This is a genomic window from [Clostridium] celerecrescens 18A (assembly GCF_002797975.1).
In the GTDB taxonomy this organism is placed as follows: Bacteria; Bacillota; Clostridia; order Lachnospirales; family Lachnospiraceae; genus Lacrimispora; species Lacrimispora celerecrescens.
Map to the genome: position 1 here is coordinate 230687 of NZ_PGET01000001.1, position 57671 is coordinate 288357.

55 protein-coding genes (2 of these 55 running past the window's edge) are annotated in these 57671 nt (G+C 44.6%); 45 read left to right on the plus strand and 10 right to left on the minus strand.

Annotation, left to right across the window (positions count from 1 at the left end):
- From dxs to H171_RS01200, 7 genes are all read left to right on the plus strand, one after another.
- On the plus strand, positions 1–612 hold the 3' end of the coding sequence (gene dxs / locus H171_RS01170; RefSeq protein WP_100303515.1) for a 1-deoxy-D-xylulose-5-phosphate synthase. The gene continues 1314 nt to the left of window position 1, outside the view; 612 of the gene's 1926 nt are visible here — the last part of the coding sequence; its start codon lies off the left edge, out of view; its stop codon occupies positions 610–612.
- On the plus strand, positions 609–1421 hold the full coding sequence (locus tag H171_RS01175) for a TlyA family RNA methyltransferase (protein WP_100303516.1): 813 nt from the start codon (positions 609–611) through the stop codon (positions 1419–1421). Before dxs ends, H171_RS01175 begins: the two co-directional genes overlap by 4 nt.
- 65 nt (positions 1422–1486) lie before the next feature.
- Entirely contained in the window at positions 1487–2344 is an 858-nt protein-coding gene (locus H171_RS01180; protein WP_100303517.1) for an NAD(+)/NADH kinase, read from the plus strand.
- A gap of 11 nt (positions 2345–2355) precedes the next feature.
- Positions 2356–2805 carry an arginine repressor gene (argR, locus tag H171_RS01185; RefSeq protein ID WP_038277094.1) on the plus strand — a complete coding sequence of 150 codons (450 nt, stop codon included), beginning with the start codon at positions 2356–2358 and terminating at the stop codon, positions 2803–2805.
- A gap of 11 nt (positions 2806–2816) precedes the next feature.
- Positions 2817–4487, plus strand: coding sequence for a DNA repair protein RecN (gene recN / locus H171_RS01190; protein ID WP_100303518.1), 1671 nt, complete (start codon positions 2817–2819; stop codon positions 4485–4487).
- Positions 4488–4491: 4 nt separating this feature from the next.
- A complete protein-coding gene (locus H171_RS01195) occupies positions 4492–5208 on the plus strand; it encodes a DUF554 domain-containing protein (RefSeq protein ID WP_100303519.1) in 717 nt (238 codons plus the stop codon).
- A 31-nt stretch (positions 5209–5239) separates the two neighbouring features.
- Complete coding sequence (locus H171_RS01200; RefSeq protein ID WP_100303520.1) at positions 5240–6034, plus strand: hypothetical protein; 795 nt, start codon at positions 5240–5242, stop codon at positions 6032–6034.
- Between the two features lie 124 nt (positions 6035–6158).
- On the opposite strand, the gene H171_RS01205 is transcribed toward H171_RS01200, so the two are convergent.
- Positions 6159–6995, minus strand: a complete 837-nt coding sequence (locus H171_RS01205; RefSeq protein ID WP_100303521.1) for a prenyltransferase/squalene oxidase repeat-containing protein — start codon at positions 6993–6995, stop codon at positions 6159–6161.
- Between the two features lie 55 nt (positions 6996–7050).
- Positions 7051–7491: an ASCH domain-containing protein gene (locus H171_RS01210; RefSeq protein WP_100303522.1), complete on the minus strand. Its 441-nt coding sequence runs from the start codon at positions 7489–7491 to the stop codon at positions 7051–7053.
- A gap of 508 nt (positions 7492–7999) precedes the next feature.
- Between H171_RS01210 and spoIVB the strand changes: the two genes are divergently transcribed.
- From spoIVB to H171_RS01265, 11 genes are all read left to right on the plus strand, one after another.
- Positions 8000–9274 (plus strand): SpoIVB peptidase, encoded by a 1275-nt coding sequence (spoIVB, locus tag H171_RS01215; protein ID WP_100303523.1) that lies wholly within the window; start codon positions 8000–8002, stop codon positions 9272–9274.
- A 530-nt stretch (positions 9275–9804) separates the two neighbouring features.
- Positions 9805–10611, plus strand: coding sequence for a sporulation transcription factor Spo0A (gene spo0A / locus H171_RS01220; RefSeq protein ID WP_025234581.1), 807 nt, complete (start codon positions 9805–9807; stop codon positions 10609–10611).
- A 97-nt stretch (positions 10612–10708) separates the two neighbouring features.
- Entirely contained in the window at positions 10709–12154 is a 1446-nt protein-coding gene (gene glgA, locus H171_RS01225) for a glycogen synthase GlgA (protein WP_100303524.1), read from the plus strand.
- Between the two features lie 37 nt (positions 12155–12191).
- Positions 12192–12761: an HD domain-containing protein gene (locus tag H171_RS01230; RefSeq protein WP_100303525.1), complete on the plus strand. Its 570-nt coding sequence runs from the start codon at positions 12192–12194 to the stop codon at positions 12759–12761.
- Positions 12762–12774: 13 nt separating this feature from the next.
- Complete coding sequence (locus H171_RS01235; protein ID WP_100303526.1) at positions 12775–13233, plus strand: divergent PAP2 family protein; 459 nt, start codon at positions 12775–12777, stop codon at positions 13231–13233.
- Between the two features lie 135 nt (positions 13234–13368).
- Positions 13369–13926, plus strand: coding sequence for a putative ABC transporter permease (locus tag H171_RS01240; protein WP_100307371.1), 558 nt, complete (start codon positions 13369–13371; stop codon positions 13924–13926).
- Between the two features lie 160 nt (positions 13927–14086).
- Positions 14087–14683: a Maf family protein gene (locus H171_RS01245; RefSeq protein WP_100303527.1), complete on the plus strand. Its 597-nt coding sequence runs from the start codon at positions 14087–14089 to the stop codon at positions 14681–14683.
- Positions 14680–15462, plus strand: coding sequence for an HAD family hydrolase (locus H171_RS01250; protein WP_100303528.1), 783 nt, complete (start codon positions 14680–14682; stop codon positions 15460–15462). Before H171_RS01245 ends, H171_RS01250 begins: the two co-directional genes overlap by 4 nt.
- Positions 15463–15484: 22 nt before the next feature.
- Positions 15485–16456 carry a peptidylprolyl isomerase gene (locus H171_RS01255; RefSeq protein ID WP_100303529.1) on the plus strand — a complete coding sequence of 324 codons (972 nt, stop codon included), beginning with the start codon at positions 15485–15487 and terminating at the stop codon, positions 16454–16456.
- 29 nt (positions 16457–16485) lie between these two features.
- Positions 16486–16725 carry a hypothetical protein gene (locus H171_RS01260; protein ID WP_100303530.1) on the plus strand — a complete coding sequence of 80 codons (240 nt, stop codon included), beginning with the start codon at positions 16486–16488 and terminating at the stop codon, positions 16723–16725.
- 143 nt (positions 16726–16868) lie between these two features.
- The gene (locus H171_RS01265; protein ID WP_100303531.1) at positions 16869–17603 is read left to right on the plus strand and encodes an AAA family ATPase; all 735 of its coding nucleotides are present in this window, start codon (positions 16869–16871) and stop codon (positions 17601–17603) included.
- 107 nt (positions 17604–17710) lie between these two features.
- On the opposite strand, the gene H171_RS01270 is transcribed toward H171_RS01265, so the two are convergent.
- A complete protein-coding gene (locus tag H171_RS01270; protein WP_100303532.1) occupies positions 17711–18298 on the minus strand; it encodes a hypothetical protein in 588 nt (195 codons plus the stop codon).
- Between the two features lie 522 nt (positions 18299–18820).
- On the opposite strand from H171_RS01270, the gene H171_RS01275 reads away from it, so the two are divergent.
- From H171_RS01275 to H171_RS01300, 6 genes are all read left to right on the plus strand, one after another.
- The gene (locus H171_RS01275) at positions 18821–19441 is read left to right on the plus strand and encodes a molybdenum cofactor guanylyltransferase (RefSeq protein WP_278283592.1); all 621 of its coding nucleotides are present in this window, start codon (positions 18821–18823) and stop codon (positions 19439–19441) included.
- 24 nt (positions 19442–19465) lie between these two features.
- Complete coding sequence (locus H171_RS01280) at positions 19466–20272, plus strand: formate/nitrite transporter family protein (RefSeq protein WP_100303534.1); 807 nt, start codon at positions 19466–19468, stop codon at positions 20270–20272.
- Positions 20273–20289: 17 nt separating this feature from the next.
- Complete coding sequence (locus tag H171_RS01285; RefSeq protein ID WP_100307372.1) at positions 20290–20775, plus strand: NADH-quinone oxidoreductase subunit NuoE family protein; 486 nt, start codon at positions 20290–20292, stop codon at positions 20773–20775.
- A 19-nt stretch (positions 20776–20794) separates the two neighbouring features.
- The gene (locus H171_RS01290; RefSeq protein WP_166433580.1) at positions 20795–22057 is read left to right on the plus strand and encodes a complex I 51 kDa subunit family protein; all 1263 of its coding nucleotides are present in this window, start codon (positions 20795–20797) and stop codon (positions 22055–22057) included.
- 47 nt (positions 22058–22104) lie between these two features.
- Positions 22105–24801, plus strand: coding sequence for a formate dehydrogenase subunit alpha (fdhF, locus tag H171_RS01295; RefSeq protein ID WP_166433659.1), 2697 nt, complete (start codon positions 22105–22107; stop codon positions 24799–24801).
- Positions 24802–24892: 91 nt separating this feature from the next.
- Positions 24893–26101, plus strand: coding sequence for a molybdopterin molybdotransferase MoeA (locus H171_RS01300; protein ID WP_100303536.1), 1209 nt, complete (start codon positions 24893–24895; stop codon positions 26099–26101).
- 2 nt (positions 26102–26103) lie between these two features.
- Here H171_RS01300 and H171_RS01305 read toward each other — a convergent pair whose 3' ends face one another.
- Positions 26104–27390 carry a M18 family aminopeptidase gene (locus tag H171_RS01305; RefSeq protein WP_100303537.1) on the minus strand — a complete coding sequence of 429 codons (1287 nt, stop codon included), beginning with the start codon at positions 27388–27390 and terminating at the stop codon, positions 26104–26106.
- A gap of 192 nt (positions 27391–27582) precedes the next feature.
- Here H171_RS01305 and H171_RS01310 point away from each other — a divergent pair, with 192 nt between their 5' ends.
- The 13 genes from H171_RS01310 to H171_RS01365 all read left to right on the plus strand — a co-directional run bounded on the left by H171_RS01310 (position 27583) and on the right by H171_RS01365 (position 43472).
- Positions 27583–28080 (plus strand): DUF5721 family protein, encoded by a 498-nt coding sequence (locus H171_RS01310; protein WP_100307374.1) that lies wholly within the window; start codon positions 27583–27585, stop codon positions 28078–28080.
- Positions 28081–28244: 164 nt separating this feature from the next.
- On the plus strand, positions 28245–30248 hold the full coding sequence (gene htpG / locus H171_RS01315) for a molecular chaperone HtpG (protein WP_100303538.1): 2004 nt from the start codon (positions 28245–28247) through the stop codon (positions 30246–30248).
- Between the two features lie 167 nt (positions 30249–30415).
- A complete protein-coding gene (locus tag H171_RS01320; RefSeq protein WP_100303539.1) occupies positions 30416–30706 on the plus strand; it encodes a sulfate transporter in 291 nt (96 codons plus the stop codon).
- 211 nt (positions 30707–30917) lie between these two features.
- Positions 30918–31760 (plus strand): DegV family protein, encoded by an 843-nt coding sequence (locus H171_RS01325; protein ID WP_100303540.1) that lies wholly within the window; start codon positions 30918–30920, stop codon positions 31758–31760.
- 288 nt (positions 31761–32048) lie between these two features.
- Positions 32049–33494 carry a 6-phospho-beta-glucosidase gene (locus H171_RS01330; RefSeq protein ID WP_100303541.1) on the plus strand — a complete coding sequence of 482 codons (1446 nt, stop codon included), beginning with the start codon at positions 32049–32051 and terminating at the stop codon, positions 33492–33494.
- A 169-nt stretch (positions 33495–33663) separates the two neighbouring features.
- Positions 33664–34764 (plus strand): GntR family transcriptional regulator, encoded by a 1101-nt coding sequence (locus H171_RS01335; RefSeq protein ID WP_100303542.1) that lies wholly within the window; start codon positions 33664–33666, stop codon positions 34762–34764.
- A 297-nt stretch (positions 34765–35061) separates the two neighbouring features.
- Positions 35062–36534, plus strand: coding sequence for an ABC transporter substrate-binding protein (locus tag H171_RS01340; protein ID WP_100303543.1), 1473 nt, complete (start codon positions 35062–35064; stop codon positions 36532–36534).
- A 33-nt stretch (positions 36535–36567) separates the two neighbouring features.
- Positions 36568–37467: an ABC transporter permease subunit gene (locus H171_RS01345; RefSeq protein WP_100303544.1), complete on the plus strand. Its 900-nt coding sequence runs from the start codon at positions 36568–36570 to the stop codon at positions 37465–37467.
- Positions 37448–38350 carry a carbohydrate ABC transporter permease gene (locus H171_RS01350; protein WP_242976827.1) on the plus strand — a complete coding sequence of 301 codons (903 nt, stop codon included), beginning with the start codon at positions 37448–37450 and terminating at the stop codon, positions 38348–38350. The genes H171_RS01345 and H171_RS01350 overlap by 20 nt, the downstream gene beginning before the upstream one ends.
- Before the next feature lie 12 nt (positions 38351–38362).
- Positions 38363–39634: a CehA/McbA family metallohydrolase gene (locus tag H171_RS01355; RefSeq protein WP_100303545.1), complete on the plus strand. Its 1272-nt coding sequence runs from the start codon at positions 38363–38365 to the stop codon at positions 39632–39634.
- Positions 39621–41699 (plus strand): DUF5054 domain-containing protein, encoded by a 2079-nt coding sequence (locus H171_RS01360; RefSeq protein ID WP_100303546.1) that lies wholly within the window; start codon positions 39621–39623, stop codon positions 41697–41699. Before H171_RS01355 ends, H171_RS01360 begins: the two co-directional genes overlap by 14 nt.
- Positions 41700–41731: 32 nt before the next feature.
- Positions 41732–41893, plus strand: coding sequence for a putative holin-like toxin (locus H171_RS24945; RefSeq protein WP_408645654.1), 162 nt, complete (start codon positions 41732–41734; stop codon positions 41891–41893).
- A gap of 400 nt (positions 41894–42293) precedes the next feature.
- On the plus strand, positions 42294–43472 hold the full coding sequence (locus H171_RS01365) for a CapA family protein (RefSeq protein ID WP_100303547.1): 1179 nt from the start codon (positions 42294–42296) through the stop codon (positions 43470–43472).
- A gap of 2 nt (positions 43473–43474) precedes the next feature.
- On the opposite strand, the gene H171_RS01370 is transcribed toward H171_RS01365, so the two are convergent.
- Positions 43475–44419, minus strand: a complete 945-nt coding sequence (locus H171_RS01370; protein WP_100307376.1) for a TIGR01212 family radical SAM protein — start codon at positions 44417–44419, stop codon at positions 43475–43477.
- Positions 44420–44761: 342 nt separating this feature from the next.
- Here H171_RS01370 and H171_RS01375 point away from each other — a divergent pair, with 342 nt between their 5' ends.
- The gene (locus H171_RS01375) at positions 44762–46057 is read left to right on the plus strand and encodes a galactokinase (protein ID WP_100303548.1); all 1296 of its coding nucleotides are present in this window, start codon (positions 44762–44764) and stop codon (positions 46055–46057) included.
- A gap of 76 nt (positions 46058–46133) precedes the next feature.
- The gene (locus tag H171_RS01380; RefSeq protein WP_100303549.1) at positions 46134–46781 is read left to right on the plus strand and encodes a cytidylate kinase-like family protein; all 648 of its coding nucleotides are present in this window, start codon (positions 46134–46136) and stop codon (positions 46779–46781) included.
- A gap of 97 nt (positions 46782–46878) precedes the next feature.
- On the opposite strand, the gene H171_RS01385 is transcribed toward H171_RS01380, so the two are convergent.
- The 3 genes from H171_RS01385 to H171_RS01395 form a co-directional block, all read right to left on the minus strand.
- Positions 46879–47232, minus strand: a complete 354-nt coding sequence (locus H171_RS01385; protein WP_100303550.1) for a DUF4180 domain-containing protein — start codon at positions 47230–47232, stop codon at positions 46879–46881.
- A gap of 54 nt (positions 47233–47286) precedes the next feature.
- Positions 47287–47751: a helix-turn-helix domain-containing protein gene (locus tag H171_RS01390; protein WP_100303551.1), complete on the minus strand. Its 465-nt coding sequence runs from the start codon at positions 47749–47751 to the stop codon at positions 47287–47289.
- Positions 47752–48242: 491 nt separating this feature from the next.
- Positions 48243–50693 carry an FAD-dependent oxidoreductase gene (locus H171_RS01395; RefSeq protein ID WP_100303552.1) on the minus strand — a complete coding sequence of 817 codons (2451 nt, stop codon included), beginning with the start codon at positions 50691–50693 and terminating at the stop codon, positions 48243–48245.
- 284 nt (positions 50694–50977) lie between these two features.
- Between H171_RS01395 and H171_RS01400 the strand changes: the two genes are divergently transcribed.
- Positions 50978–51523, plus strand: a complete 546-nt coding sequence (locus tag H171_RS01400; protein ID WP_100303553.1) for a glutathione peroxidase — start codon at positions 50978–50980, stop codon at positions 51521–51523.
- 42 nt (positions 51524–51565) lie between these two features.
- Positions 51566–52021, plus strand: a complete 456-nt coding sequence (locus H171_RS01405) for a MarR family winged helix-turn-helix transcriptional regulator (RefSeq protein WP_100307377.1) — start codon at positions 51566–51568, stop codon at positions 52019–52021.
- A gap of 47 nt (positions 52022–52068) precedes the next feature.
- Here H171_RS01405 and H171_RS01410 read toward each other — a convergent pair whose 3' ends face one another.
- Entirely contained in the window at positions 52069–53460 is a 1392-nt protein-coding gene (locus H171_RS01410) for an FAD-binding oxidoreductase (RefSeq protein WP_100303554.1), read from the minus strand.
- A 66-nt stretch (positions 53461–53526) separates the two neighbouring features.
- Complete coding sequence (locus H171_RS01415) at positions 53527–53718, minus strand: HD-GYP domain-containing protein (RefSeq protein ID WP_207655166.1); 192 nt, start codon at positions 53716–53718, stop codon at positions 53527–53529.
- A gap of 139 nt (positions 53719–53857) precedes the next feature.
- Between H171_RS01415 and H171_RS24480 the strand changes: the two genes are divergently transcribed.
- From H171_RS24480 to H171_RS01465, 4 genes are all read left to right on the plus strand, one after another.
- On the plus strand, positions 53858–56296 hold the full coding sequence (locus H171_RS24480; protein ID WP_242976829.1) for a LysM peptidoglycan-binding domain-containing protein: 2439 nt from the start codon (positions 53858–53860) through the stop codon (positions 56294–56296).
- Positions 56297–56479: 183 nt separating this feature from the next.
- Positions 56480–56929, plus strand: coding sequence for a GNAT family N-acetyltransferase (locus tag H171_RS01455; RefSeq protein ID WP_100307381.1), 450 nt, complete (start codon positions 56480–56482; stop codon positions 56927–56929).
- Positions 56930–57030: 101 nt separating this feature from the next.
- Entirely contained in the window at positions 57031–57372 is a 342-nt protein-coding gene (locus H171_RS01460; protein WP_100303555.1) for a GIY-YIG nuclease family protein, read from the plus strand.
- A 21-nt stretch (positions 57373–57393) separates the two neighbouring features.
- Positions 57394–57671, plus strand: the 5' portion of a protein-coding gene (locus H171_RS01465; protein WP_100303556.1) for a helix-turn-helix domain-containing protein. Its footprint extends 310 nt past the window's final position; 278 of the gene's 588 nt are visible here — the first part of the coding sequence; it begins with the start codon at positions 57394–57396; its stop codon lies off the right edge, out of view.

Sequence of the window (57671 nt, forward strand, 5' to 3'; positions counted from 1 at the left end):
CCTAATATGAGCGTGTTTGCGCCGAAAAACCTATGGGAGCTTATGGATGGGATGGAGTTTGCCATGTCCTACAATGGCCCGTTTGCGGTTCGCTATCCAAGAGGAGAGGCTTACCAGGGCTTAAAGAGTTTTCGTGCTCCCATTGAATACGGTAAGGGAGAGATGATCTATGAGGAAAAGGATATCGCTCTTTTGGCAGTAGGAAGCATGGTGAGCACAGGGGAGCATGTAAGGCAAAAGCTGAAGGCAGAAGGCTGGAACTGTACTCTTGCAAACGGCCGGTTTGTGAAGCCTTTTGACCGGGAGTTGGTGGACCGGCTGGCAAAGAAGCACTGGCTCATAGCGGTCATGGAAGAAAATGTCCTTCAGGGAGGCTTTGGCCCCGGTGTCACCGCTTATATCCATGAGCACTATCCGCATGTAAAGGTAATCAATATTGCCTTGCCGGATGCCTATGTGGAGCATGGCAACGTATCCCTGCTCCGGAAGGGGTTGGGGATTGACAGCAATTCTATCATATGGCGGCTCAAAAAGGAATATCTTGATACGGAGCGCCAGAATACAGAATGGAAAAAATATAAAGATAAAACAAGGGAAATGGAAAAGGCATGAAAGAACGTTTGGATGTGCTTTTAGTAAAACGGGGACTGGCTGAATCCAGGGAAAAGGCCAAGGCTGTCATTATGTCCGGGATCGTCTATGTAGACGGGGATAAGGAAGACAAAGCCGGTACCACATTTGAGGAAACTGCAAACATCGAGGTAAGAGGAAGCACTCTGCGGTATGTGAGCCGGGGCGGTTTAAAGCTCGAAAAAGCCATGACTCACTTTAACGTGACTCTGGAAGGAAAAGTATGCATGGATGTAGGTTCTTCTACAGGCGGTTTTACAGACTGCATGCTTCAGAACGGAGCCGTTAAGGTTTATGCAGTGGATGTGGGCCATGGTCAGCTTGCATGGAAGCTGAGGAACGATGAACGAGTGGTGTGTATGGAAAAAACCAATATCCGTTATGTCACTCCTGAAGACCTGGCCGACTCAATCGAATTTTCCTCGATTGATGTTTCCTTTATTTCCCTGACAAAGGTATTAGGACCTGTAAAAGCCCTTCTTACGGATGAAGGAGAGGTCGTCTGCCTTATAAAGCCCCAGTTTGAAGCCGGCCGGGAAAAAGTGGGGAAAAAGGGCGTTGTGAGGGAAAAATCCGTCCATCTGGAAGTCATCAGGATGGTCATTTCCCACGCAGTAAGCATTGGCTTTGAAGCCCTTCATCTGGAATATTCCCCCATTAAAGGGCCGGAAGGGAACATTGAGTATCTCCTTCACTTGAAAAATCATCAGTCAGGAGAGGCATTCCCGGAATGCGGTCTTGATCCGGAACAGATCGTTAATGAGGCCCATGGGAATTTAACAGGAAACTAAAAGCGGCCTGTTGCAGCAGGCAGTGATACGGATTAAGATTATCCTTGCAGGTAAGGAGTTTTAATATGAAATATTTTTATGTAATCATGAACCCTGACAAAAAAGGGGCCAGAGAGACTGCGAAAGCCATTCGTGACTATCTTACCGGTCATGGGGCTGTCTGTCTGATCGGGGGAGAAGGCCAGGAAAAACGGCAGGGGAAAAGCCATTATACCGATGCTGCCATGGTGCCGGAAGAGACGGAGTGCCTGATCACCTTAGGCGGTGACGGTACCCTGATACAGGCGGCCAGAGACTTGGCAGGACGGAATATCCCCTTGATCGGGATCAATCGGGGGACCCTTGGGTACCTGACCCAGGTATCCCGCACGGAGGATATCAATGATGCTCTTTCTGCCCTTCTTGCCAATGATTATAAGCTGGAAGAACGGATGATGTTAGACGGCTGTATTTACCGCAAGGGAACAGCTGTCTGCCAGGATATTGCTTTAAATGAAATCGTCATAACCAGGAGCGAGCAATTAAAGATGCTTCAGTTTAAGGTTTATGTAAATCAGGAGTTTTTAAATGAATACCGGGCGGATGGGCTTATTGCGGCAACGCCCACCGGCTCCACCGCCTACAATCTTTCTGCAGGAGGCCCCATCATTGTCCCGGATTCCAAAATGGTGGTCCTCACTCCCATCTGTTCCCATGCCCTGGGGACAAGGAGCATCGTACTTTCCGCAGATGACTGGATCCAGATAGAAATGACAGGGAAGAAGGGCATAAGCCAGGCGGCTGTATTTGACGGAGATACGACCACGGAGCTTTATCCAGGCGATTGCATCGAGATACGCCGGTCAGATATTAAAACCATTCTGATAAAGCTGAAAAACATATCATTTTTAGATAACCTGCGCAATAAGATGGCTGGTATATAGGGAGGGGCACTATGAAACTGGAACGACACAGCAAAATTGTGGAACTTATTGGAAAACACGAGATTGAAACCCAGGAGGAGCTGGCAGATTATTTGAATCAGGCAGGCTTTGCGGTCACTCAGGCAACGGTTTCCAGAGACATCAGGGAGCTGAAGCTTACAAAGGTTCAGTCTGAGTCAGGAAAGCAGAGGTATGTGGTACTTCAAAACCAGGGTTCTTTCAGTGACAAATACATCCGGATCCTGCGGGATGGCTTTTTATCAATGGACATGGCGCAGAATATTCTGGTGATTAAGACGGTATCCGGCATGGCCATGGCAGTAGCGGCGGCTCTTGATGCCCTTCATTTCGGTGAGATGGTGGGCTGCATTGCAGGAGACGACACCATCATGTGCGCCATTCGAAGCGCTGATGATACCATACTTATGATGGACAAACTAAAGAAACTCATTACGGGATAAAGGAGGCCGCCATGCTTTCAGAATTACACGTAAAGAACTTAGCCCTGATCGAAAAAGCTGATGTGGAATTTGGACAGGGCTTTAATGTCCTGACCGGTGAAACCGGAGCCGGTAAATCTATTATTATCGGTTCGGTTACCATTGCCCTGGGGGGAAAAACACCAAAGGATATCATTCGAAAGGGCACAGAATACGCCTATATTGAGCTGATCTTTACGGTCAGTGACCCGGGGAAAGTCCGCCTGTTAAAGGCGTTTGATGTCTATCCGGATGGAGACGGCACGGTGATCATTTCAAAGAAGATCATGCCCTCCAGAAGTTTAAGCAAGATCAATGATGAAACCGTAACCGCAGGAAAGCTGCGGGAAATCACGGGCCTTCTCATCGATATTCATGGACAGCATGAACATCAGTCTTTACTCTACAAATCAAAACATCTTGAGATTCTGGACCGCTACCAGGAGAAAAAGTCCCATAAGCTAAAAGAGAATATTGCAGATACTTATCGGGAATACGTCCGGTTAAAAGACCGGCTTTCCGCCTTCCAGCTTGACGAGGAAGCCAGACTCAGGGAGATGGACTTTATCCGCTATGAGATAGAAGAGATCGAAAATGCCGGGCTAAAGGAAGGGGAAAAGGAAGAACTGACCTCCAGATACCGTCTTTTTTTGAATGCAAAAAAGATATCCGAAAGCCTTTCCATGGCTTATTCCGCCGTGGATACGGATTTCATCAGCCGTGCATTCAAAGAGGTGGAAATGGTTGCCTCCTATGATGACAGGCTTTCTGTCATAAGGGATCAGCTATTTGATGCCGATTCTATTTTAAACGATATCAGCCGGGAAATAACCTCATATATGGATGATATGTCCTTTGACGAGGATGAATACAGGCAGATGGAAGAGCGGCTTGATGTTTTACATAATCTAGAAGCAAAGTATGGAGGAAGCCTCAGTCAGATATTTATAAATCTGGAAGAAAAGCAGAAACGCCTGGATGAGTTAGAGGATTATGACGGGGCCAGGAGAAGGACGGCAGAAGAACTCCAAAAGATTTTGGATCATCTGGAGCTTCTTTCCGGTCAATTATCCGAAATGAGAAAGCATACAGCCAAGGAACTGACAAAAAAAATAAAGGAAGGGCTAAAGGACTTAAATTTCATTGATGTTGAATTTTCCATGGAATTTTCTCGCCTTAGCCATTATACAGCGAACGGCTTTGACGAGGCGGAATTTTTGATTTCCACGAACCCTGGAGAATCTTTAAAGCCTTTGGGCATGGTAGCTTCCGGCGGCGAGCTGTCCAGAATCATGCTGGCCATTAAGACTGTGCTTGCGGATACCGATGACATTCCTACTTTGATTTTTGATGAGATCGATACCGGAATCAGCGGACGTACAGCCCAGAAGGTATCGGAAAAGCTGGCCTATATTGCCGTAAACCATCAGGTAATCTGCATCACCCATCTGCCCCAGATCGCTGCCATGGCTGACAGTCATTACGAGATTGCAAAGGCAGTGGAAGAGGGCCGTACAGCCACTTCCATACACCCTTTAAGCGGGGAAGAGGTGGTAGAGGAGCTGGCAAGGCTTTTAGGAGGTGCAGAGATAACCGAGGCAGTAAGAGCGAATGCAAGAGAAATGAAGCGGCTGGCAAAAGAAGGCAGACGCCCGGGAGTATGAGGACATGATTGGACTTGGAACACTGATAAATGTGGCGGGGATTGCGGCAGGAGGCTTGGGGGGCCTTCTTTTTGGGAAGAAGATGGAAGAGCGTTACCAGCGTACGCTGATGAGCGGAGCAGGGATATGTGTTCTGTTTCTTGGAATCGAAGGCGTTATGGAAGAAATGCTGGTCATCCGGCAGGGAGAGCTTGCCGGCAGGGGAACAATGATGCTCATCCTGTCTTTTTTCATAGGATCACTCCTTGGAGAGTGGATGAACCTTGAAGCAGCTATGGAGCGGTTTGGAGAGTGGCTTAAAAGAATAACAAACAGCAGCGGCGATGCAAGATTTGTAGACGGATTTGTAACGGCCTCTCTTACGGTTTGCATCGGAGCCATGGCAGTGGTAGGTGCCATTAAGGATGGGATTTCCGGAGATTATACCATTCTTGCTGCAAAAGCTCTCCTGGATTTGATCATCATTCTGGTCATGACTGTTTCCCTGGGAAAAGGGTGCATCTTTTCGGCTGTTCCGGTTGCCCTGTTTCAGGGAACCATAACCCTTCTGGCAAGACTCATTGAACCCTTTATGACGGCTCAGGCTCTGTCTAATTTGTCCTTAACCGGTTCTGTCCTGATCTTTTGTGTGGGCATGAATCTTATATGGGGAAAGATGATAAAAGTTGCCAATCTGCTTCCGGCTATCTTTTTAGCAGTGGCTTTTGCTTTTGTTCCTTAGAACCTATCCAATGCATTGAAAGGAAAAATCATTGAAGGAATATATTGCGGAATGTGTAAACATTTTAGGTGATTTTTGCGGGAAGAGAGATGTTCCTGCATTGACATCTGAGAATCTGAGAAAAAAATATGGAATAGATCAGGCGGACGTAATGGTCCTATTCGGCGGCAGCATTCTCTGTGGCGGGGATATCCTGGCTCATGCAATGAAAAAGGGAATAGCCAAAAAATACATTATTGCAGGCGGGGCAGGTCATACAACAGAAACCCTGCGTCTGAAGATGCAGGAAGTATTCCCTGATATAGAAATGGCCGGTTTGCCGGAAGCAAAGATATTTGAAGTATATATCGAACACCGTTATGGATTAAAGGCAGATTTTCTGGAATGTAATTCTACAAATTGCGGAAACAATATAACATATCTTTTGGAACTGCTGAAGGAAAACAACATTGCTTTCAATAGTATAATACTCGCACAAGATGCAGCTATGCAGCGTCGAATGGAAGCGGGACTTAGGAAATATGTTGCTGAAGATGTGATTATCATTAATTATGCCATTTACCGCGCACATGTGATTGTAAGGGATTCGGAACTTGTTTTTAAAGAGGAGATATGGGGAATGTGGGATATGGACAGATATATAACCTTGTTAATGGGTGAGATCCCCCGTTTATCGGACAATGCAGACGGATATGGGCCGAAAGGAAAAGGGTTTATTGCCCATGTGGATATACTGAATGAAGTTGAGAAAGCTTTTGAGGGATTGAAAAAAGAATACGCTGATAAGGTACGGGCAGCTGATCCTTTGTATGCGTCAGCCAGGTGATATTCTTTTCTACATTGTAAGACATATTATGCCGCAAACTGCAAGATCACTACGTTTCTGCAGGATTGCGGCATCTTTTTGTTCGCCCCCACTCTTTTCTTTTTCAGAATGGCAGCTGTAATGATTATTTTATATTAAGATTTTCTAAGATTTCATGATAACGTTTTGTTGCTAATGCACTTGGCGCTCCCTTTTTGCAGAAAGAGAGCTTTGCCAACTTGGGGACCACGCGCTCAACGATGATTTGGCCGTCAACTGTTTTTGATTTTAAACATTCAAATGCTTCCAGGAAACGGCTATCATTTCTTGCACGGTGATAAAAAGATAAAATATAGACATATTCAAATAAATTGTAATTGCGAAATGGGTATTCAACCTGCATAAAAAGCGTTCCAATACCATAATGACAAGGACCGATGGGTTTACGAATGACCCAATGTTCAAGCAGAAAATCTACTGCTTTATCAAGCGCCTGTTCTTTATTTCGATAGTCGCTGAAACGAAAGGCATCAAGCACATTCAGTGTAGGTTTTGGATTGGAATACTCGGTTTCTTCCCCATGTCCATATGAAAACTTATTGCAGCGCCAGCCTCCATCTTTGTATTGTGTATCCAAAAAGTGGCGAAAGGTTTTTTGAATTCTATGATCAGAAACATACCCCAAATGACACAATACATTGGCAGCTATTGCGGTTTGACATGGTAAAATACTACCTTTGGGATATATTTTAAAACGCCCGTCATCCTGCCATACACTGAAAATTAAATCAGCAGCAGCTTTTAAAACAGGATCTTCAGGCGGCATCCCAAGTTCCGATAAATAAAGCACACTGTCAAACGTGGAAAACGGAGCTCCTTTTAAAAGCCGTTTATCGGGAGTTGCCCAAAGGTCAGCCCCATTGTCATGCCTATGAGATAATATCGTTTCTACATCTGATAAGTATTGATTTTCCACCGCCATTTTATTGCCCTCCATAACAGTTATTCCCCTTATTTCTTTTTCACTCACCCAAACGTTAAGGCCTATATACTAATTCAAATTCCTCGCATACGACTGGCATATCATCATCGAATAATTTTCCGGTTTCAGACAAATCTTTGCTGAAAAATTCAACGTGCACCTTTCTCCAGTATTCCAATGAACCATCGCCTTCGCCTTCTTTCCCGGCGTGTTCCTCACTTACCTCCCGAAATGGGACGATGGTAACTTTCGATGTTTTAATAATACATACAGCCTCATCCTTTGAATCGAGAATAACGCTATAGTCTCCTGCTTTTGGCAGTGCTTCGTTTTCTGCTTCATATAAGGGATACGCAGAGGCTGTTCCGGTTTTAATGCCTCTTAATACCAATTCTGCCAGTTCATCAGGTTGGGCACCAAACGCCCATGATTGATATCCCGTTCCTTCGATTTGATTTTTTAATACAAATTTACCCCACATCTGTTCTGCATTCATGATATCTTAATGATCCCATCTTTCAGTTATTTTAAAAACCACAAAATACTTAATTACTACGTTTCAGCTTCTAATTTATTAGAAAATTATACAATAATTTTTGCAATAATTCCACACAATTTTATAAAGATTGCTTATTAGCAGAAAAGTAATAGGGGTCATGGGATACCCTTCGGGAAAACAGGGAAAGAAGCCAGATAAATTCAGCAAAAAATCTACTGTCTAAGCCATCTTAAACAATGTGTTATGCATGTTTATAAATCATTTTTTATTGTTTAATCAAAGAAAAAACGGAGAAGATAAAAGTAAATAAAGAATATGGATCACATCTTTTTTAAAAAATTATTGAATTTGAATTGATCAGTCGATATCCATTTTATTGCAATAGATACCACCGAAAGAAAATAGTTACAACTAAAATATGACAGTGTGATTTAATTAATTTCTCACATACTAAGAGAGGAGCAAAAAAATTGTCTCCTTTCATTCACCTAAGGAGGTATGCGAGATGGGAAAAAATAAATTTCATAAATTTATAGTAAGAGCGTTCTGGATCAGCCTGATCTTTTGCATCGGATTTTCCTGGTTCTATATGAAGCGGGTAATTCCCGACAAGTTAAATATCGTTGCACAAGAAGAAGAGCAGTTTCATTTCTCCATGCCTTTTGATGTGACGCTGTCATCTGACAGTGAGGAAGTGGTCTTAAATAACGGATCAAATATTCCTTCCGACAAGATCCATCTTCAGGTAAATCAGTCCTTTTCCTTGTATTCGGAAAACCAGGGAAGCTATAAGCTTGGGCTAAAGCTGTTTGGATGGATCCAATTAAAGGACATACAGGTGAATGTAGTAGATACCAAATATGCCATTCCTTGCGGCACACCTATTGGAATCTACTTAAAATCCGACGGTATCATGGTAATCGGTACCGGAGATGTAACAAAAAAGGACGGAATGGTTGTAGAGCCGGCTTTCGGTATACTGCAATCAGGGGATTATATTGAAGCCATCAATGGAACACCTCTTAAGGACAAGGAAACTCTGATGAATGAGCTGAGCAAAATAGGCGTCTCAGATGCAATGTTAAAAATCAGACGGAACGGGGAAACCATTGATGTAAAAATGAATCCCACGGAAGCAGAAGACGGAACCTACAAGCTGGGAGTCTGGGTCAGAGATGACACTCAGGGAATTGGTACCATGACTTATGTGGACATGAACGGACAGTTCGGTGCATTGGGTCATGGAATCAGCGACAGTGATACCGGAAATGTGGTTCAGATTACCAATGGAGCCCTTTATGAAACCGCGATTCTTGGAATTGAAAAGGGAACCTTTGGAAAGCCGGGAGTGATGAGCGGGATCATCTATTATGGACCAGGATCCACTCTGGGAACAATTACCGCCAATACAGAAGAAGGAATATTTGGAAACGTAAATGACAGGTTTAAACAGAGCATGGTGCAGGATGCCATACCCATTGGCTACCGGCAGGATGTGAAGAAGGGAACGGCCTACATCCGAAGTGATGTTTCCGGAAAGGTTAGGGATTATGAGATTGAGATACAGCGTGTGGATTATTCCACCACTCATAAAAGCAAGGGAATGGTGATTAAGGTCACAGACCCGGATCTTTTGGCTTTGACCGGCGGAATCGTGCAGGGGATGTCAGGAAGCCCGATTATACAGGATGGTAAGTTGATAGGAGCTGTGACCCATGTGTTTATCCAGGACTCAACAAGAGGATATGGGATATTCATCGAAAACATGATCAATCACTGATCCAAAGGACAGGAAAGGAAAGAACAGAATCGTAAATATTTACGGCGCCGTTCTTTTCTTTTCACATTTTTGTTTAAATAATAATAATTACAACGGATTTCAGGTAAATTAAAATATTTTCGGAAGTATTTCACAATAAATACATTTAATTATTTTTTCTTAATAGTCGAAATGTAGAAAATAAAGTTACAAAAAATAGCATATTTTATAGATTGTGCTTTTCAAGGTAATTATAATGTGTTAATATAAGATTCATGGGATGGAAATTTTCGGAATTTTTTTGCCGACAAGGAGTATCAATTTTCAACACCGGTGGAGAATCAGAGGACCTTCACGGTTTTGGACTGGGGTAAGCCTTTTCGACCTTCGACGTAACAAAGGAAAAAAATACTTTTAAAATCAACTTAAAAACCAGTTCCTTTTGTCGAATAATGCGATAGAATCCCATTGCGGCATAAGCTAGGGCAAGACTATAATGGCTTTACACTAGTTTTAATCTATATTTGAAGAATCAGAAGGAGAGTATCAATATGTCAGAAATTAGTATTGCGATTGCGGATGATAACCTGCAGACATTGAATCTGCTGAATGATATACTGGAGGGAGAGGAGGATTTTCACGTAGTAGGAAGAGCGGATAATGGCGAAGACGCTTATAACATGATCCTCAAAACAAATCCTGATGTTGTCTTATTGGATGTGATTATGCCGAGAATGGACGGAATAACAGTTATGGAACGGGTACGCGGAAATGGTGCTGTTACAAAGATTCCGTCATTTATTATGGTCACTGCAGCAGGAAGCGAGAATATTACTGAAGATGCTTTCCGAATGGGAGCAAATTACTACATAATGAAACCGTTTAATAAGGATATTATCGTCGATAAGGTACGAAGGGTAGGACAGAGAAAGTCGAAGACTCCAAGCTTACAGGGGATGAAAAAAGTAAAACCTTATGTCAATAAAACGGAATACATGGAACAGAACTTAGAAAATGATGTAACACAGATGCTTCATGAAATAGGCATTCCTGCGCATATTAAAGGTTACCAGTATTTGAGGGATGCCATTGTTATCTCGGTACAGGATCAGGAAATGCTCACCTCTGTCACAAAAATACTTTACCCCTCCATTGCAAAGAAACATCAGACAACTCCCAGCAGGGTGGAACGTGCGATTCGCCATGCCATAGAGGTGGCCTGGAGCAGGGGAAAGATGGATACCATCAATGAATTGTTTGGATATACGGTAAGCACCGGCAAAGGAAAACCTACGAATTCTGAATTTATTGCTTTAATTGCCGATAAGATAAGACTGGACTATAAAAAACTTTCCTGATTTGTAACTTTTGATACTTCCTTATTTCTTTAAAATGCAGTATACTAAATAAAAACCGACAATACCCCAGCGGGAAAAGGATAAGGGAGGTTTTTGAATGAAGAAGATTTTATTCGTTGCATCAGAGGCAGTACCTTTTATTAAAACAGGTGGTCTCGCAGATGTTGTGGGATCCCTTCCCAAGTGTTTCGATAAAGAGTATTTCGATGTAAGAGTCATAATTCCCAAGTACCTATGTATCAAAGAAGAGCTGAGGATCCAGATGACCTATATTGACCATTTTTATATGGATTATCTGGGCCAAAACAGGTATGTGGGAATTCTTCAGTATGTTCATGAAGGCATTACCTTTTACTTTATTGATAACGAAGAATATTATAATGGTTCCAAGCCCTATGGAGACTGGTATCATGACCTGGAAAAATTTTGCTTTTTCTCCAGAGCAGCCTTGTCAGCGCTTCCGGTTATCGGATTCCAGCCGGATGTGGTTCACTGTCATGACTGGCAGACCGCCCTTGTTCCAGTTTTATTAAAGGACCGGTTTCATGATGGAGATTTTTTCAGGAACATGAAAGCTGTAATTACGATTCACAATTTAAAGTTCCAGGGCGTTTGGGATGTAAAGACGATACAGAAGCTTACCTGTCTGCCGGATTATTATTTTACTCCGGATAAGCTGGAAGCATATAAAGATGGCAACCTGCTAAAGGGCGGTATTGTTTATGCCGATGCTATAACAACGGTCAGCGATACCTATGCGGAAGAAATTAAGATGCCGTTTTACGGGGAAGGGCTGGATGGCCTGATGCGTGCACGTGCAGGCAGCCTCCGGGGAATTGTCAATGGGATTGATTATGAGGAGTTCGATCCGGAAACCGATCCGTATATTGAAAAGAATTATAATTTAAAAAATTTCCGTAAGGAAAAGGTGAAGAACAAGCGGGCTTTGCAGCAGGAGCTTGGACTGAATCAGGATGAGAAGAAGTTTGTAATCGGTATTGTTTCCAGACTGACAGATCAAAAGGGACTGGATTTAATCCAGTGCGTGATTGACGAGCTGTGCAGTGATGATATCCAGCTGGTAGTTCTTGGTACCGGAGAAGATCGGTATGAGAATATGTTCCGCCATTATGCGTGGAAATACCAGGATAAGGTATCCGCCAATATCTATTATTCAGAGGCAATGTCCCATAAGATTTACGCTGCTTGTGATGCGTTCCTTATGCCGTCCCTATTTGAACCTTGCGGACTGAGCCAGCTTATGGCTCTCCGTTACGGCACCGTACCCATTGTACGGGAAACCGGTGGTTTAAAAGATACGGTTGAGCCGTATAATGAATATGAGAATCAGGGAACCGGTTTCTCGTTTTCCAATTATAATGCTCACGAGATGTTAGGGATTATCCGGTACGCGGAGGGGGTCTACTACGATAAGAAACGTGAGTGGAACAAGATCATAGACCGCGCCATGGCAAAGGACTACTCATGGAAAACTTCAGCCATGAAATATCAGGAACTTTATGATTGGCTGATCGGCGATTGAGCCGGCCATGGATCAGGAAAGAAGCGTTTGAATAAGGATGGACAGCATGCATTTAACCCGAGAAGAGAAAGAAGAAGCAATTCGATGGGCAGAAGATTCTTCCTGGGTAGAACGGGAAGATTATTGTGAAGATACAGATTATATGGACTGCGTCAGGGACATTATAGATAATCCGGTATTCCAGTCTATGGATAATTATATGCAGCACGGAGACACAAGCTGCAAGGCTCATTGCATTAAGGTATCCTATATGGGCTACTGTATTTGCAGGAAGATGGGCTGGGATTATGCTGAGGTCGCAAGGGCAGGTCTTCTTCATGATTTGTTTTTGTATGATTGGCATACCCATGCAAAGGAAACTGGGGAACATTTCCATGGTTTTACTCATCCCCGGACTGCACTTAATAATGCAGTAAAATATTTTGATTTAACAGAAAAAGAAAAAGATATGATTTTACGCCATATGTGGCCGCTGACACCCATCCCTCCAAAAAGCCGGGAGGGAATGGTGATCATTTACTCGGATAAATTTTGCGGACTAATTGAAACAATGGCCAGGATCAAGCGTTGGATCTTATACGGATTTGGAAAGAAGAGCGCTGCATAATACGGAGGAAACCATGACATTTTGGGAAGATATACTTGGGAATCAGGTTTTGATTACTGCAGTTGCCGGTTGGCTGGTTGCACAGGTTTTAAAAACGATCATAGACCTGGCCCTTAACAAAAACTTTAATCCGGAGAGGCTTGTGGGATCTGGGGGAATGCCCAGTTCCCATTCCTCAACGGTTTGTGCGTTGACGACCGCCGCCATTCACCGCTATGGCGTCGGTTCTTTTGAGTTTGCGGTCTGCTTTGTCCTATCCATGATTGTCATGTATGATGCCATGGGAGTTCGCAGGGAAACCGGAAAACAGGCCAAGCTGTTAAACAGTATCCTGTTGGAAAATCCATTTGAGCTTAAAGGAGAGATATTACAGGAACGATTAAAGGAATATGTGGGACATACTCCGCTTCAGGTGGCAGCAGGTGCAATTTTAGGAATCTTGCTGGCGCTGTTTATCTCTCAGTACTATTAGTCAAATACCTTGCATCTATGGGAATAAAGAAGAAAATTTTCTGGGAATCGTAAGAAAATAGTCCTTGATTTCTTAAGATATCCATTATATACTTTAACAAGTTCAAAAATTGTTAAAATTGGAGGTAAAATGGATATGTCAATTTATCATAGGATAAACTGTTTTTTCCTGTTCAGTTTTCTTGGATACCTTCTTGAATGTTCCGTACTCAGTTATGAAAATAAAAGGCCTGTGTTGAATCGGGGATTTGGACATGGACCTTTCTGTATCATCTATGGATTTGGTGCCACGGGAGCGATGATCCTGCTTAAGCCTCTTGCAGGCAATCCGGTTCATCTCTATTTCGCCTCCATGGCTATGGCAACCTTTATGGAGCTTTTAACAGCTCACATGATGATAAGGCTGTTCGGTTCCTTCTGGTGGGATTACAGCCGGAAGCTGTTTAATTACAAAGGGATCATCTGTCTGGAAAGCAGCATTGCATGGGGGTTCCTGGGAATTTTCTATTTCCGCTTCCTAAACGGATTTGTCAATCAGATGGCAGGGATGATTCCAGAGAATTTTGAACGATTGGTGGCAATGGGCCTTTTAATTTTTTATTTGGCAGATTTCATATACACCATGAGGATGCAGCTTCGAGATGACTATGACGATGATGAGACGTCCATGATCGGACGATTGAAAGTTTATTGATGATTGGCGGGATTCGATATGGGTCCCGCTTATTTGCTATTTAATACCATAAAAGCAATGAGCTAAATTCGCTTTCGCGTCATTTGGCGAATGCAGTACAATCATAGACGCCTGTGTCTATTCTATTATAAAATCAGAAAGAGTAACATGGAGGTTAGGGATGAATAAGATAGAAAGGCTTGTATTGGCTTCCGCTTCACCAAGAAGGAAAGAGCTTCTGGCTCAGATCGGAATAATGCCGGAAATCGTGCCCAGCACCATAGAGGAGACGATTACCACAAACTTACCTGAGGAGGCGGTGATGGAGCTGTCCTGCCAGAAGGCGATAGACGTGGCCAGCCGCATGCAGCCGGGGACTTATGTCATAGGAGCGGACACTGTAGTTGCAGCAGGCGGAGAGATTTTGGGCAAGCCGGTCAGCCACGAAGACGCTTACCGGATGATCTCCCTGATGGAAGGAAGGACCCATCAGGTATACACAGGGGTCACCCTGGTGTATTGCGGAGGCAGTGGAAAAAAAGTCAGGACATTTGTGGAAAAGACCGATGTTCATCTCTATCCCATGTCAGACGGGGAGATAAAAGCCTATGCAGACAGCGAAGAGCCTATGGATAAAGCCGGGGCCTATGGGATACAGGGAAATTTCGCAGCTTTTATTAAAGGGATTGACGGCGATTATAATAATGTAGTAGGATTGCCTGTAGGACGTGTGTACCAGGAGATAAAGCAGATGTTTGAACAGGAGGATAAGGAATGATTAAACTGATTGCATCGGATATTGACGGAACTCTTGTACCGGATGGAGGCAACGAGCTGAATCCTGAGCTTTATGATGTGATTTTAAAGCTGCGGGCAAAAGGGATCCAGTTCGCCGCAGCCAGCGGACGACAGTGGCTCAGCATTGAATCCATATTTGAACCCATCAAGGAAAAGGTATTCTATCTTTCGGATAACGGCGCTTATGTGGGCTGTCATGGCAGAAGTCTGTACGTCAACCCCATTGAGCGTAAGACGGTTATGGATATGGTACAGGATGTGAGGAATATGGCTGGACTTGATATCATGATCTGCGGACCCGATGTGATTTATACAGAGACAGACAACCAGGAATTCCTGGACTGGATGATAAACGGCTATAAGTTCCATGTGAAGCAGGTAGAAGATTTGACCAAGGTGGAATCTGAGTTCATCAAGGTCTCCGTGTACCGTAAGACCGATGTGGAGGCCCATACCAGAGTCTTGCGGCAAAAATATGCGGACCGTCTTAAGATGACCATAGCAGGAGATATGTGGCTTGACTGTATGAGACCGGGAATTAACAAAGGGCAGGCGGTGAAGCTCCTTCAGGACAGTCTTGGGATTAAGCCGGAGGAGACTATGGCATTTGGTGATCAGTTAAATGACATTGAGATGTTAAAGCAGGCATATTACAGCTTTGCCGTGGGAAACGCCAGGGAAGAGGTAAAGGCGGCAGCCAGATTTCGGACGGACACAAACGTAAACGACGGGGTCCTGAAAATACTGAAGCTGCTTTAAGCAGCGTGAAAAGAGAGTGCTCATGAAAGGACAATTTAAGATTATGGGAAAAGTCCTTCTGGCTGCTGCAGCGGTAATTGCCTTGCTGTCCGGGTGCAGGGCGAATATCCCCCTTGTTTCTGAATCTTTGGAGACAAAGGCGTATACGCTGTCCCAATCCATGGTGATCGTGGCTACGGAAAGAAACCGGTACCAGCAGATTTATACCAATCAGATCTGGGGAGTGGACTTACCAGGCGGTCAGACCTTTGAAACCTATCTGGTGGATCAGGTGAAGGAATTTCTTCAGGAAATGAAAATGATGAATCTCCTGGCTAAGAATAAGGGAGTCACCCTGACAAGTGCGGAAAAGGAAGAAGTCCGTAAAGCGTCAGAAGAATACTTTTCTTCCCTGACAAAGGAAGATATCTCTTACATGGGAGCCACAGAAACGGATGTGAGGACGATGTATGAGGAATATTACCTGTCCAATAAGGTAGTGGATGAACTGACAAAGGATATGAATCTGGAGATCAGCGACAGCGAAGCCAAAGTAATCCAGGTGGATCAGATCGTTATGTCTGATGTGGATGCAGCTTCGACTGTGCTTTTAAAGGCAGAAGCAGAGGGGGCTGATTTTTCTGTGCTTGCCAGGGAGTATTCCGAAAATCCTGTTACCACATACAAAATCGGCAGAGGGGAGAATCCTGGCCCCTATGAAGATGCTGCCTTTTCTCTATCTGCAGGCCAGATCAGTCAGGTTGTGGAGGATAATGGCAAATATTATATTATCCGGTGCGTAAATGATTATGATCAGGACGCCACCCAGGAGAGAAAAGCCGGGCTGTACCGCAAACGGAAAAAGGAAGCTTTTGATCAGATTTATTCCCAGTTTAAGAAAGATAATCCGATTACTTTCAGCAATGAGATATGGAAAGATGTAAAGTTTTCCAAAGATGACAGAACAACTACCACGAATTTTTTTGAAATCTATAAGAAGTATTTTTCTGACTAACCATAGGGGAAGGATGGGGAAAACTACAGATGAAACCGGAAGAATATGATAGGATGAGAGGACGCAGCCGCAGCCGCAGGCGCAGAAGAAACCGGGGACGGGAGATCTTTATAGGGGTGCTCCGGATTCTGCTTGCCTTATTTCTATTGGTCTGCCTGACAGTTGGGGGCGTGTTTGGTTACCGGTACTGGGAGGGAAGTAAGACCTCTGATTCTCCTTTGGAAACCAGCCGGGCAGTGGCGCCGGAAACCATGGGGGAATCGCATTAAATGGAAGGGGAAATCAGGGAGATGATTTCCCCTTTTTTGAACTGTAAGGGGAGGAAAAAGTTTACTTAAGTTATATAAATATGTATCATTTTTCTCGGGAAAGCTACTAGAGGATCTTCTGTTTCGATATAGGTGGGTTGATTATGATATACATTAAATCTGTTTATTTTAATAAGAAAAAGGCGTATAATGATTCTGGATATGAGTTTAATATACCTGCAATAAAACAACTAACTGAACAAAAGGAATTGAAATTTTCTACAGATGTTACTTTTTTTGTGGGTGAGAATGGAGTAGGTAAGTCGACTCTTTTAGAAAGCCTGGCCATTGCTTCTGGATTTAATCCGGAAGGTGGAACAAGGAACTTTAATTTCTCGACGAAGGATACACATTCTCAATTATCAGATTATTTAGTTTTATCAAAAAGCCATGTTAAAGCAAGAGATGGTTTCTTTTACCGGGCAGAGAGCTTTTATAATGTATCTACAAATATTGATGAGCTTGACAGCGATGTTCGATTATTAGATAGTTATGGAGGAATATCTTTGCACAAACAGTCCCATGGAGAAGGTTTTCTTTCGTTAATCAAGAATCGATTTGGCGGTAATGGACTTTATATTCTGGATGAACCGGAAGCAGCACTTTCGCCTTCCAGACAGATGAGCTTGATTTGCCTGATCGATCAATTGGTTGAGAGAAATTCACAATTTATCATTGCAACACATTCTCCTATTTTAATGGCATTTCCCAATGCAACGATATACCAAATTGATGATAAGGGGTTTAAAACTGTTAAACTAGAAGAAACGGAGCATTATATTATTACAAAAGCTTTTGCTAATAACTATAAAAAAATGATTTCTGAGCTGCTTGATTAATTAGTTATGTATGGAATAATTAAGAGAAATTTGGGCTTGGAGCCTGTTCTATGGCTGGTCTCAATTTAAAACGTTTAGAAGCCGGGCTTTTTAAGCCCGGCTCCATTTCATTGGTTCATTTCTGAAAAATTTGATTTTAATATCTGATACAATTCCCCCTGAACAAAATTCTCAAAGCGAACTTCATCTTGTGGAAGAATTACATCTGCGTACTCCATCACTGCCTCAGCGGTAGGCTTTATGCTGGAAGAAGCGCTTTGAATCATTACAAAGAGAGCAGGTTCCGCCACCAGTCGTACGCTATTGGATTCACATAGAATAAGGGCATCCTTTGGAACCAGTTTCAGCGCTTCCTCTAATGCCTCTCTTAAATTTTCCTTATAGGCACGGATGAGATAAACCTGATTTGCCCCGGTCTTTTTTAAAAGCATAGTATCTTTAGTTCCGGTACCGGTCTCAAGCGTAATGTCAAAGGAGCCTTTCAGTCCCTGGCAGATTCCGCAGCCTTTGCCTCCTCTGGGGCATATATCCCCATGGTTCCTTATGGTTATCAGCTTGAATGCAACAACCGGTAATGTATCCTTAATGGCATGGATAATCTGAAGTGCCAGGGTTGTTTTTCCGCTGTTCCGTCCGGTTGCTCCGATTAGTACCATATGTCTGGCTTGCAGAAGCGTTTTATTTTCTGTACTCATATAAGCTCCGTTTCCATAAACTGCTGCATTTTTTTGGTAAAACCAATATCATTCTGTGCGAAATTATTTTTATTATAACATGTTCCTAACATGGGTACAACATGGAAAACACGGGGAAAACCGTCGGAAATGCGTGATATATTTAACAAAAAAACATTTCGATTTAAGGATTACATCGCTTTGGCTGCCAGGTGTGCGGAATACCTTCTCTTAATTTATATTAATGAGCCAGTAAAAAATCAGGCATTCTGTATTTTGATGACACAATTATAAATATTGCCTGAAAAGAATCATGGAAACGACGAGAAGATATTGGGAAAAACATAACAATAAAAAAATAAAATAATATACATTTATGTATTATAAACAAAATAAAATGCAACCGTTATACTAATTTGTACATATTGACACGTGCCCGATGGAGTGTTAATATAAAAAAACAATCTAAAAATATTTTATTACCTAAAAAAATTTTTTAGGCATCAATGTCCGGTGAGTTTCATAAAAAGACAAAAACAGGAGGTGATTTCTTTCAAAAGTGCAGATAAAAAAATCGAAAATGTAACAGCCGCCATTTTATGCGGAGGCAAAAGCCGGAGAATGGGTTTTGACAAAGCATTTTTGATGGATGACGAGCAGTATTTGCTGCTGCAGACAGCTGGGAAGCTGCAAAGCCTGTTTGAACAGGTGGTTCTGGTCAGCAATACAAAAGCCAAGTTTGATGGCCGGACGGATTTTACGGAGTTTCGCATATTGGAGGATCACTATATGGAAAAGGGGCCCATGGGCGGGATAAGTACTGCTTTAGAGCAGGTTCAGACGGAATACATTTTTATTATGGCCTGCGATATGCCTTTACCGGATATTGGGCTGATCGGCCGGATGTACCGGAAGCTGGAAGAGGAACAGGTTTTGGTTTGCAGTCATCAGGGGAAATTAGAGCCTTTGCTCGCTTTTTACCACAAGTCCTGCCTTCCTGTATTTAAAAAACAACTGGAGATAGGAGAACTCAAGCCACGCAGTGCTTTTCCGGCCCTGAAAGTGGGGCTGTATTGCTTAAGCGATACGGAGATAAACGCTATCGTAAATTTAAACACACCGGATGATGTACAAAATTGGAACCAGAAAACAACAAAAAAATGAATGGAGTTACATAGGGGGGGGAAAATGGGATTTTTTAGTCCGGCAGAAGTTTTGGATATTTTGGGAGATAAGGCCCAAATAAAAAAGAAGTTGTCTTTTATGAAATTGTTTTTACTTTCTATTCTTGGCGGTTCATTTATCGCAGAAGGCTTTTTAGCATGCATACGTGTACAGGGAACAATGCCTGCCCAGTGGGGGAGCTTTGCAACATTTCTCGGAGGCTGTCTTTTTCCCATGGGACTTATGGCGATTGTATTGGTTGGAGGAGAATTGGCCACCGGAAATATGATGACCATGACCATCGGTTTGCTCCAGAAAAAGATATCGTTCTGGGATTTAACTTATAACTGGGTGGTGGTCATGGCAGGAAATATGGTTGGAAGCATGATCGTCGCCTACTCCTTCGGTCATTTTGTGGGACTGACAGAAGGAGCTTTTTTGGCAAAAACCATGGCTGTAGCCAATTCTAAGATCAGCGATCCACCTATGGTGGCACTGGTTTCTGCTATCGGCTGCAACATCTTTGTCTGCATGGCTGTATGGTTTGCGACCAGCGCTAAGGGGTTTACCGCAAAGATGGCGGGAATGTGGTTCCCTATCATGATTTTTGTGGTCTTGGGATTTCAGCATGTGGTGGCAAACGCTTTTGTCATTCCGGCAGCAATCTTTTCCGGTGAGACTTCGATCACGTGGTTTAATTACCTGCAGAATACGGTGTTTGTTTTTATCGGCAACGCCATTGGCGGAGCACTGGTTTTTGCCCTTCCCTGCTTCTGCATGTATGGGCAGAAAGAGAATGTCAAAACGGAATGTGAAGTTAAATTAAAATGAAAGAAAGGGTCATTGCAATGGATACAAGGGTAAGGGAAGAAAAGCTTAGGATCATCCGGCAGGATGGAGCAAAGCAGGAAAACATTTTGGAAATTTTAATTGATCTTCAATTTGCTTCGGAAGAAGGCAATATTGACAAAGAAACTGCGGCCATGGTGGCAGAAGAACTGCATATGACTGAAACCAGGGTATATGAGATTGTCAGCTATTATGCTATGTTAAAGGATAAGCCTCAGGCTAAATATGTCCTTAAGATCTGCAACAGCTCGCCCTGTCATTTCTCCCGCTCGGAAGAGGTGTGCTTATCCTTGGAGAAAAAGCTTGGCGTACCCATGGGTAAGACGACAGATGACGGTCTTTTTGCCTACCACTATATTCCGTGCGTGGGCGCCTGTGACATTGGTCCGGTCATTAAGATCAAGGATACGGTATTTGGCAATCTCAGCGACGAAAAAATATCTGCTTTGATTGATGACCTGCGCAGAGGCAGAATAGCCGTATAAGCTGAAAGGGGGAAACACAATGGCAATGAAAGAACCGGTCCTTTTAAAACGAGTGGGTAAAATGACGGATTCCACTTCCGTAGATGAATATATAACATACGGCGGTTTTGCGGCACTGCAAAAAGCCGTTACAATGGACAGGGAGGATATTTTAGGAGAATTGGATACCGCTTTGCTTCGCGGAAGAGGCGGAGCAGCCTATCCATTAGGCCGTAAATGGCGCCATTTATACGGCAGCACCGATACTCCCAAATACATCGTCTGCAATGCAGACGAAGGGGAACCAGGTACTTTTAAGGATAAGCTGCTGTTAGAAAAGGATCCTCTCAGCATTATTGAAGGCATGCTGATCGCAGGATATGTCTTCGGTTCCAACGACGGTTACATTTATATCAGGGGGGAATACCGCCACATCCAGGCAGTGTTCCATCAGGCGGTAAGCAACGCTCTGGCTGCCGGATTTCTGGGGAATAAGATTATGGGGATTGACGGGTTTGATTTTCATCTCCACATTGTTTCCGGCGGCGGCGCTTATGTCTGCGGTGAGAACTCGGCTCTTCTTAATTCGGTGGAGGGCAAAACCGGGCGTCCAAGGGTGAAGCCTCCCCATCTGGCGGATGTAGGTCTATACCGAAAGCCAACGCTTGTCAACAATGTGGAATCCTTCGTCTGTGTTCCGGCTGTCATCAATATGGGCGGAGAAGAATTTTTACAGCTTGGTACAAAGGATGGGGGAGGCACCAAGCTCATCTGCTTATCCGGGCATATTAAAAACAGGGGAATTTATGAGATTCCCCTTGGCACACCCCTGGATGAGATACTCTACAGCGAGGAATACGGAGGCGGCACCTCCACAGGGAGGCCCATTAAATTCTGCCATTTTGGAGGTCAGTCCGGACCTATCGGAACCAGCGGGCAGATCAAGGGCTGCCTGTATGATTACGGAGATTTCTGGTCCCATAAGCTGGCCGTGGGATCCGGCGCCATCGTGGTAATGGATGACAGCGTTAGCGTTGTGGAGTATATCACAAGTGTCATGGAATTTTTTGTCCATGAGTCCTGCGGCAAATGTACGCCCTGCCGGCTGGGAACCACGCGGCTTTTAGAGCTGCTCCAGAATTTTCAGCATCATAAGGGCAGGCCTGGGGATCTTGAACGGCTTGAAAAGATGCTGGATCATATTACTTATTTGTCTGCTTGCGGACTTGGCCAATCGGTATCAGTATCTGTGAATTCTGCCTTAGCCGGCTACAGAGATGAATTCGAAGCCTGTATCAGTTAATGGAGAAGGAGGAGAATACTGTGTTAGAAACAGAAAAAAACAACTCTATGGTTGAACTGGAAATCGATGGGCACGCCATTGCCGTACAAAAGGGAACCACCATTCTGGAGGCCTGTAAATCACTGGATATTGAGATCCCCACTCTTTGCCATATGAAAGAACTGGCGCCGGATGGTTCCTGCCGGATGTGCGTGGTGGAAATCGAGGGCGGACGAAAAGGAGGTCTGGTCCCTTCCTGCTCCGAGCACTGTGCTCCTGGAATGAAAGTATCCACCAGGTCGGAACGGGTGGTGGAATCCCGGCGCTTTATCCTGGACCTCCTTTTGAGCAATCATGTGCTCAGCTGCTTTGACTGCGCCTCCAATGGGGAATGCAGGCTCCAGGATTATTGTCTGGAATACGGTGTGGAAAAAACCAGCTTCCCCTATGGAAAGAGAGTAGGGACCAATGAAACGGACAGCAGCAATCCTTTCTTTTCCTTCCATCCTGAAAAATGTATTATGTGCCGGCGCTGCACCAGGGTATGTCAGCAGCTCCAGGGGCGAGATGTTATCAGCGTTTCCAACCGCGGTTTTGATACCCGAATGAGCCCAAGCTATCAGCTTCCGTGGAGAGAGTCCATTTGTGAATCCTGCGGAAATTGTGTGTCAAACTGTCCCACAGGGGCTCTTTCCTCTAAGGATCAGCAGAGACATTACAGGGCATGGGAGGTTAAAAAGGTACGGACTACCTGCCCCCATTGTGCTACTGGCTGCCAAATGGATCTTCTGGTGAAGAATAACCGGATCGTGGGGGTAGATCCGGCTGACGGACCGTCAAACAGAGGGCTTTTGTGCGTAAAGGGCAAGTTCGGCTCCTATAAGTTCATTCATTCCGGAGACCGTCTTACCCATCCGTTTATCAAACGGGACGGGAAATTTGAGAAGGCAAGCTGGGACGAAGCCCTGGACTTAATTGCAAGCCGGTTTACAGAAATCAGAAAGAAGTATGGAGCGGATGCCAATGCCGGCTTTTCCTGCTCCCGGGCTCCAAATGAGGACAATTACGTTTTCCAGAAGATGATGCGGGCTGCTTTTGGAACCAATAATGTAGATAACTGCGCAAGAGTCTGTCACTCCGCCTCGGTCCATGGCCTTGCCACGACCCTGGGTTCCGGAGCCATGACAAATCCAATCCGGGACATTACGGAGGATGTTGACCTTATTTTACTCATAGGCTCCAATCCAACCGAAGCCCACCCCGTGGTCGGCACACAGATCCGGCAGGCAATCAGGAGGGGCACGCAGATTATTGTGGTGGACCCGCGTAAGATCGATCTGGTTAAAGATGCGGTCATCCATATGCCAATCAAAGCTGGAACCAATATCGCATTTGCCAACGCAATGATCCATGTCATTATCGAGGAAGGCCTTGCGGACATGGACTATATACGGGAGCGGACCGAAGGGTTTGAGGAGCTGGCGGAAATCGTGAAAGGTTATACACCGGAAAAGGCTGCAGAGATCTGTCACATTGATGCAGAGGATATCCGCAAAGCCGCAAGGATGTATGCCAGGGCAAAAAAAGCTCCTATCATTTACTGCCTGGGCGTCACAGAGCATTCCACAGGAACAGAAGGTGTTATGAGCCTATCCAATCTGGCCATGGTGGTCGGGAAAATAGGAAAATCAGGCTGCGGCATCAACCCACTCAGAGGGCAAAACAATGTTCAGGGCGCCTGTGACATGGGGTGTATGCCTTATGATTTCCCTGGATACCAAAAGGTGGCAAACAAAGAGGTCCGGGAAAAATTTGAAAGAGCATGGGGCGTTCCTTTAAGTGAAGCCACCGGACTCATGTCCACCCAGGTGCTGCCGGAAGCCATAGAAGGGAAGATCAAAGGGCTTTACATTTTCGGAGAAGACCCCATGGTCACGGATCCGGATACGGGCCACGTTGCCAAGTCCCTGAAAAGTCTGGACTTTCTTGTGGTGCAGGAGCTGTTTATGACAGAAACGGCCCAGTTTGCCGATGTGATCCTGCCCGGAACCAGCTATGGGGAAAAGGAGGGAACCTTCAGCAATACGGAACGCCGGGTGCAGAGGGTACGCAAAGCGGTGACTCTGGAAGGAGACATGCGCCTGGATACGGACATCTTTTATGATGTGATGAACCGTATGGGCTATCCCTGTGAGACAAAAACGGCGGCTGAGATCATGGATGAAATCGCCAGCGTAACGCCGGCCTTTGGAGGCATCAGCTTTGAAAGGCTGGACCGGGGGGAGACGCTTCAGTGGCCCTGCCCGGATAAGGAAAGCAAAGGCACTTATATAATGCACGTGGGAAAATTTTCCAGGGGCCTTGGATATTTTTATCCGGCAAAGTACCGTCCGTCTAAGGAGCTTCCTGACAACGATTATCCGTTTATGATGGTCACGGGCCGTATGCTCTACCATTACAACACCAGAGCCATGACAGGCAGAACCGAAGGCTTAAATGAAATCTGCAGAGATTCCTATATTGAGATCAATCAGGGAGACGCAGCCATGCTGGGAATTAAGGACGGAGACAAAGTCAAAGTATCCTCCCGCCGGGGTGAAATTGAATCCAGGGCGGTGGTAGGAGATAAGATGATGCCTTCCGAAGTATTTATGACCTTCCATTTCGCAGACGGAAATGTGAATAAAATCACGAATTTTGTGATCGATGATATCGCCCGCATTCCGGAATACAAGGTTTGTGCGGTGTCTGTAAAACGAACTTAATCCTGTGATTAAATAAAGGGGCTGTAAAATCTGTTATTTCACAGCAGCCCCTTTATCCTTTATATCGTTATATTAGGAGGGAGGAGTCTGATTGATTGAATTAGAAGAAGCCGTTAACCTATTGGTGAACAGCGTTAAAATAGAAACAAAGACAGAAAAGCTGGACATTTTATCTGCCTATGGAAGAATTTGTGCAGAGGATGTGACTGCACCTTTCCCTGTCCCCCATTTCCCCAAATCAGGAATGGATGGATATGCGGTCAGAAGTCAGGATACAAAAGGCGCTTCAAGGCAAGCACCAATCCAATTTCAAGTGGCTGGTGAAATATGTGCAGGGGATTATCTTTCCATTCAGGCAAAGCCCGGTACAGCAATCCGGGTGATGACCGGTTCCGTGGTGCCGGAGGGCTATGACTGTGTGATACGCCAGGAAGATACGGACTATGGCCAGGAGCAGGCAGAGATCTATATGGAGGGAATACCCTGGCAGAACTATTGCAGGATCGGAGAGGACTTTCAGGCAGGAACGTGCATGATCCCCCGCCGGGTCCGCTTGGGGGCAGGGCATATCGGCGTTTTAGCCAGTATGGGAATCCGGGAAATTACGGTGCTTCAAGAGCCGAAGGTGGGCATAATCTCAACGGGAAATGAGCTTGTACCGCTCACCAGTCCATTAGGAAAGGTAGGGGTGTATCCCAGCAGTGCCTATGCCATCGCTGCCCAGCTGAAAGCTCAGGGAGTCCAGGTTCCTTTTATGGAAATCAGCCCTGACGATGCCAGGGTGTTTTCCCGCATGCTGGATGAAAGAATCGGCCAGGCAGATGTGATTATCACAACCGGCGCACTTTCCGTGGGAAAGAAGGATTTTCTTCCGGAGGCATTGGAAAAAATAGGGGCCGAGCGGCTTTTTCATGGAGTGAATATGCGTCCGGGTACGCCTGTCATGGCTAACCGGTACAAGGAGAAGCTCATCCTCAGCTTATCCGGTTATCCCTTTGCAGCCATGGTCAATTTCCGGCTGTTCTTCTGGCCTGTCATGGCCAGGATGGTTGGCGATGATTCCCTTTCCTGGAAAAAGATAAGGCGTATGGTAGTAGAGGGAAACGTCAATGCGGCAAAAAGGAGGCGGTTTGTCCAGGCATTCAGCGATGAGATGGGCGTCCATATCTTTGACAGAAACCACCATTCCTCCGTTTTATCCGAAATGCTCCGTTCAAACTGCATCATTGACCAGAAACAGGGATCGGTTATTTCGCCGGGGGATATGGTGGATATTCTTTATTGGAAGCAGGATCGGTAAAATTATGCCTGGAAAAACGCCTCTGCCAGATGAACAAGGGCTTCCTGATCTTTCGTGCCCATGACTTCCCTTGCGGAGTGCATGGCCAGTATGGGCACGCCAGCATCGACTGTCCGCATGGTAAGAAGTGCAGAAGAAATGCTTCCCAAAGTGGAACCCCCTTTCACATCGGAGCGGTTGGAGAACTTTTTATAAGGAATATTATTTGTCCGGCAGATTCCTTCAATGACTCCTGTGCTGGAAGCGTCGGTGGCGTAGGCCTGGCTGGAGGCAAGCTTAATGGCGACTCCGTCTCCCATAAGAATCTGGTTCTTAATATCGCATTTTTCCCCGTGATTGGGGTGAATGGCATGAGCCACGTCCAGGGACAGCAAAAAGCCGCCTAACAGAACATTTAGGAACGTTTCCCTGGAATAGCCCAGGGATAAACAGATTTTTTCAAGAATGCGTTCCATCAGGGCGGAAGCAGCTCCCTGCTTGGTATGGCTTCCGATTTCCTCATTATCGTACAGGGCGATGGCATGAATGCTGTTTTTGCATGGTCCGGTCATGATCCCGCTTAAGCAGGCCTGAACAGATGTTAAGTTATCCAGGCGGGGAGAAGAGTAGAACTCGTTTTGTAAGCCTAGGAGAGTCCCTTGCTCCCAGTTATAGATACAGATTTCATAATCCAGAATATCTTCCTTTTTCACACCAGCCTCTTTAGCCAGAGCTTCTAAGAAAAAGTCTTCCTTACTTAACTCATCCGTGATCCGGGTTATAAGGGGAAGCATGTCTATCTGTGCATTGATGGCAACTCCATCGTTGGCATCCCGGTTCATGTGGATCGCCAGGTTGGGGACCGTAAGAAGGGGGCGTGAAAAGTCCACAAAGATGGTTTCAGGCTTCATGGGAGATGTTCCGGCTACGCAGACCTTGCCCGCCATGGATAGGGGACGGTCAAACCAGGTTCCCAGTAAAGGACCACCGTATACCTCCACGTTAAGTTTTCCATATTCCAGAGAGGTGACCTCAGGGGAGGGTTTTACCTTCAGGCATGGCCAGTCCGTATGGGAAGCCGCCAGCTTAAGGGCCGGTATTTCACCCAGATCTTCCCCAACGGTAAATGCAACCAAAGTGGAATCAAAGACGTTTATGTAGTATGACCCGCCCTGTTGTAACTTCCAGGGTTCAGCCAGGGACAGTTCTTTAAATCCTGCGGACAATAGCTGGTCTGCTGCCGCCATGATGCAGTGGTATGGAGAAACGGATGCGGCGATCAGTGTCTCTAACTGCTTGATATGATTCATATAATTTCCTCTTTTCCGCCTGTGTTTTCGGGCATGGTGCTGTTTTGCACTGCTCATTGCTTTCGTGAATAAGTATACCACATAAAAAAACCGTTTGGAATAGCGAAGATCGTTGGAATTCCTGCGTTGACAGTCTGGGAGGATCCGGTGTATAGTAAACGGATAGAGATTATAAAATGGGGAGAAATTGCCATGATCGCACTGAAAATTGAGGACCTCAAGCTCTTTACCTCCAAGCTGTTCGTAGGGGAAGTGTTTGACCAGTTCCTTGCTAAAGAAGCTGTTATTGTTACTTTTAATACATTTACCATCGATGGAAATATCCGTTCCACTTATTACTCCAAAGAGGAACTGGAGGAAATGAATACGGGACAGCTTTCTACCTGGGCTATGATGAAGCCTTTTTGTTTTTCATTAATTAAAGGAAAAAGACTTCCTGTCAGTTTCCGGATCATCCTGCAGATGTCAAAGGAAGGTACCGAGCGCTTTCTTGCCTCCCGCCAGATTGCCTTTACTCCTGATCAGGTGAAGGGGCTGTACCTCAATATCCGCTATGAGGAAGATAAGCTTTCCTGTGTAACAGGAACCTCGGTTTCTGTCTTTACCCTTGATAAGACCCTGGATGAGGAATGGGATCAGGCGTTTAAAGGGTTTTTAAAACAAAATGAGATTCCGTTTCTGGAAGAATAAAATTATTAGCACTCAGTTTAATTGAGTGCTGATTTTCTATTGACATTTCCATAACAGCGTATTAAAATATTCTTTGCAGGTATGATCCATAAGTTTACAAATTTGTGAAAATTCCATGGAAACATGGAACTGAAATAGAAAAAAAGAGTAAGGAGTGTTTTAATATGGCAAAGACAGGAAGTTTAACAATTAACAGCGAGAATATTTTTCCGATTATCAAGAAATGGCTGTATTCCGACCATGATATTTTCTACCGCGAGCTTGTTTCCAATGGCTGCGATGCTATTACAAAGCTTAAGAAGCTGGAAATCATGGGAGAATGGCAGAAGCCGGAGGATCTGGATTTTAAGATCGAGATCATTACCGATTCCAATGAAAAGTCCATTACCTTTAAGGACAACGGCCTTGGAATGACCATGGAGGAAGTTGATGAGTACATCAACCAGATCGCTTTCTCAGGTGCCCAGGATTTCCTTGAAAAGTATAAGGACAAGGCCAATGAAGATCAGATCATCGGTCACTTCGGACTTGGTTTTTATTCCGCATTCATGGTAGCTGACAGGGTTACGATTGATACCTTATCCTATAAGGAAGGCGCTTCAGCGGTTCACTGGGAGTCTGACGGCGGTACGGAATATGAGATGGAAGAAGGGGACAAGGCGGATTTCGGTACTACCATTAAGCTGTACCTCAATGAAGAAAGCCTGGAATTCTGCAACGAGTACCGCGCAAAAGAGGTTCTTGATAAATACTGTTCCTTTATGCCGGTGGCAATCTATTTATCCAGTTCATCTTCAGAGCCTCAGTATGAGACCATTGAAAAGGATGAACTGACCGATAAGGATACTGTGATCGAAACCATCCTCGAGGAAGCAAAGACAGAGGAAAAAGAGAACGAAAACGGTGAGAAAGAAGTCGTAGAGGTATCTCCTGCCAAAGAAAAATATAAGATTAAAAAGCGTCCGGTACCTGTCAATGATATCAATCCCCTGTGGAACAAGCATCCAAACGACTGCACAGAGGAGGAGTATAAGTCCTTCTACCGCAAGGTATTCAATGACTACAAGGAACCTTTATTCTGGATTCACTTAAATATGGATTATCCTTTTAACTTAAAAGGAATCCTTTACTTCCCCAAGCTGAATTTAAATTATGACAGCCTGGAGGGAACCATTAAGCTGTATAACAGCCAGGTATTTATTGCTGACAATATCAAGGAAGTTATTCCGGAATTCCTGATGCTGTTAAAGGGAGTGATCGATTGCCCGGATCTGCCGCTTAACGTATCCAGAAGCGCTCTTCAAAACGATGGTTTTGTGAAGAAGATTTCTGACTACATCACAAAGAAGGTTGCGGATAAATTAACCGGTATGTTTAAGACAGACCGTGAAAATTATGAAAAATACTGGGATGACATCAATCCATTTATTAAATTCGGCTGTTTGAAAGACGAAAAGTTTGCGGAGAAGATCAATGATTCCCTCCTGTTTAAGAATCTGGACGGTAAATTTTTAACTCTTTCCGATTGTCTGGAGGCGAATAAAGAGAAGCATGAAAACAGCGTATTCTATATCTCCGATGAAAAAGAGCAGAGCCAGTACATCAACATGTTTAAAGAGGCAGGCATAGATGCGGTTTATTTAACCCATAATATTGACAGCCCGTTTGTAGGCTATCTGGAACAGAAGAATGAGAATGTTAAGTTCTTATGCATTAATTCTGACTTATCCGACATCTTCAAGGAAGAGGTAAAGGAAGAAGATAAGGAAGCCATGAAGGCAGATGCAGAGACTCTGACCGAGCTGTTCCGCAAAGCATTGAATAAAGAACATCTGGAAGTAAAGGTGGAGAAGTTAAAGAACGGAAATGTATCATCCATGATTACCGTATCTGAGGAATCCCGCCGCATGCAGGAAATGATGAAGATGTATACCATGCCGGGAATGGATCCTTCCATGTTTGGTGCAGGCGGTGAGACCCTGGTTCTTAACTACAACAATAAGCTGGTGCAATATATACTGGGACACAAAGACGGAACCCATACAAATTCCATCTGTGAACAGCTTTATGATCTGGCGGCTCTCAGCCATGGTTCTCTGACACCGGAGCGCATGACGAAATTTATTGCCAGAAGCAATGAACTGATGCTTGTGATGGCAGAGGAATAGAAGGCGAATCCTTGGATTTAGGGATATCTTTTTTTGCCCGATTGTGCTATATTAGATACAGCGATTTAAAATTGGCAGGGAAAATACCTTAGGGGGGAACCTGCCCCCGCTGTATTGGGCATGCATCTATTACCCAGATAGCACGGGCATGGAAAGGAGAAACTTTAATGAAGGAAAAGACTATGAAGATAAGGAAGGCGATGCTGCGTCTGATGATCGCTCTTATGCTGGGCATATTCGCAGGAGCTGCACCTGGAACCGCACTGGTGTCTTACGCAGAGACAGTTGCGGCTACAGAAGCCAACCAACCGGCAGAAGGAACATCTGAGGACTTTGGAGTTACCTTTTTCATATGGTTTTTCGGGGGAATTACGCTTCTGATCCTGTTTGTTGTCGTAGTGGTCGTTTGTTCCAGCATAAGCGCAGTAGGAGTATTTGATGCGCAGGGAGAGGAATAATATCTGATGGTAAGATAAGGACTTGTACCTTGGAAGTTTCCCGGTATAAGTCTTTTTTTATGAAAAAAATTATTTTTTGCATCGTTAAGGTTCATTCTCATAGCAGCCGGATCATGTAAAATTATTCTATTGACATCTGAGTCTGGTTTCTCTATAATATATGGTAATGAATACTACATGATAAGTTTTCGCCAGGAGGAAGGATAGAGATATGAGCTATAAAATCATTGGGGACAGCTGCCTGGATCTCACGGCAGATTTAAAGAAAGATCCTCACTTTCAGATAATTCCCCTTACTTTGCAAGTGGGAAATACTCACGTAATCGATGACGAGACCTTTGACCAGAAGCGTTTTTTAGAGTTGGTAAAAAGCAGCAGCGAGTGTCCTAAAACAGCATGTCCGTCACCGGAGCTTTATAAAGAAGCCTTTGAATGCGATGTGGACCAGATTTTTGTTATCACTCTGTCCGAGCATCTAAGCGGCAGCTATAACAGCGCGGTTCTGGGAAAAAGGCTATATGAAGAAGAACATGGGAATGACGGGAAAAAGATTGCTGTGCTAGGCTCAGACTCTGCCTCTTCCGGACAGTTAAATATCGCTCTTTACGTTCAGTCCCTTTGCCAGGCATCTCTGCCCTTTGAAGAAATTGAAGAAAAGGCAAGAGTCTTTATCAAGAATATGAAGACCTATTTTGTTTTGGAAAGTCTGGATACTTTAAGAAAAAATGGACGTCTTACCGGTCTTCAGGCATTTTTTGCCACAGCCTTAAACATTAAGCCGGTTATGGGTGCTAATTCAGGCGTAATCATTAAGCTGGACCAGGCGAGAGGAATCAATAAAGCGCTGACCCGCATGGTGGAGATTGCCCTTAAGGACGGAGGAGATACCAGAGATAAGGTTCTCGCGATTGCTCATTGCAATAATCCGGAGCGGGCGGAGCATGTAAAACAGGAGATGCTTAAGAAGGCTGTATTTAAGGATGTGCTCATTGTTGAAACAGCGGGAGTTGCTACGGTATATGCCAATGACGGCGGAATCATTATGACGCTATAAAGTGTGTATGATAAATGCTTTACAAGTTTGGAAAAATATGTTAAAATGCTCACAAATAGAGAGTTTGACTAGGTGTAACTGTAATTAATCATGCAGGCATAACTGGTTATATTTATACTTTTGCTCAGGCAAGGCGTAAATATGACCAGTTTTTTATTTAGGGAAATCTGGAATACAGCATTCAATCGGATATTCAATCCGCTTCGCTGCCTGATGAGGTTAAAAGACAGTACGTTTTTTGAGAGGCCGAAAGACAGCCTTTTAAAAGCTGTATTATAAAAAGAAAGGATGGGAACTATGAGAGAAAACTTTTTGTGGGGAGGAGCCACTGCGGCAAACCAGTGTGAAGGCGGCTGGAAGGAGGGAAAACGGGGAATGGGAACCGTTGATGTGATTCCATGGGGAAAGAATCGTCTTCCGGTTATGCAGGGGGAGATGGATTACAGGCAGCTGCCGGTAGATTCCTATTATCCCTCCAGGGAAGCCATTGATATGTACAATCATTATAAGGAGGACATCGCCTTATTTGCAGAAATGGGGTTTAAATGCTATCGCTTTTCCTTTTCCTGGTCCCGCATATTTCCAACTGGGGAAGAAGAGGAGGCGAATGAAGAAGGGCTGAAGTTTTATGAGGATTTTATTGATGAGCTTTTAAAGTATGGGATTGAACCGGTAGTGACCATCTGCCATTTTGATATGCCGCTGGCTCTTGTTGAAAAATATGATTCCTGGAAAAACCGAAAGGTCATTGATTGTTTTGTGAAATACTGCGATGCCATTTTCCGCCGTTTCCGGGATAAGGTAACTTACTGGATCACATTTAATGAGATCAATATGCTTCTTCACCTGCCGTTTATGGGTGCTGGAATCCGGTTCACTGAAGGAGAAAATGAAATACAGGTGAAATATCAGGCTGCCCATAACGAATTAGTGGCTTCTGCCATGGCAACCAGACTGGCTCACCAGATTAATCCGGATTTTAAAATAGGCTGTATGCTTGCCGCAGGAAATTTCTACCCCTTTAGCTGCAATCCTAAGGACGTCTGGGAAAGCATAAAGAAAGACAGGGATAATTATTTCTTTATTGATGTACAGGCCAGAGGAGAGTACCCTTCCTATGCAAAGAAAATGTTTGAGAGGGAAGGAATAAAGCTTGAAACAGGCCCGGAGGACGATGCTATCTTAAAAGAGCATACGGTAGACTTTATTTCCTTCAGCTATTATTCATCCCGGTGTGTCAGCACAGCAGAAGAAGTCATTACAGAATCCACATCAGGCAATGTGATGAAGAGCATTAAGAATCCCTACTTAAAGGAATCAGAATGGGGCTGGCAGATCGATCCTCTTGGACTCAGGGTTACTTTGAATACTCTGTATGACCGTTATCAGAAACCGTTATTTATTGTGGAAAACGGTCTTGGCGCAGTGGATAGACTGGAAGAGGATGGAAGCATCATTGACGACTACCGGATAAATTATCTGGAAGAACATATAAAAGCAATGATAGAGGCTGTGGATGAGGATGGAGTAGATTTATTAGGATATACCCCCTGGGGCTGTATTGACCTGGTCAGTGCATCTACAGGAGAAATGAAAAAGCGATACGGCTTTATCTATGTTGATAAGGATAATGAAGGAAATGGAACCTTAAAACGCAGCAGGAAAAAATCCTTTGAATGGTATAAAAATGTAATCGCAAGCAATGGAGCTGTTTTGAAGGAAAGCGGATTTTGATAGCGAAATAGCATTTGGGGAGAAAGGAAAGCATCTTTTGGGATCGGACAGATCCGGAAAGGTGCTTTTTTTGATGGATTTCATTTAATTAAAAGAAAAATATATTTTTATTGAAAATAGCAGGAGTAAAAGATATAATATATAAAAATGTTAAAGTTTGAGGGGCCCGATGGAAAAAGAACAATTTTTATATAAAAAGATTTATCTGGATTTAAAAAATAAGATCCTTGCAGGAGAGCTGGAGGAAGGAACATGTCTGCCCCAGACAGGAGATTTGGCGGCTGCGTATGGAGTGAGTACCATAACCATTACCAATGCCTTAAATGCCCTGAAAGGGGATGGCTACTTAAACCGGATCAAGGGGAAAGGAAGCTTTATACAGCTTCCGGTAAAGAGTACAGGGACTACAATAAGCGGCTTTGATGCTGCAGCGGAACCATATGTGAGCCCGGACCGGGATAAGATGCTGGGCCTGGTTCTGGAGCATGTATCCTCCTGCTTTGGGCTTGACATGATGTATGCAATGGATGCCATGGCGGCTGAGGCCGGTTATAAGCTCTGCGTCCGCTTTTCTTACGGAGAGAGGGAGAAAGAAACAGAGGAAATTGAGTTTCTAAAGGAGCTTGGCGTCAGTGGGATCATCGTCATGCCCTGTCATGGAATTTATTATAATACGGCAATTTTAAAGCTTGTGGTTGAAGAATTTCCTATGATACTGATCGATAAGAAAATGGAGGGGATCCCGGTTCCATCCGTAAGAACAGACAACCATCTTGCTATGAAAGAGCTGGTGGATTATCTGGTTCATAAAGGAAATAAAAAGATCGGCTTCATTACATTTTCAGAAAACGGCACTTCTTCCATTAAGGACAGAAGAAAGGGATTCCGTGAGGCCATAAAGGCTGCAGGGGTTGAGAATATGGAGGAATGCTGTCTGGAAGGGGCTGAAAAAATAAATATTTATTCAGATGATATTGATATAGGCCTCAGTGAGAAGATTGAACAGTATCTCGATGATAATAAGGACTTAGATGCGGTAATCTGCGCCGAATATGGAATTGCCAGATGGCTTGGAAAATGGAAGGGAATTACCGTATGCTGCATTGACGAAGATTATTTATCTCCCGGAGGTCCTCATTTCACCCATATAAAGCAGAATGAAAAGAAAATTGCCTTTGAAGCCATCAGGATCCTGTTAAAACAGATAGAAAAAGATCCGTCCTACAGCCAGATGGATCGTCTGGTACCTGGAATATTTTGCGAGTACTAAAATATATATTTTGCTCCTGCAATAATTAGAGCACAGAACAATGATTATAATTGTTCTGTGCTTTTTTTTGGGGCTATTGTAAATATTGTATAAAAAATATTTTTTCTATATGTATTTTAGTAACAAAATACCAATAGACAGTTGAAAGTAAAAGCGTGATATGGTATTATAAATAAATAAAACATATATTTTAGTTAAAATATATGTAAAAGTTGCGTAAATATAGTTTACAAAATCAAAAATATAATATACTATGATTTTGTAGTCCCAAAGAGCGTTGGATTGAAAGGAGAAAAAATGAAAAAAAGAAGAGTCATGTCACTGCTCGCGGCTGCACTTATGGTATGCTCCATAAGCGCCTGCGGAAAACAGGAGAGCGCCAGCACAAAAGCCAGCCAGACAGAAGGAAGTAAGACAGAAGAAAGTAAGACAAACGAAAGTAAGACAGAAGCAGTCAGCCAGCCGGATAAAGAAGCAGGGGGTTCCGTAAAGATCATGACAGCCAATACGGGAGGCAAGGATGAAGCGGAAATGAAGCTTTTTGCAGAAGCTCTTTCAAAGGCTACAGGCCTTACGGTGGAATTTGAAAAGCCGGCATCGGATTATGACAAGGTTCTGATGCAGAAATTAAGCGGCGGCGAGATCTATGACCTGATTTATATCACTGCCAGCCAGTATGCCAATCTGGTAGCTCAGGGAGCCTTAATGGATATTACGGACCGGGTAAATGGTTCGGAGATTCTCACCGGCAATGTGGATCCGGCAGAGTGGAAGGATATCACCATTGACGGTAAGATTTATGCCGGTTTCAACAAGAAGGAGATCCACAGGGTAGTGGCCTTAAACAACGCACTTCTTAAAAAGGCCGGAATCGATTATAAGAAGATCGAGCCTACCATGGATGGATATTATGATGTGATGAAAAAATTAAAGGACAGCAGCCAGGACCCGGACTTTTATCCCTTTGATTCTATTTTATCTGAAACCTATGACCTGCAGCCCTGGATGGCGGCAGCGGGTTTAAAGAACGGAGTGGTTCTGGACGATTCCGGGAAACGGTTTGCGCCATACTCAGAAGATGGGGCTGCACCTGTTTGGGAGTGGTTTAAAAAGCTGTATGACGATGGTCTGCTGGATCCATCCTCCTTTGTAGATAAGACAAAGGATATGAGAGCCAAAATGGGGGCATCCTCTCAGAAGACGGCTCTGACGGTTGACTGGGCGGCATGGGTTGGTTTACATAATGCAAATGCTAAGGCAGGGGGAATTTCTCCTGAAGATTTTGAGATCGTTTCTCTTCCTGGTCTTAAGAACCCTGACGGAAGCTATATGCTGGTCAAAGGAAGCGCCAGTTTGTTTGCAGTTCCTGCTAACGCAAAGAATCCTGACGGAGCCATAAAGGTATTGGAGTATTTTGCAACGCAGGAAGGTGGAAATCTTCTTTCAACCGGAATTTCAGGATATGATTATACTGGTACAGAAGGAACATTTGAATTGACGGAAACAGGGGCTCAGCACGGCAATGACCATGGCGCTCCATTCCCTATCTATAAGGATTTTAAGCCGATTTTCGGGTTCAATCCCGGAGTGGATGAGGCGCTAAGCTACAGCAGCTATGCAACCATTGACAGGATCATTCCAAATGAAGCGGATTACAAGGAAATCGTAGGCAAATGGGGGATCAAGATCATCAAAGGAGAAGTTTCCACCCAGGATGGGCTTAGCGGCATGAGAAAAGAGCTTGTTGACCGGAAAGTGACTGACCGGTAAGTGCAATCCCCAAAATAGACAGGAGGTATTGGTTTGAAAGGACAGCTTAAGAAAAGGATATTGCGGTATAAGGAAATCTATCTGCTGCTGATACCAGTTCTCATCTACTTTCTTGTATTTTCCTATTATCCGCTGGTACTGGGAATCATAAAAAGCTTTCAGAAGGTAAAGCTTTTAGGTGGCTATGAGATAGTAGGGTTTAGCAATTACAAGGAGATTTTTGGGGATAGGCAGTACAGACAGGCGTTTATTAACAGCCTTACAGTAGGAGGCGGAACCTTTCTCCTGCAGTTTGTCTGGGGGCTTTTAATAGCTGTATTGCTGAATGAGATCAGAAGTAAGGCGCCCAAATCCCTGTTCCAGACGGTTACTTACATACCGTACCTCCTGTCCTGGTCTGTGGTAGGAGGTCTGTGGATCTCCATTTTATCGCCTGCAGGCATGGTAAACGGCATTATGAGGGCTTTCATGGGAACCAGTTATTCTCCCATGGTATTTATGTCGGAGGGGCGTTTCGCAAGGTCGATCATGATTTTTACAGGTGCATGGAAAGGGGCCGGTTATTTTGCGGCCCTGTTCCTGGCCGCCATGGTCGGAATCGATTCGGCCCTGTATGAATCCGCAAGAATGGATGGTGCTACAAGAATCAAGCAGATCCGATACATCACTCTGCCGGTCATCGTGCCCACCATGAAGGTGGTCGCAGTGTTGTCAGTCATGGGAATCCTGCGGAACTTTGACCAGATTTTTGTTATGATGAATGCCTCCATCAGTGATAAGGTAAAAAACCTGCTGGTTTTAATTTACGAACAGGGTATTATCCAGTTTAATGTGGGGACCGCTACGGCGGCCGCGACCGTTGTTTTGTTCGCAACCCTGCTGATTACCTCGGCGGTCAGAAAGATGTTGAATTATGATGAGATTTATTCCTGATGGAAAGGGCGGAGATATGAAGAATAATCTAGATAAAAAAGGTTTAACAGGTTTCTGGAGAGTACTGTTTTTGATTTTGACAGCAGCCATCTTTCTTACCATGTTTCTTCCCATGTGGAATGTATTTGTGGTATCCACCTCTACAGCCCTTGATTCCTCACAGAGCGGGATCAAGCTGTGGTGGACAGCATTCAGTGTGGAAGGCTTTTTCTATGTATTCCGGGTGACAAAAATGGCAAGGCCATTTCTAAATTCTTTTTTTATAACCACCTTGGGTACTGTGATCCAGGTTCTTTTATCAGCCCTTGCAGGCTATGTTCTGATACAAAAGAGCCTTCCTCTTAAAAATTTTATTTCCTCTTTCATCATGCTCACCATGATGGTGCCTGGAGACTTAACTTTAATATCCGTTTATCAGCTCAATAAGCAGCTGTCATTGTTAAATACTTATCAGGGATTGGTTCTAAACGGACTGGTATCCGGTTTCAGCATTATGATGATGAGAAATTACTTTGAAACGGTTCCTTATTCTCTTGCGGAATCAGCCAGAATGGACGGGGCAGGAGAGTTAAAAATATTTGGAAGCATTTATATGCCCATATCCCTTCCGGGATTTGCAACTGTGTTCTTTATGGAGTATGTGGCCAGATGGAATTCCATCATGCTTCCGGCGACCTTGATCACGGATGAGAAAAAGTATACCCTTCCTCTGATGCTAAAGCAGATGATCATGTCCGTGGATTCCACATCGGGAACGGCGGCGACTCCGGATAACGCGATTATGGCGGCGATCGTGATCTCTACCATACCGCTGCTGATCATCTATATGTTTGCCCAGAGATTTCTGATGGAGGGCATAAACATGGGGGCCGTTAAGGGCTAAAGGAGTTTTGATATGAAGGAAAAGACAATCACATTTCAAAGAATAGCCTTAAAAGAGGAAGAAGGTCTGTATTTAGAGGTTCCGTTTTTCGTGCCGGATCAGGCAGAGGCCATGGAATTATCATACGACTACGACAGGAACGGAAATATCATTGATTTCGGCCTGTTAAATGAAACGGGAGAATTGATCGGCTGGTCCGGTTCCGACCGGAGCCGTATCGTTATTTCAGCTCACAGGAGCATGGCCGGTTTTGCTTCGGTTCCTGTAAAGCAGGGACAATGGAGCATACTTCTGGGAGCCTATAAAGTAGAGGAACAGGGAGTGGCAATTACATATAAGATCACATTCCATCTAAAAGGCATGCGGCTATATAAGGGAGATACCCACCTTCATTCCAGCGGTTCCGACGGAAATATGACTCCGGAAGAATTGGCCCTTGCAGCCGGAAGGGAAGGGCTGGATTTCCTGTTTGTTACGGATCATAACAATTATGCCCACAATTACCAGCTCCGTTCTACGGACCTGGTAACCATGATTCCGGGAGTGGAGTGGACCCATTACAAGGGACATATGGGAATGCTTGGAAGGAATCGCCCATATAAAAGCTTTCTTTCCAATTCTCTGGAAAGGACCGCAGAAATCATAGAGGAAGCAAGGGAAAACGGAGCTTTCACGGTGATAAACCATCCCTTCTGTCCCTGGTGCGGCTGGCAGTGGGGGATGGAGAAGGTTCCCTTTGACGGGGTGGAGGTTTGGAACGGAGGCTTGATGACGGAGAGCAACCAGGCCTGCCTGGCCTGGTGGGATGAAAGGCTTAAGGAAGGAAAAAGGATCCCAATAACAGGGGGCAGCGATTTTCATAAATATGAACCGGGAAGAATGCCTGCTTCTCCTTGTACCTGCGTGTACGCCCTGTCAAATTCTGCTGAGGATATATTAGAAGGACTTAAAAAAGGGCATTCTTTTTTGACCATATCTCCGGAAGGTCCTATGATGGATACATGGGCCGGAGAGGATCTTTTGGGAGATGAGATCCCGGAAGGAAGCGAAATCATGTTTACCTTCTGGAACTTACGCGAGGGCGATATCCTGTTCCTGATTTCCCGGGATAGCAGGGAAGAAATCCCATGTGGACCGGGCCGTCTTTCTATTCAAAGAACTGCCGGAAAGGCCGGATATCTCAGGGCGGAAATCAGGCGGAGTTTTCTAAAGGGGTATCCTCATATTCCGGTGCTCCTTTCCAATCCATACTATATAACAGGTGAAAAAAATGACAAAGAATGAAATAGTGACAAATGAAACAATTAAAAGGGTACATGTAGTTTTCATGACCCATTTTGATATGGGATTTACGGATCTGGCTGACCGTGTTCTTTCCAGCTATATCCAGGATTTTATTCCTGAAGCCATCAGGCTTGCCGCGGACTTAAACCAGGATGGAAGGAAACGGTTTATCTGGACCTTAGGGGCATTCTTAATTGACCGGTATTTAAAAAAAGCTCCTCAGGCGGAAGTACAGAATCTCAAAGATGCCGTGATGAGAGGAGATATCAGCTGGCATGGACTGGCTTTTACCACTCATACGGAACTGATGGATGCTGACCTGATGAATTTTAATTTAAGCTATGGAGAAAGTCTGGACAGAGAGTTTGAAAGAAAGACCATGGCTGCAAAACTTACTGACGTACCAGGGCATACGAAAGCCATGGTACCAATCATGGCACGCCATGGGATACGATATCTGCATATCGGAGTAAATGCCTCATCCATGAATCCAATGGTTCCCCCAAGCTTTGTATGGCGGTCAGGAAACAGCGAGATTCTTGTCCAGTATTCTCCTGTTTATGGCTCGACATGTTATTTGGAGGGGATGGAAGATGTTCTGGAGTTTGTTTTTCTAGGAGATAATCTGGGCCTTCCCACCAGGGAAGATGTTTTAAGCCAATTAGAGGAATTGGAAAAGAAATATCCAGGTGCAGCAGTGGAGGCTTCCACCTTGGATGCCTATGCCGGGAAGCTTTGGGAAAGAAGGGAAGAGCTTCCCGTGATAACAGAGGAAATCGGAGACACCTGGATTCACGGCATCGCCTCGGATCCGGTCAAGGTCAGCGGCTTAAGACGGCTTCTGGGCCTTAAGGATCAATGGAAAAAGCAGGGGAAGTTTGATTATGAAGGGCCGGAATTCCATGGTTTTATGGAAAACCTTTTGATGATATGCGAACATACGTGGGGGCTGGATTATAAGAAGCACCTCTTTGATTTTAAAAACTGGAAAAAAGAAGATTTTAAGAGAGCCAGAAAAGATAATCATGTAACGGAGGATATGTTTACGGAAAGAAATGCAGCTCTTTTACATGCCATATATAAGGAGAAAGGTGTGGATCATATGGAGAGCACCTATGACCAATACGAAAGCTCCTATGAGGAACAGCGGACCTACTTACGCGAAGCGGTCCGGCTGCTGCCTGAGGTACTTAGAGAGGAAGCCAGGCAGGTGCTTGTATGGGACCCGGCTGCAGAAACGGAAACATGGGTAGAGGGAGGGGAGGTCCATCCGTTTGAAATCGTTTCCATACAGGACTGGAAAGCAGCATTTGATGGAAGCGGCTCAGTGGTATACCTGGAAAAAGAGGGAAAGGTCTGGATCCAGTCAGGCTGCTTTGGCCGTTTTTCTTATGAAATCTATGGAGCTATGGATACGGTATCGGAATATTATGAGTACAATCATGCATTTAAGGAAAATATGGCCTGGTCAGAAGCAGATTTTTCAAAGCCCGGACTGGAAACTGTGGAGGGACTTACGAACAGGAATTATACCTTTGGAGTGCGGCGGATGAGAAGGTCTGATAACGGGGTGAGGATCAGTCTAGCAGGGAATCCGGCGGCTGTAAGTGAATACGGGTGCCCGGAACGGGCATGGATCACCTACACGTTTGGAGAAGAGTTATTGTGCGATCTTTGGTGGGAAAATAAAGATGCCAACAAAATGCCGGAAGCCCTTTGGTTTGATTTCAATTTTGATGTTGAAAACCCTTATCTTTGGAAAATGAAGATCATGGATCAGGAAATCTCACCCCTGGAGGTGGTAAAAGGAGGAAACCGGAGGCAGCACTGCATGGAAAAGCTGGTCTATGACGGGGCAGATGGGACCATAGAAATACAGAATCCTGATTCTCCTTTGGTAAGTGTGGGAGGAAGGCGGCTGTATGGCGGCTGCCTGGAGCTTCCGGATATGAAAAAGGGATTTTCCTATTGCCTGTTTAACAATAAATGGGGAACAAATTTTTCCATGTGGTGCCAGGATAACTGCAGGTTCCGGTATGTATTAAGTGTTCAAAATAAGGAATAAAATAAGGTGTGGCGCTTTCTTAATATCCTTTGGTGTACGAAATTATTTCGACATTCATTGGAATATTAGCTTTACTAATATCCTTTGGAGTCCTGACGATAGCGGTTCTCACCTTTCTCGATAAGAGAAACAAGAAAAAAAAATGCCCATCCTGTCAGCACACGGGATGGGCGGTGTCCGTAAGGACATTTTAAGCCAATAACCGAGAGCATCCACTTTTGGAGTGAGTGCTTTTTTTAAGTTATTTTTTGACTCTCTTCCAACTTCCAACATTTTCCTTAAATACACTTGCTTCTGTCAGTTCTTTCTAAACGATAGGAAACTAATATAAAGCTATAAATTTAAAAACTCAATATGGAAAACAGGTTTCATGAAATTTCAATCGACTAGAGAATATATAAAAAGTTTCTACCATTCAGACATGCAAGTAAAAGGGAATATTTGACAAATCTATGGAACCAGTGTAAGATAAAAAAATGGAATATAATCCAAAGAAATATGAAAGAAAAGTTATGGAAAAACCCATGGTTTTTGTGGAAAAAGTTATGGAAAATGAAAACCCATGTGGAAATAGTCAACAATCAGGAGGAGTAGATGAAGAAAAAAAATGGGCTGATGAAGATTTTGATTTTCCTACCCATAGTACTGTTTGTTTTGCTTGTAGGGTGGATCGGGGTAAGTGAATGGAAAGGTATAGAGGCCGTTCCACGAGAAAACCTGGCCCAGTCAGAGCCTGAGGCATCAGAGGAAACGGAAGTCCTGACGGTGGAAGAATCCCAGCCTCAGGAAGAAACCGCTCCAATTGAGGAAGAAACAGAGCAAAAATCAGCCGTTCAGCTCCTCTTTGCAGGCGATATATTACTATCTAGTCATGTTATGATGGCTTATGATAAGTCGGGAAGCATGAATGGGGTCCTGGACGAAGGATACCGGAATGAAATCAGCAGTGCAGATATCTTTATGGCCAACCAGGAGTTTCCTTTCAGTGACAGGGGCTCTGCGGCGCCTGACAAACAGTTTACATTCCGTCTGCCGCCTTCCAAGGTTACCCTGATGAATGAAATCGGAGTTGACATCGTTACCCTGGCCAATAACCATTCCCTTGATTATGGAACAGATGCCCTTGTGGATACCTGCGCGGCTCTGGATGGAGCCGGTATTAAGTACGTAGGGGCAGGCCCTGATATGAACCGCGCCAAACAGCTTGAGAAGATCGAAGTGAATGGAAAGGCCATAGGCTTTCTGGGAGCGTCCAGGGTTTATCCCGATCCCAACTGGGTGGCGAACAGCAAAAAACCAGGCATGGTAAGTGGTTATGATCCTACCATCCTTTTGGAAGAAATAAAAAAGGCGAAAGAAAGCTGTGATTATCTGGTGGTTTACGTCCATTGGGGAGTGGAGCGGGATGAGAAGCCCCAGGAATATCAGAGGGCTTTAGGAAAGCAGATCATCGACGCAGGGGCGGACTTAGTGATGGGAAGCCATCCCCATGTTCTTCAGGGAATTGAATATTACAACGGTAAGCCTATCTGCTACAGCCTTGGCAATTTCATCTTTGGAAGCAGTATTCCAAAGACAGCCCTTATACGGGCGCAGGTGGATTTTGCCCAGGGAAGCACCACCTTGTCCTTAGTCCCGGGGACATCAAAGGCAGGATATACCAGGATGCTGACCCAGGAAGACGGGATCCGGGAATTTTATCAGTATTTCCAGAGCATATCCTTTGACGTATCAGTTGATGAAAACGGCGTTATCCACAATAATAACAATTAAACTCAGACGAGGTATCTGTCACTCTGGCGGATGCCTCGTTCTTTTAGCCGTTTAGCCAGAGTGCCGAGGACCAGCTTTTTATTGCCGCTCCATAAAGGCGAAAGAAGAAGCTTTTTCGGCCCGTCTCCGCTGATCCGGTGTATGACCACCTCGGGCGGAAGGAGGGCGATGCAGTCAATCACCAGGTCAGTATATTCTTCCAGGGTATAGACAGGAACCAGGCCTTTATCATATTCTGCGGCAAGATCAGTTCCTTTTAACACATGAAGAAGCTGAAGCTTAATTCCGTCGATTCCATGTTCTCCCAGATGACCCAGATAGTTTACAGTTTCCAATATCATATCTCTGGTTTCTCCAGGAAGCCCTAAAATGACATGAGCGATAACCGTAAGACCGGCTTCTTTTAAATTCTGGTAGGCTTCATAGAATGTATGAAGGGGATATCCTCTGCGGATATGATCTGCTGTGGACTCATGGATGGTCTGAAGCCCCAGTTCCACCCAGACAGGCTTTATATTATTAAGTTTTTTTAACAGATTTATGACATCAGGCGGAAGGCAGTCGGGGCGGGTGGCAATGGAGAGGACCGCCACATCCGGATGGAAGATGGCCTGGGTAAACAGCTCTTCCAGATAGGATACGGGAGCGTAGGTGTTGGTATAAGACTGAAAATAAGCGATGAAACGGCCTTCTTCGGTCTTTATTTTATTCTGGATCCTTTTGCGGGCAGATTCTATCTGTTCCGTGACAGAGGAATGGAGGTTCAGGGATTCCGCAAATTCTCCTGATCCCCCGCCGCTGCAGAAGATGCATCCTCCGGTTCCCAGGGTCCCATCCCGGTTAGGACAGGTCATGCCGCCGTCAAGAGCCAGTTTATAGACTTTTTGTCCGTATTGTTTCTTCATTTCATAATCCAGGGAATGATAAGGTTTTTCGTTCCAGAACATGGTTTCCTCTTTTCTGCCCATGCTTTTTGGGCATAAAGGTATGCCCGCAGGGTGTTTCCTCTTTTCCGCCCATGCTTTTTGGGCATAAAGGTATGCTCACAGGGTGCTTCCTTCGCATTTATTTTTGTTTGTTTCATTATACGGGTCCCCCGGATGACCTGTCAAATTATTTTATAGGTTTTCGTAAAATATTATATTGTGAAATCTTTGGCATTTATGATATACTCGTAGCAATGACAATGCTTTGTCAATGAATGGGGGAAACCTTCCAGGTTACTATATAAATAGGGTGTGCCCAGCCCAAAAGCGTGGGCAGTAAATCGGAAAAGGAGAGCAAGTGAGATGAAGATAAGTGATACGATTCAGCTGCTGGAGTCTAAAGAGTCAGAAAAGCTTATGACTGCTTTATATGGAAAAGAGGCTGTCAGGGAGAACATTGAACGTTATCAGAGCCTTATAAGAAACTTCCAGAAGAAATTTCCGGAGGATGATGTGATGCTGTTTTCCTCGCCAGGGCGCACGGAGATCAGCGGAAACCATACCGATCATAACCACGGAAAGGTGCTGGCTGGAAGTATTAATCTGGATTGTGTAGGAGTAGCAGCAAAAAACAACAGCAGAAAAGTAAATATAATCAGTGAAACTTATAACCAGAGCTTTGAGATCGATCTGGATGACTTGGCTCCAAGCGATAAGAAGGCAGGAACCATTGACCTGGTAAAAGGTCTTTTAAAGGGCTTCTTAGAGGATGGGTATGAGATCGGCGGTTTTGATGCCTGCGTAACCAGTAATGTAATCAGTGCGGCAGGTGTCAGCTCCTCTGCTTCCTTTGAGATGCTGCTTTGTTCTATTATAAATACATTCTTTAATAATAGCACCATGGATGCTGTGGCATATGCCCATATCGGCAAGTTTTCTGAAAATGTATACTGGGACAAGGCTTCCGGCCTTTTGGACCAGATGGCATGTGCTGTAGGGGGACTTATTACCATTGATTTTAAGGACCCGGCAGTTCCGGTCGTAGAGAAGATTGATTTTGATTTTGGCTCAAAGAATCACAGCCTAATTATTGTCAATACAGGAAAAGGTCATGCGGATTTGAGCGCAGATTATTCCTCAGTTCCGGCAGAAATGAAAAAGGTTGCAGAATTTTTCGGAAAAGAAGTCTGCGCTGAAATCACAGAAAAAGAGGTTATTGACAATTTACAGGAAATCAGGGATTTTGCCGGTGACCGTTCTGTCCTTCGCGCCCTCCATTTCTTTGAAGAGAATAAGAGAGTAGAAGCAGAAGTAGCAGCTTTAAAAGAAAACCGGTTTGAGGACTTTTTAAAGAAAATTACCGAATCTGGAAATTCCTCCTGGAAATGGCTGCAGAACTGCTTTACCAACACCAGCTTCCAGGAGCAGGGTATCACCATTGCCCTGGCTCTTACGGAACTTTTCCTGGCAGAGAAAAATACAGGTGCATGCAGAATACATGGAGGCGGATTTGCCGGTGTCATCATGACCATGCTGCCTAATGAGCTGGTAGATGAATATATTTCCTATATCGAGAAAGCCATGGGAGAGGGCAATGCTTACCGAATGAGCATCAGGCCATATGGAGCCATCTGCTTTAATGAGATAATCAATCAATAATAATTGTAAATTCTGCCAAAATGGAGTAAAATATGATTAAGAAACGTTGATAAGAACGTGGGCAGAAGGAGGCATTATGAAAGAAAAGAAAAATCTGGTCATCACCATAGGAAGGCAGTACGGCAGCGGCGGCCGAATCGTGGGAAAAGCCCTTGCAGAGGAGCTGGGAATTCATTTTTATGATGAAGAGATTTTGTCCATAACTTCGGAGCAAAGTGCCGTTGGAGAGGTATTTTTCCGTCTGGCAGATGAAAAGGCGGGAAGTAATCTGCTTTATAAAATCGTAAGCGGCTTAAAGCCACAGCTTGGGAAACCCTCAACGGATTCGGACATTGTGAAACCGGAGAATCTGTTCCGTTTCCAGTCCCAGGTCATTAAAGAGCTGGCATCGGAAGAGTCCTGCATTATAGCCGGACGGTGCGGAGATTACATCTTAGGCCGTGAAAAGGAAGAATTTCCGGGCCTGGTGAAAATCTTTGTTTATGCAGACACGGAAACCCTCATCAAGCGTACCATGGAAGTGGATAAGGTTGATGAGAAGGAAGCGGCAAAGCGGGTAAAGAAGATTAACCGGGAGCGGAAGGAGTATTACCGCTACTATACCGGTGAAAACTGGGAAAATTGGAACAATTATGATCTGATTATCAATACCAGCAGCATTGACTTAGAGCAGACCGCGAAGCTGATTAAGGATTATATTAAGCTTAGAGGAATTGAGTTATAAAGGAACGCATAAAACGGCGGCTTTGATTGTGATTTCAAAGCCGCCGTTTCCATGTTTAACGGTATATCATGGAACCAGTTTTAACGTTCTTGGATTTTTACGGTACCAGTGCCGACAAGGCGCTATCTAAGCCATTCTTAAAGTAAATCTGGTTTCCTTTGTTGCATTCATAAATAAAATCCCTTAGACTTTTGCTGGTATAGTCTGAAAAATCCCCTATGATTGCAAGCTTAAAACGGTAGTTTGAAAATTTCTGCAGGATTTCCCCTGCTAAACCTGTTTTAAGATCAAAGAAGCTTTCATCAAGGCTTTCTTTATACAGGATCATGCCGATGCAATTACATTGGTATTGGGACGAAGCCATTATATCAAGTATATCTTGAGCAGTGGATATCTTTTCGTCCTTGTTAAGAATTACAATATTCTGGTTTCTTATTGTTTTTATATTCATCTCATCTAAATCCTTCTTTCTCTAGAAATGGAACTGTCTAATTTTGTATGGGTTTCATTCATAATCCTCCTGTTTAATCGTCTCAACCAAGTCCATAATTAACTGAATGATTGCCTGTGCGAATTGGATGTTCCCCCATATGGTGACACGAACTTTGCATTCTGATTCCAGAAATTGTGCATGCATGGTCGGATGGCCATATTCCGGAAGATTAGTATTCAGCGCGGCAGTAACAGTATTCATAATACGAATGGCATCATCCATTCCCTCGACATCGATATCAATTACGGAAGATACCTTTATTTCATAGTCGGATTTATTAATAGAATGGCTGGTTTCCTTTCCACTTGGTATTTTTGTGCTTTCCATAAAAACACTTAAGTCATGTCCGGTCACTCTCCAGCTTTTTCCGATCTTTCCTGCTCTCAGCTTTCCTTCCCTGATGTAGCGCTGGATTGTTTTTGGGTGGATATTAAGCATTTCTGATATTTGTTCTACTGAATAATATTTCTCTCTCATGTCAATCGCTCCTTATCATTCCTTAAAATACTTTACAAGAGTAATAATAAGGTATAATAGGGAATGTGTCAAGTGTTTGTTTCAAGCGTTTTTTATTATCTTAAATATGATAGGCTGATCCATATTCCCTCGGGTTGTAAGTTCCATGGAAACCCAGACATTAAGAACCTCCAATCCCAAAGCTGCCGTGCATATATATCATAGAATCGCTTTTGTTGTGTCTGCGCTCGCCTTATTTATGAAGCATATGAAGATGCAAGAACTGTAAAGATAATCAGTCATTGATCACATTATGAATTGTAAATTAAAGAGAAATGGATTCACATACAATTGGAGACGTGATAGATTTGCCTAAGTTCACTTACCATGCAGACCAGATGAAAGGAGTACTTTATTAAAAAAACAATAAGCGGGTACCCGTACATAACCCGGACCCGCCTATTAACTAATCTCATCATTTTCAGACTGTATCTATTCCATAGCAATCTTTCCTAAATAAATAAATTTACATTGGATTCTTCCGCATCCCCCAGATAAGCGCCTACGCCTCCAAGTTCCACTCCGTTGATCAATTCCTCGGGCCGGATTCCCATGACATCCATGCTCATGGTGCAGGCAACAATTTTTACTCCGGATTTCATGGCCTTCTGGATCAGGGTTTCCAGTGAATCCACATTTTTATCGTTCATGATCTTTTTCATCATAGCGGTTCCCATTCCGCCCATATTCATTTTTGATAATTTTAATTTTTTACTGCCCCTGGGAAGCATAAATCCAAACATGGATTCCACCGGTGATTTGCGGACCGGCTGTTTTTCTGCCTTTCTTAATGCCGTCAATCCCCAGAAGGTAAAGAACATGGTAACAGGTCTGCCCATGGCCGCAGCGCCATTAGCGATGATAAAGCTTGCCAAAACCTTGTCAAGGTCACCGGAAAATACGATGATGGTCTTTCCTTCGGCTGCTTCTGTTTTTTCAGGAGCAGCCGGAGTTCCTTTCTTTACCAGGGCAACGTAATCCTTTCCGCGGAGTTCACAGGCCATAAGCTCATTTCCGGTACGCCTGCACCAGGCGCCGATGTCCCGGGTAAAACCAGGATCAGAGGCAGACACCTCCATAACTGCTCCGTCCGGCATCTCCTTCATGGTTTCAAACACCTTCATGATGGGACCGGGGCACTGCATGCCGCTGCAGTCTAAACGCATGGCGGAGGTGGGGATATTTTTCGTTTCCATCTGGCCGCTGTCGGAATAAACGGTTTGTTCAGTAGGAATAACCCCTTCAGCCGTATAATGGGTCGACTGATAGAATCTGGCGCCGCCGGGATAAAGCTTGACATTATGAAATCCGTTCTGCATCAGAAGGCGGACAGCATTGTAGGCCCGGACTCCAATGGCACAGAAGACGATGATTTTCCTGGAAGGATCCAGCTCCTTTAAACGGTTTCTTAACTGCCCCAAAGGAATATGCTTTGCATTTGGCAGGGAAAAGGCCATTAGCTCTGCATCCTCTCTGACATCAAGCAGTACGGTCTCCGGGTTTTGTTCCACAGCATCCCAGGATGAAAATGCAACCTTTCCTGTAATCAGGTTTTCAGCCACAAAGCCCGCCATGTTGACCGGATCCTTTGCTGAGGAGAAAGGAGGAGCATAAGCAAGCTCCAGGCTCTTTAATTCAGAGATTCCTGCACCAAGGCGGATGGCCACCGCCAGAGTATCGATCCGTTTATCAACTCCGTCGCGGCCCACGATCTGTGCTCCGAATATCTTTTTACCATCGGCGGAGAAAAGAAGCTTCAGAGTTATGGGCACGGCGCCGGGATAATAGCCTGCATGGGAATTCTGGGTAATGATGATGCTTTCATAATCCCTTCCCTTTAGAAGGCCCCTCTTGATCAGAGCCTTTTCATTTGCACCGGTGGAAGCCACAGCTAAATCAAATACTTTTGCAACAGATGTTCCCTGGGTTTTTTTATAGGTTTCCTGAGCTCCTGCAATATTGTTGGCTGCAATACGTCCCTGTTTGTTGGCAGGTCCTGCAAGGGGGACCATAGCCGGTTCCTGGAATATAAGGTCATCCACCTGAATCACATCGCCTACGGCATAGATATCCGGATCCGAAGTCTTTAAATATTCATCTACCACAATACCGCCGCGTTCATTGACGGAAAGGCCGGCTGCCTTTGCCAGTTCACTGTTGGGCCGTACACCGATGGAAAGGATGACCAGTTCCGCGGAGATGGTTTTTCCGCTTTTTAAAGTAATGGCCACAGATCCATCCTCATCTTCAAACGCAGCTACTCCGTCATTCAGATGGAGGTCTACCCCATTTTGCAGGATGTGCTCGTGGAGCAGCTGAGCCATTTCGTAATCTACAGGTGTCATAACCTGATCAAGCATCTCAATGAGGGAAACAGAAAGACCTGCGTGACGGAGGTTTTCAGCCATTTCAAGGCCAATAAAGCCTCCCCCGATGACAGCGGCTGTTTTAATTTTGTTTTCTTTAATCAGAGCGCGAATGCGGTCTGTATCAGGAACCGTCCAGAGAGTCTGGATACGGGTAGACCCGATTCCCGGAATGGGTGGGCGGACCGGTGAAGAACCGGTAGAAATGACTAAGGTGTCATAGGTTTCCTCATAAGTTTCCCCGGAATCCAGCCTGCGGACCGTAATTTTTTTATTTTCCCGGTCAATGGAGGTGACTTCATTTTTTACTCTGACATCAATATTATATTTCTTTTTCATAGCTTCCGGCGACTGCAGCAGCAATGCATCTCTGGATTTAATCACATCTCCTACATGATAAGGAAGGCCGCAGTTGGCGTAGGAAATGTATTCCCCCCGCTCAAACATAATGATGTTTGCCTCCTCGTCAAGCCTGCGCAGCCTGGCTGCACAGCTGGCTCCTCCGGCTACTCCGCCGATAATTACAATTTTCTTCATAATATGCCTCCTGCTATATTTTTAAAATAACGAATGGTCACATGTTGTTTCGTTAAGTATAAACAATAAATTAAAAGCTGTCTGTGATTGAGTCACATAACAGTCATTGTCCCGTGATAAAGATCATTCATTTTATTGGCCGCATTAATCAGAGTAACCTGCAGATTTTTAATTTTGTACAATTAAATTTTGCAAAACTATTGACAAACGCCGAATAAAGTTTTATGATAAAAATGATTTTAATAAATATAATTTTGCATAATATTAAGAAGGAGGACCATGAAATGTCTGTTTATGATTTTACAGTGAAAGAGATGGATGGCACAGAGAAACCTTTATCCGATTTTGCAGGCAAAGTGTTACTCATCGTCAATACGGCAACTGTTTGTGGGTTCACTCCCCAGTACACGGACCTTCAGGCCATGTATGACGAGTATGGTGTCAAAGGATTTGAGATTCTTGATTTTCCCTGTAACCAGTTTGGAAACCAGGCGCCTGGCGATAACGATGAAATTCATTCCTTTTGTACCGGACGCTTTGGAGTCACCTTTCCCCAGTTTGCAAAGATTGATGTAAATGGAGAGAATGCGATTCCTCTGTACCGATACCTGGTGAATGAAAAGGGCTTTGAAGGCTTTGATCCGGGACACGAGCTGACTTCCCGCCTGGAACAGAAGTTTGAAACGCTTAATCCCAATTATAAAAATGAACCGGATATTAAGTGGAATTTCACTAAATTCCTTGTAGATCGCCAGGGAAACGTGGTCAGGCGCTTTGAGCCTACCGCAGATATGAAGTATGTAAAAGAGGTTGTAAAGAGTTTATTATAAAAATATGTGCCAAGGATCGCAATGGGAGAGAGGATTGAAGATATGGACTATGATAAATTAAAATTGGAGAACCAGCTTTGTTTTCCGCTTTATGCCTGCTCCCGTGAGATTATCAAATGGTATAAACCATTTCTTGATGAGATTGGTCTTACCTATACCCAGTATATCGCTATGATGGTTTTATGGGAGAGAAAGCAGGTCACTATAAAGAAAATGGGAGAGCTTTTGTATCTGGACAGCGGCACCCTGACCCCTTTGTTAAAAAAGATGGAAGGTGCCGGCCTGCTCAAACGGAGCCGTGCCAAGGAAGACGAGAGAAGTGTGATCGTTGAATTGACGGAAAAGGGAGAGCGGCTAAAAGACCAGGCTGTAACCATCCCTGACCGGATCTCCCGATGTGTTCCTGTAAATAAAGAGGAGTTCAAAACCTTATACCGGCTTCTGTACCAGATTTTAGGCCAGACCGACCCAACAAAAGCACCCCCGCGTGAATCCTGATTTGCGCGAGGGTGCTTTTGCGTTCATGCCTTTGCCATATAAAAGGTTTACCAGGAAAGGTTACAGCAATTAGAAGCTGTAAAGTCCATGTTATAAAATTCGCCGATCCCCTGAGGAAAGGTAAAAATGTTGAGCGGATCATATTTCTCCTTTACCTTTTTTAATCTGCAGACATGGGTACCATAATATTCTTCAAGATAGCAGGGAAGGCATGCATAGGGGAAATTCACATAAGCACCGTCGGTAACTGATTTCAAATAGCTGAATCTATCAGCTATCCAGGCGGCATTTTGGCATCTATGGTCTTCAAATACGGTATCAAGCCAGACAATAAAGTGAGCATCGCGGTAGAAAAATGCGGTTTCATCCACATCCACCTCCGCCACCCTGCCTCCCAGGGCATAAAAGGAGATGCTGGCATAAACGGAGCCTTCAGCCCGTTCTTTTATAAGCCCGGCAATGTTATAGCTTTCGCAGCTGCTAAAGTCCCGAACAGCGAAACGGCTTGCTGATTTGAACTTTTCATAGGGAGGATAAAAGTCCCCGATAATTGTAACAGCTTCCAGGAAGGTCACGTATTTTAAACTGTATTTTACACCTCCAAGCTCAAGGAGGGGAGCAATGATTCCCAGGGCTACTTCAGGAGGACCGTAAAAAATACCTCTTGCGATAATTGCAAGTCCTTCCATTAGGTCATTGTAAATCCTTGAGATCAAGGTTACTCTCTGATCGGCATCCTTTAGCCAGTCCTGCCAGGTCAGAAGAAACAAGGACTGCTTTTCCTGGTCTGCATGGGGATATCTTATGTCTATGAGTGTAACTTTATTTACCTTATGAGGAAGGCGGAATGTCATGGAAACGATTACGCCAAAGTTTCCTCCCCCCGCTCCCCGGCAGGCCCAAAATAAATCGGAGTTTTCCTGTGAGTTGGCATTTATAATGCAGCCTTCGTAATTGACCATACGGATTTCTAAAAGATTGTCGCAGCCAAGTCCAAAGTAGCGGCAGGAGAGTCCGAAGCCTCCGCCTAAGGCATATCCGCCTACCCCAACCGTGGGGCAGGTCCCGCCAGGGAAGGGGTAACCTTTTGATGAGACGAATTCGTATAGCTGTTTGTTAGTTACGCCTCCCTGAACGTGAAGTAAATGGGCGTTTTCATTTATGGCAAGCTGGTTCATTTCACTTAAATCAATGTCAAGTATATCATCTCCAGTGGAGTAGCCTTCATAGTTATGGCCTCCGTTTCGGATCCGCAGGCAGATATGGTTTCTTCGGGACCACAAAACAGCATTGCTGACATCTTCCTGGTTCTGACAGTAGACAATGGCCAGGGGGAATTTTTGGACTGCTCTGTTATATACTTGTCTTAGTTCATGATAACAAGGGTCGTCTGGAGTTACAACACGACCGGTAAGCCCGTTAAAATTACAGGTGTTCATGAGGATTGCCTCCTTTCCTAATAACATGTTATTAAAAAGGAGGACATTTGGTTCGGACACAGCTTATCAGTAAATTTTGTTAAGCTCCAGAAACAATTTTGCGATTTCTGGGTCAAATTGTGTTCCGGAATAGCGTCTGATTTCTTCCATTGCATCCAGGCTGTCCATAGCCTTGCGGTAAGCCAGGTTGCTTGTCATGGCATCTAATGCATCGGCAACTGCCAGTATGCGGCATAACAGTGGTAGCATAAGTTTCATGGCGTCATCATTTATCTGAATTTTATTGGCAGAAGCTTTTCCGGCGTTAGTTTTGTCAATATTTTACAAAAATATATTTTTTATGGGCTGACAGGTACTATTTTGATTTATAAATCATAAAATATGGAAAATTGCTTAATTGAAAGGCAGTAATCTTATGACTCCTTGCCCTGAAGGATTGCTCTCCTACACGATTCAATCCGGTGATACACTATGGCTTATTTCACAGCGCTTTCGTACTACCGTAGAGGAAATTATGGTTGTAAATCCTGGAATAACCCCCAATAATCTGATGGTTGGGCAGGTGATCTGCGTTCCCCAAGGAAGCAGGAACCGCAATATGCCATCACAGGCGGGGCCCCGGACCCAGCCGATGACCGGACCCCAGACCCAGCCGATGACTCAGCCCCGGACCCAGCCAATGACAGGTCCCCAGACCCAGCCGATGACCGGTCCCCAGACACAACCGATGACAGGACCCCAGACCCAGCCGATGACCGGACCCCAGACCCAGCCAATGACAGGACCCCAGACCCAGCCGATGACAGGACCCCAGACCCAGCCGATGACAGGACCCCAGACCCAGCCGATGACCGGACCTCAGACCCAGCCGATGACCGGACCTCAGACCCAGCCGATGACTCAGCCCCGGACCCAGCCGATGACCGGACCTCAGACCCAGCCGATGACCGGACCTCAGACCCAGCCGATGACAGGACCTCAGACCCAGCCGATGACCGGACCTCAGACCCAGCCGATGACCGGACCTCAGACCCAGCCGATGACCGGACCTCAGACTCAGCCGATGACAGGTCCCCAGACCCAGCCGATGACTGGTCCAATGACTCAGCCTCAGCGCAGGACCCAGACTCAGCCACAGACATCTGTTCCGGAAAGCGGCATGAATAATTGTTCAGGAACGATGCAATCCTATACAATTCAAGCCGGAGATAACCTGTGGCTTATTTCGCGGCGTCATTCCATAACCATTGACGAAATTATGGAGGCGAATCCGGGTATAAATCCGAATCGCCTGTTTATTGGTCAGGTTATCTGTATTCCACAGGCGGGCGGAAAGCGTAATATGCCTTCACAAGCTCAGCCGATGACTGGACCCCAGACTCAGCCGCAGACTCAGCCGCAGACCCAGCCGCAGACCCAGCCGCAGACCCAGCCTCAGACACAGCCCCAGACTCAGCCTATGACCCAACCCCAGACCCAGCCTATGAATCAGCCTATGTCTCAATCTTTTATAGAGGAAGACCGGAGGCGCAGAAACATAAGGACCAGATGTCCGGAAGGTTTACATCCCTATACAGTTCAGGCCGGTGATACCTTATGGCTTATTTCACAGCACCATTACACTACAGTAGAAGCAATTATGGAGTCTAACCCGGGTATAACTCCAGGTAATCTGTATGTTGGCCAGGTAATCTGCATTCCTCGGTCAGCAGAATGCGCTATGCCTGAAAGACCACAAAACCGGCCACGCAATGAAGAAGGACGGAGAGAGGAACGCACGGAAGAAGAGCGTAGAAGGGAACGCATGGAGGAAGATCGAAGAAGGGGACGCACTGAGGAAGAAGGTAGGATGGAACGCCCAGAAGAAGAACGAAGAAGGGGACGCATCGAGAATCTCTGCCCAGGAGGATTACATTCTTATATCATAGAGGCTAATGATACCCTTTGGATTATTGCACAACGTTTTCAGACTACGGTTGAAGCGATCATGTCTGTAAATCCAGGTCTTAATCCTACCAATCTGTTTGTTGGTCAGGTGATTTGTATCCCATTTGGACAGAGGCAGCAACCAATCTGCCCGACTCCGCAGCCGATGCCGTTGCCGCAGCCAATGCCGACTCCGCAGCCAATGCCGACTCCGCAGCCAATGCCGACCCCGCAGCCAATGCCGACCCCGCAGCCAATGCCGACCCCGCAGCCAATGCCGACCCCGCAGCCAATGCCGACTCCGCAGCCAATGCCGACTCCGCAGCCAATGCCGATGCCGCAGCCTCAACCCCCTATCACCGCGTGTATCAGCGAAGCAGAACAAAACGTATCTAACTATTTGAGACTTTTATGGTTACAGCATGTATACTGGACTAGAATGGTTATTGAAGGCATTGCTTTTGATCTTCCGAGTTTGAAGATTACAACAGATCGACTTCTGCAGAATCCTATGGATTTCGAAGAAGTATTGGTATCGTTTTATGGGCAGGATACAGCTGCAAAATTTGCAGAGCTGCTGACAACTCACCTTACTATTGCCAATGAACTTGTTATAGCGGCAAAGGAAGGCAATGTTGATGCTGCCTCCGATGCAGAAAAACGCTGGTATGAAAATGCTGATCAGATTGCAACGTTCCTTTCCAATATCAATCCAAATTGGTCGGTCGATGACTGGCAGGAAATGCTTTATAATCACCTTGCAATGACAAAAACAGAAGCTAATGATATTCTTACACAGAATTATGAAGACAGCGTAGAGATATTTGCGGACATTGAGAGAGGAGCCCTGGAAATGGCCGATGTCATGACACAGGGGATCGTACAGCAGTTCATGCAGTTTTTCAGATAGTAAAAATTAAATAAACGAGGGTGTCTCAAAAGTCAATGAATTTCTTTTGGGATACCCTCTTTTTTTCTTACGGATAGCAGACTAAAATTATTTGTGGTAAAATACCCTTAAGACTGCTGCTGCTCCTTTTGATACTGCGGACGTCTAATCATAACAAAGGAGCTGAATAAATTGGGAGAGAAAATGACAATAAGGGAATATCATTCAAGGGATATTGAGGAAATGGCAGAATTATTTTATGATACGGTCCATAAAATATGCTCCAGAGACTATACAAAGGAACAGCTTGATGCGTGGTCATCAAAAGATATTGACAGGGAAGCCTGGGACCGTTCATTTTTAGAGCATCATACGCTTGTAGCCGTGAAAAACGGTATGATCGTAGGATTTGGAGATATGGATAATACCGGTTATCTTGACCGCCTCTATATCCATAAGGACTATCAGGGGCAGGGGATTGCAACCGCCCTTTGTAATCGGCTGGAAGCTGATTTCCCTGCCGGTCCGGTGACAACACATGCTTCCATAACTTCGAAGCCGTTTTTTGAATCCCGCGGATATAGGGTTATCAAGGAACAGCAGGTGGAACGAAAAGGCGTCATTTTGACAAATTACGTGATGAAGAAATTTTAATAAAAGAAACTCTACGAAGCGTAGATTGAAAACCCCACGACGAACATCTACAATGATATGCGGAGAAGAAACTCTGAATTTAAGAAAGATGGTGAAACAAAATGGATAAGTCTTCAAGGAAAGCTCTGAAAGAGCAGTATCAAAATAGAAGAATAGTCGGGGGCGTATATTGTATTAAATGCAAGGACAGGGATGAAGTGTGGCTTCGGGCAACTGAAGATATGCAGGGGGCAAAAAACCGGTTCCAATTTTTTGTTTCAACGGATTCATGTCCTGAACCAAGTATGATGAATGCGTGGAAGGAGTCCGGGGCATCCGGATTTTCTTTTGAAGTTATCGAGGAAATAGAAAGAAATGAAACACAGACGGATCGTGAATTTTCTGACGATGTGAATACACTTTTGGAATTATGGCTGGAAAAGAATCAAAACCAGGATCCTTAATTCCTGATATGGAGGTAAAGCATGGAAAACAGCAGAGTAGGCAGCATAATCCGCACCTTACGTCAGGAACTCCGTATGACACAAAGGGAACTTGCGGATAAAATGAACCTTAGCGATAAAACTATTTCCAAGTGGGAGAGGGGCCTGGGTCTGCCAGATATTTCTCTTATACCGGAGCTTTCCCGTATTTTAGGGATTGAGATTATGAATTTACTGGCCGGTGATATGACTCCCAACAATTTTGCAGGAGGTAATATGAAAAATACAAAATATTTCGTTTGTCCCACATGTCAGAATAT

Coding starts and splice junctions, on each gene's coding strand:
- H171_RS01175 (WP_100303516.1), top strand. CDS start 609: ATGAAAGAACGTTTGGATGTGCTTTTAGTAAAACGGGGACTGGCTGAA.
- H171_RS01180 (WP_100303517.1), top strand. CDS start 1,487: ATGAAATATTTTTATGTAATCATGAACCCTGACAAAAAAGGGGCCAGA.
- argR (WP_038277094.1), top strand. CDS start 2,356: ATGAAACTGGAACGACACAGCAAAATTGTGGAACTTATTGGAAAACAC.
- recN (WP_100303518.1), top strand. CDS start 2,817: ATGCTTTCAGAATTACACGTAAAGAACTTAGCCCTGATCGAAAAAGCT.
- H171_RS01195 (WP_100303519.1), top strand. CDS start 4,492: ATGATTGGACTTGGAACACTGATAAATGTGGCGGGGATTGCGGCAGGA.
- H171_RS01205 (WP_100303521.1), bottom strand. CDS start 6,995: ATGGCGGTGGAAAATCAATACTTATCAGATGTAGAAACGATATTATCT.
- H171_RS01210 (WP_100303522.1), bottom strand. CDS start 7,491: ATGAATGCAGAACAGATGTGGGGTAAATTTGTATTAAAAAATCAAATC.
- spoIVB (WP_100303523.1), top strand. CDS start 8,000: ATGGGAAAAAATAAATTTCATAAATTTATAGTAAGAGCGTTCTGGATC.
- spo0A (WP_025234581.1), top strand. CDS start 9,805: ATGTCAGAAATTAGTATTGCGATTGCGGATGATAACCTGCAGACATTG.
- glgA (WP_100303524.1), top strand. CDS start 10,709: ATGAAGAAGATTTTATTCGTTGCATCAGAGGCAGTACCTTTTATTAAA.
- H171_RS01230 (WP_100303525.1), top strand. CDS start 12,192: ATGGACAGCATGCATTTAACCCGAGAAGAGAAAGAAGAAGCAATTCGA.
- H171_RS01235 (WP_100303526.1), top strand. CDS start 12,775: ATGACATTTTGGGAAGATATACTTGGGAATCAGGTTTTGATTACTGCA.
- H171_RS01240 (WP_100307371.1), top strand. CDS start 13,369: ATGTCAATTTATCATAGGATAAACTGTTTTTTCCTGTTCAGTTTTCTT.
- H171_RS01245 (WP_100303527.1), top strand. CDS start 14,087: ATGAATAAGATAGAAAGGCTTGTATTGGCTTCCGCTTCACCAAGAAGG.
- H171_RS01250 (WP_100303528.1), top strand. CDS start 14,680: ATGATTAAACTGATTGCATCGGATATTGACGGAACTCTTGTACCGGAT.
- H171_RS01255 (WP_100303529.1), top strand. CDS start 15,485: ATGAAAGGACAATTTAAGATTATGGGAAAAGTCCTTCTGGCTGCTGCA.
- H171_RS01260 (WP_100303530.1), top strand. CDS start 16,486: ATGAAACCGGAAGAATATGATAGGATGAGAGGACGCAGCCGCAGCCGC.
- H171_RS01265 (WP_100303531.1), top strand. CDS start 16,869: ATGATATACATTAAATCTGTTTATTTTAATAAGAAAAAGGCGTATAAT.
- H171_RS01270 (WP_100303532.1), bottom strand. CDS start 18,298: ATGAGTACAGAAAATAAAACGCTTCTGCAAGCCAGACATATGGTACTA.
- H171_RS01280 (WP_100303534.1), top strand. CDS start 19,466: ATGGGATTTTTTAGTCCGGCAGAAGTTTTGGATATTTTGGGAGATAAG.
- H171_RS01285 (WP_100307372.1), top strand. CDS start 20,290: ATGGATACAAGGGTAAGGGAAGAAAAGCTTAGGATCATCCGGCAGGAT.
- H171_RS01290 (WP_166433580.1), top strand. CDS start 20,795: ATGGCAATGAAAGAACCGGTCCTTTTAAAACGAGTGGGTAAAATGACG.
- fdhF (WP_166433659.1), top strand. CDS start 22,105: ATGGTTGAACTGGAAATCGATGGGCACGCCATTGCCGTACAAAAGGGA.
- H171_RS01305 (WP_100303537.1), bottom strand. CDS start 27,390: ATGAATCATATCAAGCAGTTAGAGACACTGATCGCCGCATCCGTTTCT.
- H171_RS01310 (WP_100307374.1), top strand. CDS start 27,583: ATGATCGCACTGAAAATTGAGGACCTCAAGCTCTTTACCTCCAAGCTG.
- htpG (WP_100303538.1), top strand. CDS start 28,245: ATGGCAAAGACAGGAAGTTTAACAATTAACAGCGAGAATATTTTTCCG.
- H171_RS01320 (WP_100303539.1), top strand. CDS start 30,416: ATGAAGGAAAAGACTATGAAGATAAGGAAGGCGATGCTGCGTCTGATG.
- H171_RS01325 (WP_100303540.1), top strand. CDS start 30,918: ATGAGCTATAAAATCATTGGGGACAGCTGCCTGGATCTCACGGCAGAT.
- H171_RS01330 (WP_100303541.1), top strand. CDS start 32,049: ATGGGAACTATGAGAGAAAACTTTTTGTGGGGAGGAGCCACTGCGGCA.
- H171_RS01335 (WP_100303542.1), top strand. CDS start 33,664: ATGGAAAAAGAACAATTTTTATATAAAAAGATTTATCTGGATTTAAAA.
- H171_RS01340 (WP_100303543.1), top strand. CDS start 35,062: ATGAAAAAAAGAAGAGTCATGTCACTGCTCGCGGCTGCACTTATGGTA.
- H171_RS01350 (WP_242976827.1), top strand. CDS start 37,448: ATGATGAGATTTATTCCTGATGGAAAGGGCGGAGATATGAAGAATAAT.
- H171_RS01355 (WP_100303545.1), top strand. CDS start 38,363: ATGAAGGAAAAGACAATCACATTTCAAAGAATAGCCTTAAAAGAGGAA.
- H171_RS01360 (WP_100303546.1), top strand. CDS start 39,621: ATGACAAAGAATGAAATAGTGACAAATGAAACAATTAAAAGGGTACAT.
- H171_RS01365 (WP_100303547.1), top strand. CDS start 42,294: ATGAAGAAAAAAAATGGGCTGATGAAGATTTTGATTTTCCTACCCATA.
- H171_RS01370 (WP_100307376.1), bottom strand. CDS start 44,419: ATGTTCTGGAACGAAAAACCTTATCATTCCCTGGATTATGAAATGAAG.
- H171_RS01375 (WP_100303548.1), top strand. CDS start 44,762: ATGAAGATAAGTGATACGATTCAGCTGCTGGAGTCTAAAGAGTCAGAA.
- H171_RS01380 (WP_100303549.1), top strand. CDS start 46,134: ATGAAAGAAAAGAAAAATCTGGTCATCACCATAGGAAGGCAGTACGGC.
- H171_RS01385 (WP_100303550.1), bottom strand. CDS start 47,232: ATGAATATAAAAACAATAAGAAACCAGAATATTGTAATTCTTAACAAG.
- H171_RS01390 (WP_100303551.1), bottom strand. CDS start 47,751: ATGAGAGAGAAATATTATTCAGTAGAACAAATATCAGAAATGCTTAAT.
- H171_RS01395 (WP_100303552.1), bottom strand. CDS start 50,693: ATGAAGAAAATTGTAATTATCGGCGGAGTAGCCGGAGGAGCCAGCTGT.
- H171_RS01400 (WP_100303553.1), top strand. CDS start 50,978: ATGTCTGTTTATGATTTTACAGTGAAAGAGATGGATGGCACAGAGAAA.
- H171_RS01405 (WP_100307377.1), top strand. CDS start 51,566: ATGGACTATGATAAATTAAAATTGGAGAACCAGCTTTGTTTTCCGCTT.
- H171_RS01410 (WP_100303554.1), bottom strand. CDS start 53,460: ATGAACACCTGTAATTTTAACGGGCTTACCGGTCGTGTTGTAACTCCA.
- H171_RS01415 (WP_207655166.1), bottom strand. CDS start 53,718: ATGAAACTTATGCTACCACTGTTATGCCGCATACTGGCAGTTGCCGAT.
- H171_RS01455 (WP_100307381.1), top strand. CDS start 56,480: ATGACAATAAGGGAATATCATTCAAGGGATATTGAGGAAATGGCAGAA.
- H171_RS01460 (WP_100303555.1), top strand. CDS start 57,031: ATGGATAAGTCTTCAAGGAAAGCTCTGAAAGAGCAGTATCAAAATAGA.